Here is a 49,346-nt window from a genome sequence, read left to right on the forward strand (position 1 = left end):
GGGGGTGAGGGATGTCCCTCAGGGAGAGGGGCTGGGGGTGAGGGATGTCCCCCAGGGAGAGGGGCTGGGGGTGAGGGATGTCCCTCAGGGAGAGGAGCTGGGGGTGAGGGATGTCCCTCAGGGAGAGGGGCTGGGGGTGAGGGATGTCCCCCAGGGAGAGGGGCTGGGGGTGAGGGCAGCGACGCGGAGCGCTTGGGTCGGCGGCAATAGCAAACTTGATACTAAAGGGTTGCACCTCGGTCTTGTAACCATTGGACAGCCAAGCTGTGTTGGCGTTTTTGGGCATAGGCCAAAGGAGTATGCCCATCTTCATTGCGAGGGTTCAATTCGGCCCCATTTTCCAGCAAAAGTTCCAGGATTGCCACATGCCCCTCCCAAGCAGCCCAGTGCATCGGTGTTGCCCCAAATCGGTTGCGCGCATTGACATTGGCCCCATACAAGAGCAGAAAGCGAGCAATGCCCAGTTGCCCTTGGGTAGCAGCCTCGTGCAGAGGAGTTCGACCGGTTGCATCGGCGGCATCCACCGGCGCTCCTTTGGATAACAGGCGGGCCAGGATGCTTTTTCGTCCGGTGGTCGTGGCCCAATGGAGAACGCCAGAGGTATTGGCTCCTTTTTGGATGAGCAGACCGATCACCTCTGCCTGATCGGTTAAGGCAGCCCGATGGAGAGGGGTATATCCATAGCCATCTGGAAGGTTGATGTCGCTGCCTGCCCTCAAAAGACGCTCCACCAGCTTGACCCGACCGCTGGCGGCGGCCAAATGGAGCGGGGTGACACCTGTGGGATCCAAGGCATTGGGAGAAGCACCATGGGCCAAGAGCAAATCCAGCAGTTCCAAATTGCCAAGCAGTGTTGCTTTATGAAGCAAGGTCAGTCCTTGAGCATCGACAGCATTCACATCTTCCCCTTGCTGCAAATGGGCTAATAATTGCTCTTGATCTTGATCTGCAAGAGCTTGATGAAGGGCTTCACTCATAGTCGATCGATAGAAGTCAAAGAAACCGATTGGGAATGGGGTTTCCAAATAACTTGGGCAAAGTCTAACACCGGATCCCTACCCTTGAGGTAGCTACAGGAAGAGAGACCTCTGCGTGCTCAGTCAAAGTGGCATTACAGCATCAAGCCCCAGCTAGGAGAACAACTTTCCATGAGATCGCATGAGCGCCGAGAAGATCCCTTGGTTTAGCCCGGCTTGGCATGGCATGATCATCGGCATAATCAGGGGTCGGAGCTGACTTTTGGCCCAGGTTCTGCCACTCTCAATTCCCTTCCTTCTGCCACCGCTCATGGACTACTACGCGATTCTCAACCTATCGCCGGAAGCGGACATCGAAGATATCAAGCAAGCCTTTCGCCGGTTGGCGCGGCAGTTTCACCCCGATGTGGCAGGGGAGGGATCTCGAGAGCGGTTCCAGCAAATCTATCAGGCCTACCAAGTGCTGAGCGACCCCGAGCAGCGGCGGCGCTACGATGCCCAGCGTCAATCTCCTCCTGCCGCCGGCCAGAGGCGGGTGGTCATCCGCACCGCCGGCTCTTCATCGGCAGAGCACCTCGATCCGGAATTGCTCAAAGAAGGGATTGCCCGCGTCAAGGCAGCCTGGCGCGAGCGTAAGTTGCCCACGGCAGTGGCTCTGGCAGAGGCGCTGTTGAAACGGTTTCCCAACTCCGGCGAGGCCATCCACCTCTTGGCTTTGGCCTACCAGCGCTTCGGCAACCACTTGATCTACGAGGGTCGCCACCAGCAGGCGGAAGCTTACCTGAGAAAGGCTTTGGCTATGGAGCCCCACAACCGGGAATTGACCTTTGAAATCCGGCGAGACTTGGCTCGTCTGGGATCCCGCTAGCTTACCTGGGGCGAGATCCCCAACTGCTGGGCGGCCCACTGCCGGAGCTGTTGGCGGTTCACCTTGCCCTGGAGATTGCGCGGGATCCCGGTGCACCACAGCCAGCGCTTCGGATGCTTGAAGGGACTCAGTTGGCGGCTCAGGTGTTGCTTGAGGCGCATCTCCAGCTCTTGGGGGATCGCCGGGAGCCCGGTTTTGGGGACGACCACCGCCACCACCTGCTGCCCCCATTCGGCATCGGGCAGACCCAGCACCCACACATCGTCCACCCAGCCGCTGGCCCGAACCTCTCCTTCCACCTCGGCAGCCATCACTTTTTCTCCGCCAGTCAGGATCAGGTCGTCGGCGCGACCCAACCAAAAGAGGTGGCCCTGCGAGTCCAGATAGCCCCAATCGCCGGGGGTGAAGCCTTGCTGATGCCATTGGCGCAAACCAAAGTGCTCCGCACCGCTGACGCGAAGGGCGGCCTGGGGGTAATGGCCCAGTGCCAGCGACTTGGCCCGGATGTGGATGAATCCCACGGCATCGCTGGGCAAGGGATCCCCTTGTTCACTGCGGATCTGGAGCGTGGCGTGGGGCAGGGGCCGGCCCAGGCTGTCGTTTCCTTGCCAAAAAGCCTCCGGCAGAAGCGTACAGACTTGGGAAGCCGTTTCGGTCATGCCGTAGGTGAGGGCAAGGGGCAGGTGCAGTTGTCGGGCCTGTTGCCGCAAGCTGGGCCAGGTGGGGCCACCACCGACCAAAATGGCGCGAAATTGGCGCAGGCTCTCCACAACTCCCGGCTGGGGGTTGAGCAACAGCCGTTGCAACTGAGTGGGTACCAGCGATAGAAAACTCCCCGGCAAGGGGGGATCCCAGGCCTCGGCTTGCTGTTGCCGTTTCCAATCCCAGACGATCCACTGCCCACCGGTCAGCCAGGAGCGAACAGCCTGCATCAGGCCGCTGATGTGGTGCAGGGGCAGCAGGCAATAGCTATGGACGCAGTCCACGCCGAAGTGCTGTTGGTGGGCCTTGGCCGAGGCGCTGAGGGTACGCCAAGAGTGGATTGCCCATTTCACCTGGCCGCCGGAGCCGCCGGTAGGGATCCCGATCAACGGCCAATGGGAGCCGGGTACAGCCTCCCGCAGAGAGGGGTTCAATGGGCTGGGATCCCCCTCCAGCCGGCCTTGCCGCCAGCGCCAGCCGCCTCCCAGGCCAGCCACAGCCTGGGCCCACTCTCGTTCTCCCCACTTGGGATTGCCCAAGAAGAGCGGGATCCCCAGTTTTTGACAGGTCAAAACGGCGGCCCACACCTGCAGCGGATCTGAGTCTGCCAGCAGCAGGGGAGCTGTCTTTTCTGCCAAGGGGCGCAATTGCTCTTCCAGTCCAGACAGGCGCTCCCGCCAAGTAACGGAGTGGCAACAGGGGTTCGGAAACATGCTTGGGCCGGTTTGGTCGGTCATCATGCAACTAAAGCGGAGCACCGCCGACACTAGACACAGAATAGCTTGGACTCCACAAGGCAGTTTTGTTGTGTGGCTTGAGCTCATCCGTCGAGAAGCCCCGCCCTCTGTCCGCGCACTGCAAAACCTCACCGGGCTGAGAATGCTGCTGGAAGTCCGGCTGGCCATTGGCCCTGCTCGTGAGCCAATTGCGTTCTGCAAAAGATCTGCATAATTTGGATAATCTGGACAAAGGGACGAGGTAAAGTCATGCCTTGGGAGCTGGGGCGGTTTTGGAACACGCTGACCTACTACGAGGCGTTGCCCTTTGCCGACTTCTGGCGCTGGGTTCAGAATGGGTTGCAAAGCCCAGCAGTTAACTGTATGCCTCCTTCCCTGACTCCGGCCACTTCCCTTCCGGTGGTTCTTTTGGGCGATGGCCTGCCCGAAGGTTTGGCAGAGGCGTTGCACCGGCAGGGAGCAGCGGTGGGGCAGAGCCAGGACTGGCTGACGGCCAGGGTGATCTTAGGGCTGGGAGCGCCAGAGACGGCCAAGGCTCACCTGGAGCGGCTACGCCGCAGTGGACAGACGGAACAGATGCTCTTTGACTTCCGCCGGCCCGATCCCCAGTTGAACCAGTTCTGGGGCATCCTGGACGATGTGGTGATGGGCGGGGTGAGCCAAAGCCAACTGCTCTGGGGAGAGGGCGAGCTGCTGTTTACGGGCCAGGTTTCCACGGCCAACTTCGGCGGCTTTGTTTCCACCCGCACGCGCAATTGGCAGCCGCCCTTGGATGCCTCAGGGTTTGCCGGCCTGGAGCTGCGGCTACGGGGCGATGGACAGCGCTACAAGGTTCTGCTGCGGGATCAAGGGGGCTGGGACAGCCCGGCCTACAGCTATGCTTTCGACACCACCCCAGGGGAGGAGCAGACTGTTCAAGTTCCTTTTGCCGAGATGGTGCCCACCTTTCGCGCCCGCCGGGTTGCCGCTCCCCCCTTGAATACCCGCCAGATCCATTCGCTGCAACTGATGCTGAGCAAGTTTGAAGCCGACGGCAGCCCCAACCCCCGTTTTCGGCCTGGGCCGTTTCGGCTGGGCGTGCGTTGGATCGGGCTCTATCGCCAGGAGCCGCTGCCGCAACTGATTGGGGTGGCGCGGGGATCCCTGGCGCCCGATTGGGTGGCGGCCCTGCAGGAGAGCTCCAGCCGTTGGTGTGGGGTGGAGATTCCCGCCGAGATCGAGGGATCCACCTTAGCCGCTCACCTACTGCGCCTTTTGCGCTCGCCCGCCAGTGTGGGCCGGGTGGTGCCCCTGCAAGCCTTCCATGGCTAAGCTTCTTGGCGGCCTCCAGGGATCCCTAGGAATGGGGCTTTTGGCCCTCCTGTGGCTGGGGGCGGGCCAGGGGATCCCTTACCTATTTGACTGGGACGAGCTCATTTACGCCAGCTTGGCGCGGCAGATGCTGGCCAGCGGCGATCCCCTGGCTTTGCAGATCAACGGCGAGCCCTTCTACGAGAAGCCGCCCCTGTTTTTCTGGCTGCAGGCCCTGGCGATGGCAGCCCTGGGGATCAACGAAGGGGCGGCGCGGCTGCCCAATGCCTGGGTTGGCGGCATCACGGTGGCCCTCTTGGTGGCGTGGGGAGGTCGGCTGCGCGGGGTGGGGTTTGGCTGCCTCTGGGGGATCCTGCTCCTGACGGGCTACCTGCCTTTGTTTTTCTACAAAACCGGCCTCATCGACCCGCTGCTGAATTTGGGCATGGGCGTGGGGCTGGGATCCCTTTGGGCTGCTGACGAGGCCTGCCGGGCCGGCCGCTCCGGGCAGGGGTGGAACGCCCTGGGCGCGCTGGCCTTGGGCCTAGCGGTGTTGGCCAAAGGGCCGGTGGGGCTGGTGTTGCCGCTGGGCATCTGGGCCCTCTACAAGCTCTGGCAGCGGGATCCGCCAAGGCGGTGGGGGGAGATTGTGGCTTTCCTCGGCTTGGCGGGGGCTATTCCTCTGGCCTGGCTGGCGCTGGAAGCAGCGGCGCGGGGGCTGCGGTGGCTGGCGGCGTTTTGGCACTACCAGTGGGGTTTGGTGAGTACCCCCAGCGGCCACCCCGGCCCAGTCTATTTTCATCTGCTGGCCTTTGCTCTAGGGTGTTTTCCCTGGGCAGCTCCGGCCTTGGCGGAGATCTTGGCCAGCCTCCGCAGGAGCAGTGACTCGGCAGGGGCGGATTTAACTCAGCGGGCAGAACGCCTGCTGTTGGTGGCCTTCGGGGTGGTGCTGGCTCTGTTTTCGCTCTTAGTGCAAACCAAGTTGATCCACTACACCTCGCTGCTTTACCCTATTGGGGCCTACTTTGCTGCCCTGCGCCTGCAACGCCTGGGGTCAAGAGAGGCTCAACTCAGCGTTTGGGAAGGCGGCTGGATCCTGCTGAGCGGCTTGTTTTGGCTAGCCCTGTGGCTGCTATTGCCCTGGCTGGGATCCCAGGATCCCGTCCTGCTGCCGGTGGCCGAGAAGAGATTGGCCGCTTTGGGGATCCCGCTTTCCGACCTTTTCGAGAGCCTAGCGGGCAGCTTGGCGCTTGGATATCTCCAGGCTGAGGTGGAGTGGCCCTCCTTCACCTATGGCCCTGCTGTGCTCCTGGCGTTGGGGGGACTGGCCTGGATTAGAGCTCGGCACAATGTTCGAGGATGGGCCATCTTGCTCTTGGCCACAGGACTAAGCGCCCAGTTGGCCTGGAGCTGGGTTTTCCCACGGGTGTTGCAGCATACTCAGGGGGGATCCATCTACTTTTTCCGCCAGTTTGCTGGCCCAGAACCGGCTCTTTCGGGAAGGGTTGGCCTTTATGGGCTGCGGTCGTTTGTACCCTATTTTTATGGCCCGCTGCGGGTGCCCTATGCCGCCAACCCGGAGGAGCTGGCCGCCTGGCAGGTGCCCGACTATCTGGTGACCTGGGATCCCTTTGTAGCTGAGCTAGCAGCAACTTGGCAGGTCGTAGAGCGCCGCAGCCCCTTTTGGCTGTTGAAAAAAACCTCTTCTCTCCCCTAGCCGCAAGATGAGCCAGTACGTGTTGCGTATCAGCGACCTTCCCCTTCAGGATCGCCCGCGCGAGCGGCTGCTTAACCAAGGGGCAAGAAACCTCTCCCACGCGGAGCTGCTGGCCATTTTGCTCAACACCGGCCAGGGGGCAGGTAAGCTCTCGGCCGTTGGCCTGGCCCAGTTGCTCTTGAAAAAATTGGAAGCCCAGGGGGATCCCTTGGCCCAACTGCGCCAGCTGGAAGCCGGGGAGCTGCTGCAAATTGAGGGCATCGGCCCAGCCAAAGCAGCAACAGTGTTGGCGGCCATCGAGCTGGGGCGGCGGGTGTTTTTGGCCCGACTACCCGAGCGGACGGTGATTGAATCGCCAGAACAGGCGGCCATGGCCCTAAGCGGCGACCTGATGTGGGAGACCCAAGAGCACTTTGCCGTCCTGCACTTGGACATCAAACACCGCCTTATCGGCCAGCAGATTGTAACCCGGGGAACCGCCACGGAAACTCTCACTCACCCGCGGGAAACCTTCCGCAGCGCCATCAAGCAAGGAGCCAGCCGCATCCTGGTGGCCCACAACCACCCCTCCGGCAGTTTGGATCCCAGCCCGGAGGATCTTGCCCTGACGCAGCAACTCTTGCAGGCGGGGCAACTGCTGCAGATCCCGGTTTTGGATCACCTCATCCTCGGCGGCGGGCAGTTCCTCAGCCTGCGCCAACACACCCGCCTGTGGGAGGAGTTTCCCCAGCCAGAGTAGCTCCCCAGCCCCTCTCCCAGGGTAGCCAGCCCAAGCGCTCCGCGCCGCTCACGCGACCACCCCCGGCCCCTCTCCCAGGGGGAGCATTCCCTCACCCCCGGCCCCTCTCCCAAGGGGAGAGGGGGGCTAGGGATCCGGCAGCGCCTCAAAGCACATGCCCACCCTGAGCTGGCCGCCGTTGACCAAGTCCCAGGCCGACTGTTCTTTTCTGCCGGGCAGTTGGGCCCGCCGGATGAGAAGGGATCCCTCGCCGGTAGCCACATACACCCCTTCTCCTCTGGCCAGTCCCACCACTTCTCCGGGGCTACCCTGGAGAAGAGGGTCGGGCGGTGGATGCAACTGGGGAGCGGCAGAGCGGACAATCTTAATCCGTTTTCCCTGCAAGCCGGTAAAGCAGTCGGGAGAAAAGGCGCGGATTTGGTTGTGCAAGGCCTGGGCTGGGCGCCGCCAATCGAGCTGGAAGTCCTGCTTTTTAAGGAGGGGGGCATAGGTGGCCCGCGAGTCATCCTGGGGAATGGGGGTGATCTCTCCTTTTTCTAGTTTCACCAGGGTTTCCACCAGTAGCTCGGCCCCCAGTTGGGCCAGTTGGGAGGCCAGTTCCAGCCCAGTCTGCTCTGGCCCAATGGGCAGCTTGGCCTGCAGCAAGATGGCTCCTGTATCCAGGCCCTCGTCCATGAGCATGGTGGTGACGCCGGTCTCGGTCTCGCCGTTGGCAATGGCCCACTGGATGGGGGCAGCGCCGCGGTAAGCCGGCAGAAGGGAGGCGTGGACATTGACGCAGCCCAACCTGGGCATTTGCAGCACCGCCGGCGGCAGGATTTGGCCATAGGCCACCACCACAAACACATCGGCAGCCAGCGCCTCTAGCGCCGCCAACACCTCTGGATCCCGCCGCAGCCGGACAGGCTGCCACACCGGGATCCCATGGGCTTGGGCAAGGACCTTGGTGGGCGGCGGGAGCACCTTCTGCCCTCGTCCCTGCGGCCGATCCGGCTGGCAGACCAAGCCCACTACTTCAAAGGAAGACTGCCGCTGCAACAGGATCTGCAGGGAAGGCAGGGCAAACTCTGGCGTGCCAAAGAAAACAACCCGCATGACCGACCCCTCTGAGCCCTGCCCTTTAGTCTAGAGGGTTAGGGGGAGGTGGGGAGGGCTCGCCAGTGTCAGGCGCTGGAGAAGGAAAGGGAGAAAGTCTGGCCGGGGGAGCCTGCCAAAAGACGGGCTGTTTGAGATCGAACTCTTGGCTCCAGGCCGGCAAGAAGGAGCCGAGCTTCTGCCCAGAAAGCCGCAGCCGTTGCACAAAGGTCCATTCCAGACGGGTCAAGACCCGCCGCACAAAATCCTTGGCCCAGGCCGGATCCGGAACTTCCGCAGCCTGCAAGTTCACCTGTAAGAGGCTCAGCTTGGGGTGCAGATGGACGCGGGCCTGGAGCCCTTGCGGGCGCAGCAGGTAGTTGAGCACATACTGGATGGCTTCTCCATCCCCGCGTTGGGCACGGTACAGCGGGCTGTTGGGGTTGGGCGGCGGCTGGTAGCGCCACTCGCGGTGCCACTCCGGGATCCCTTCTCCCAGAGGAAAGCCGAACAGCTCCACCAGTCGCTGCCGGTAGCTCAGCGCCAGTTGTTCCAGGGTTGGCAAGAGGCCCTGCAGCAGCCGCTCCGGATCCGGGAGGGGATCCCCTTCTAAACGCAGCAGCAGACGTTGGCCGGAAAGACGCGCCTGCACCTGCAGATGTCCCAGCCCCAGGGATCCCAGGGCTGCTTGCAAGCGAGCCACGATCTCCGGCAGAGCCGCCTGGACATCCACAGAATGGGCAGACACCGGCAGGGATCCGCAACAAGACCAGATCCAACCTAGCCCAATTTCGGCAAGGGCTTGGAGGGGTTGGCGGCTAGGGCTAGATTCCCAGGATTAAACGGGCAACGTAGAAGTAGATCAACACCCCCAGCACGTCCACAATCGTGGTGATGAAGGGGGCGGCCATCAAGGCCGGATCCAGACCAAAGGAGCGAAACAGAAAGGGCAGCCCCGCCCCTGACACCGAAGAGAGAACAGAAATCCCAAATAGGCTTAGCCCGACGATGACCGCCACCAGGAGATCCCGCTGCAGGGCATAGGCCCAGCCGATGGTGATCAAGCTGAGCATGATCCCCAGCATGGCTCCCACCACTGCTTCCCGGGCCAGTACCCCCAACCCGTCCTTGAGGCGCACCGCTGCCGTGCTCAGGCCGCGAATCACCACCGTCGAAGACTGGGAGCCGACGTTGCCGCCGCTATCCACCAACAGTGGGATAAAAGCCGCCAGGGCGATCACCTGGCTTAAGACTTCTTCCTGGCCGGCAATAATCGTGCTGGTAAAGGTGTTGGTAAGCAGCAAAATCAGCAGCCACACCACCCGCTTGCGGGCTGCCTGCCAAAAACTGAGGTCGAAATAGTCATCTTCTCCAGACTGCAACCCCCCCAAGGAGTAGATGTCTTCGGTGGCCTCTTGCTCCACGATGTCCAGTACATCATCTACCGTAACGATCCCCACCAGTCGCCGCTCGGCATCCACCACCGGCACCGCCAACAGGTCGTACCGCTGGATGACCTGCGCCACCTCTTCCTGGTCGGTGTGGGTGCTGACGAACACCACCTCCCGGCTCATCACCTCCTCCAGCCGCTGGGCCGGATCGGCCATCACCAACTCCCGCAAGGATAGGGTTCCCGTCAGGTGTCGCTCCTGGTCGGTGACGTAGAGGTAGTAGATGGTCTCGGTTTCGCGGGCCAAGAGGCGCACCCGCTCCAGTGCCTCGGCTGCCGTCAGGTTCTCTCGCAGGGAAATGTACTCCGGGGTCATGATCCGCCCCGCGGTGTTGGGGGCATAGCCCAGCAGCAGGGCCGTGGCTTCCCGTTCCTGGGGGCTGAGCTGGGGCAGCAGTTCGGCAACCACCTTGGCCGGCAGCTCGTCGAAGAGGCGGGCCCGGTCGTCCGGCGACATCTTGTCCAAGATGTCCTGGATCTCGTGGCTCCTGAACTCGCGCAGCAGCGCCTGTTGCAGATCTATGTCCAGGTGTTCGTAAACGCGGATGGCCAGATCCTTGGGCAGCAAGCGAAAGGCCAGAGCCTGCTGCGCCTCCGGCAACTCCCCGATTACCTCGGCAATGTCCACCGCTTGTACGGGCAGCAGGAGAGATTTGGCTTGTTCCAAGTTGTTTTCCCTTAGGGCCAAGCTGAGCTGGCCACGCAAGAGCTCACAAAATTGCTCGCGGCTCAACTCAGGGCTGGGGGCGGGTGGGATCAGCGGGGCGGAATTCAACGGCTGCACTCCCTGCAACTCTAGCTTTAACTATGCCAGCAAAGCTGAGTCTGTGCTCCCCGCCCCCGTTTTCCTAGAGCCCATAAAAGTCGGGGCCGGATCCCTCGTAGCTGGGGTTAACCCGTAGGTTGAGGTGGGGGCAGACGATCTCGCAGGTGCGGCACTGGATGCAGTTTTCCAGCGACATGGCGTGGGAGCGGATCCCATTGTGTTCGCGGATGTGGTGGACTTCTGCGGTGCAGTCGGCCACGCAGGGGGTAGGGCGGTTCAGCTTGTCGTAGGTGGCAATGCACTGGCGGCAGGTGTCAGCGCTGAACTCAAGGATGTGGCGGTTGCCTTCCGGGTAGCGGGGATCGGCAAAAAAGACGGCATCCGACCGCGAGAAATAGCCCCATCGCGTGGTCAATGCTTCAGGATCCAGACCTGTGGGGGCCACAAAGTCCGCTTGGATGGCGGCATGGGGGGCAACATACCCCCGTGGGGGCGGCTCGCCGGCGCTGACCCGTCCGCTGAGCAGGGTGTAGGCGCGCAGGAGTTCCCCGCCGCGACGCACGGGATCCTGCAGGCCCCAGCGCAGGGATCCCAGCCAGGGGTGGCCGGCATCGACGCTGCGGCAGAGCTGGGGCAGGTACGCTTCCAGCAGGCGGGAGTTTTCCAAAAAGGCTTCCCGAAAATAGCGGCTGCAGTAGAGATCTTGCCCCACCGAGCTCTCCATCACGGCTTTTTGGTAGGCCTCTTGGATGCGCAGATCCCCTTTTAAAAAGCCGTCGTGAATGAGGCCCGCCGCCAGGTAGCCGGTCTCCATGGCGTTGGTAATCCCAGCCAGGCTGCCCACATCCAGCACCCCCAGGGCATCCCCCAAGAGCAAAGCCCCTTCGACGCCAAAGCGGCTGGGCAGGCTGTAGTAGCCCCCCTCAGGAATGACGGCAGCCCCGTACTTGAGCAACTTGCCACCGGCAATCAGGGATTGGATCCAGGGATGGGCTTTGAACTCCTGCAGGCGCTGCTGCGGGTTGAGGTTGGGATTTTTGCTGTCGAGGCCGATGATGAGGCCCAGGGCCAGGCGGTTATCCTTGAGGCCGTAGACAAAGCCGCCGCTGAAGCTGCCATCCAAAACCGGATAGCCCAAGGTGTGCCACACCTGCCCCTGCAGCGAGCAAGGGATCTGCCACAGCTCTTTGACCCCCACCGACCACAGTTGCGGCCGAGGGCGCAGGTGAAACTTCTCGACCAGGTCTTTGGAGATAAATCCCTTGTCGCCAAAGCAGGTGAGCTCGGCAAAGACGCAATCTTCGTAAACTTGGCCGGAGTCGCTCACCCGCACCCCAATGACTCGCTCCCCTTCGTAGAGGATCTCGTGGGCAGCAAAGCCGGGGAACAGATCCAGGGTAACGTTGGGGATCCCTTTGGCCTTTTCCTGCAGGGTTTCGGCCAGCCAGCGGATGACATGGCTAAGGGTGAGGATGAACTGCCCCTGCTTGCGCAACCCCTTTGGGATTGCTGCTTCCGGCAGATCCCAGCGCTCTTGGGATCCCAGTACGCTCAGATGGCTGACTTCCACCCGCCCCTCGTGGGGAAATCCTTGGCTCTCAAAATCCGGGAAGAGCCTGGCGATGGCCTGGGGATTGCAGATGGCGCCGCTGACGATGTGCCCGCCAAATTGCCGGGCTTTTTCCAAGATGGCGATGGAGATTTTGAGCCCCGAGAGCTTGGCCAGATCCAAAAGGCGATGGGCCAGGATCAGGTTGGAGGAGCTTCCTCCCACCAAAAGCAGGTCGTAGCGGATGGCGTCACTCATGCAGAATTCCCCACGCAGCGGCTCTGGATACCCTGCCTGTATCCTAGAGAGGGAAGGCCAAAAGGGGGCAAAACTTTAGACCTTCTCAAGCCTCTGCGCCGAGCCCTCGACAGGATAGGTGATTGTCATTGGCTTAATGTCGGGCACTTCTGTGGACGGGATCGATGTAGCCATCGTCCACATCGAGGGCAACGATCCTCTCCGGTGGGAGCTGTTGCATTTCCAAACAATCCCCTATTGCCCGCTGCTGCGGGCAGAGATTTTGCGGGCTGCGGATCCCAAAACCGGCACGGTAGACCATATCTGCGCTTTAAACTTTCGTTTGGGTCGCGCTTTTGCGGAAGCGGCCCTGCAAGGGATCCAAGCGGCCCACCTCACCCCCCCACAGGTCGATCTCATCGGCAGCCACGGCCAAACCCTTTGGCACAGCCCCGATGGGCCAGAAGCCTCGACCTTACAAATCGGTGAAGCGGCGGTGATTGCCGAGCTGACCGGGATCCCTGTGGTGAGCAACTTTCGGGCGCGGGACATGGCAGCGGGGGGCCAGGGCGCACCTTTGGTGGCTTTTGTGGATTGGCTGTTGCTGAGTCATCCCCACTTCCATCGGGCGGCCCAAAACATCGGCGGCATAGCCAACCTTACCTATCTCCCTAGCCTCAGCAGCGGCGGATCCCCTTTGGCTTTCGACACCGGCCCCGGCAACGTGTTGATCGATTTGGCGGTGATGCGGGCCAGCCAAGGACAACAAGCTTTTGATCGCGACGGAAAATGGGCTACCCAAGGCCAGATCCACTGGGAAAAAATTACAGAATGGATGCGGGATCCCTACTTTCATAAAGCACCGCCCAAAACCACTGGCCGAGAGTACTTTGGATCCCTTTACTTGGAACGAATTTGGCCCCAATTTGCCTCCGCCCACGACTGCATTGCCACGCTAACGGGGTTTACCGCTCGCTCCATTGCCCAAGCTTACAGAGACTTCTTGCCCGCGATCCCAGAGCAAGTTATCGTCAGCGGTGGCGGCACCCAAAACCCTGTCCTCATGCAATTGTTGCAGGAACAACTGCCGGCCACAACCCTGCTTACCTCCGACCAAGTGGGGATCCCTTCTGCAGCCAAAGAAGCCTTTGCTTTTGCGGTATTAGCTTATAAAACCTGGCAGGGTGAGACCAACAGTTTGCCGGAAGCAACTGGAGCAAGACGTGCTACCATCTTGGGCCAAATTACACCCTCTTGTCGTAACCAGTCCTAGCTCATCTGTACCGTTGTCCCCAATAAGCTTTCTCATACTCCTGAAGAAAGAGAGAGGCCCGGGCTTGAGACGGTTCATCTGCCCAATCCAGACTCGCTGGGATGTGACGCAAGGCTGAGAAAGACGGTAAAGTTGCCTTGCCGAGATCCACAGGATCCAAGAGCCCTGGTTCTTATGAAAGATCGTCCTCTACCTTTGTGCCTGACGGCAATGGCGCTTTGTAATTTCTTCATTCTCTTGAGCTGCAGTGTTGCGCGGCATCACTTGTTTCAGTCAGGAGGATATGATCTCGGTATTTTCGACCAAGCTGTTTATTTAATCAGCCGTGGCGAGTTTCCTTTTTCTACTATTCGCGGGATCCACATTCTTGGGGATCACGCAGCTTTTATCTTGTATCCTCTCAGTCTTTTGTATCGCATTGTTCCCTCTGTATATTGGCTGTTCGGCATTCAAGCTCTGGCACTAACGCTGGGAGCGCTGGCCGTTTACCATCTGGCGCTCCAGGTCGAGATTGATTCTGGCAGGGCGAGAACAATTGCCGCCGCCTATCTTCTCTACCCGGCCATCTTCAACGCCAACCTTTTTGATTTTCATCCAGAAGTGTTGGCCGTTCCCCTTTTTTTGGCAGCTATACTCTGTATTCGCTCTGGCAAGTTGTGGGGGTTTTTGCTGTGCCTAGGCGGTATCCTCGGCTGCAAGGCGGTGTTGTCTCTCAATGTCGTTGCCCTGGGAGCTTGGCTGTTGCTCTTTGAAAGCAGACGAGTTGAAAGGCGCTGCCAAGTGGCCGGCTGGCTTGCCATAGCGACAGGGTCGGCTTGGTTTGGCATGGCCGCTTTTTGGATTATTCCTCACTTCAGTGGCAGCGAGCCGGCAGCCGTTTCTCACTATAGCTATTTGGGCAGTTCCGTTCCTGAAATTATCCAAAACTTGGTCCTCAAGCCAACATTAGTCCTGGGCAAAGTCTTCTCTCTCGACACCCTATTCTATGGATTTTTGTTAATCATTCCTGTGGCTTGGGGCCTCTCCTGGCGCCACTGGGATCCCTGGATCCCTGCCCTGCCAACCCTGGGGCTGAATATACTTTCTAGCAATCCTGCTTATCGGGATCTGGTGCATCAGTATGCATTACCTGTTGTTCCTTTTCTCTTTCTAGCTGTTATCGAAAACGCGAAAGCATTCCCCTTTTGGTTTTGCTCCGTCAAAAGCAGAAAAGCAGCGCTAGCCTGGTCTTTGCTGGCTTTTTTAGCTCTGGCAAAATACCCCTTTTTCGGCTCCATCTATCTTCAGTCTCTTGACACTTGGCAGGCCACTCGCGAGGCCCTTGCCCACATCACCACCCAAGGGGGCGTCCTCACTACCCACGAGATTAGCCCCCACCTCACCCACCGGCAAGTTATTTACTTTACTGACGAGAGCCGCTTCAAGGGATCTCCCCCTGCACAATGGGATCCCTTTGACTACGTTTTGCTTAACAGCCGCCATCCGGGGTGGCGCAGCAGCCCAGAGTTCTCCCAGACCCTGCTTGCCGCCTTACAAAAAGAAACCTCGTTTCAGCTTCTCTACCATCGCGATGGGGTGTATTTGTTCTCTAGGATACGACAAGAACCTTAGGCTTAGCCGGCCATTCTAAACAAGTTAAACGTCAGAAACCAAAATTCCCTACAGTCCAACAAATTGTTAATAAGCTATTACCTCAACCCAAAGAAATTTCTCACATCGGCGAGGCTTAACCTGGTCCTGGTCTCTTCTTAACTTCTAGGTACTAGCTTTGGGGTGCCTGTCCCAATGCGTGAAGAACGCAGGGAATAAAAGATCGACAAGACAAGAGAAGGGGAGAACTCAACATGAATAATCCACAGGATTCTAGGCTTCGCCATGGGGACGAGCCTCTGTGCAATCATTCGCCCAACCCCACCTTTAGCAGCATCCTGGAAACTCGCCTGCAGCGGCGCCAAGTGTTGCAGGGGGGAGTTGCCGCGGCAGTGGCCACCTTTTTTGGCCTACCGGCGCTAAACAACGCTAGTAAATCGGCCAAAGCGGCCAGTGGTAGTGCCTTGCTGGGTTTCAAGGCGATCCCCGTGAGCGCAGAGGACAAAGTGGTGGTACCGGAAGGCTACACGGCTCGACCGCTGCTGGCCTGGGGTACCCCTATCACCGGCACCTACCCTGAGTTCAAGCTGGAGAACACCGGCGCCGAGCAGGGGATGCAGGTGGGCAGCCACCACGACGGCATGCACTTCTTCCCCATTGAGGGCAAGGATCCCTGGCAGGGCAGTTCCACCGAGGGCTTGTTGGTGTTCAACCACGAGTATGTGGAGCCGCGCTTTATGCATGCTGCCGCCAAGGGTCAAAAGCTTAACGACGAGAGCTACCCAGTCAACCCCGACGGCAGCCGCGATCCCGATCAAGTGCTGAAAGAGCTAAACGCCCACGGGGTGAGCATTGTCCACATCAAGCGGGAGGCGGACGGTAACTGGACTGTGGTGCGGGATCGCCTCAACCGCCGCATCACCGGCCTCACCCTCATGGAGATCCAGGGCCCGGTGCGGGGATCCGACTTCGTCAAGACCAAGTTCAGCCCCGATGGCACGATGACACGGGGCACCTTAAACAACTGCGCCCACGGGGTTACTCCCTGGAACACCTACCTCACCTGCGAGGAGAACTGGGCCGGCTACTTCACCAACACCAGCAAAGGGCCGGATCAAAAGCCCAACCTGCCCCGCGAGCACAAGCGCTACGGCGTGAGCACCGAGACCTCCCGCTACGGCTGGGAGCTGGCTAGCAACAAGGCCGACGAGTTCATCCGCTTCAACGCCACCCCCACCGCTGCAGATGCCACCCAGGACTACCGCAACGAGCCCAACACCTTTGGCTGGGTGGTGGAGATCGATCCCTTTGATCCCAGCAGCAAGCCCCAGAAGCGCACAGCTCTGGGCCGCTTTGCCCATGAGGGCGTGGTGTTCCAGCCGCCGGTGGAAGGGCAGCCGATTGTGCTCTACATGGGGGACGATGCCCGCTTTGAGTACATCTACAAGTACGTCTCTGCCGAGCCCTACCGCAAGGAGACGGCAGGCGGCCACCTGCTGGACAACGGCACCCTGTACGTGGCCAAGTTCAACGAAGACGGCACAGGGGAGTGGATCCCGCTGGTGTTTGGGCAAAACGGCTTCACCCCCGAGAATGGTTTCACCAGCCAGGCGGATGTATTGGTAAACACCCGCACCGCGGCAGACTTCGTCGGCGCCACCAAGATGGATCGGCCCGAGTGGGGAGCAGTGGATCCCAAGACCCGCATGGTCTACTTCACCCTAACCAACAACAGCAAGCGGGAACAAGACCAGGTGAACGCCGCCAACCCTCGTCCCAAAAACCAGTGGGGCCACATCATCCGCTGGAAGGAAGCCAATGGCCAGCCCCAAGCTACCCGCTTTGAGTGGGACATCTTCGTCCTGGCCGGCCCGCCAGGAGATAGCCGCACCTTATCCGGCCAAGCTCTCAGCTCAGACAACATCTTCAACTCTCCCGATGGGTTGTGGTTCGATGCCAGCCGTCGCCTCTGGATCCAAACGGATTGTAGCGAGAGCAACCTCAACAAGGGAGATTTTGCCCAGTTCGGCAACAACCAGATGCTGGCTGCCGATCCGGATACCGGCGAAATTCGCCGCTTCTTGACCGGGCCGATCGGACAGGAGATCACCGGCGTGGTCACCACTCCCGACCAGCGCACTCTGTTCATCAACGTGCAGCACCCTGGTGCCAGCACCAGCGAGGAAGACTTTGCCGCCGGCAAGATCATTTCTCGCTGGCCCAATTATGACAACAACATCTACCCCCGCTCGGCGGTGGTGGTGATTACCAAAAATGACGGTGGCATTATCGGTACTTAATCAATACTGATTCTGTTGCCAACTCCCCAGGAAATCGGGCGGCAGGGATCCCTTCTCTGCCGCTTTCTTGTAGTCAATTCAGATAGCATTCAAGTAACAATGAGACGCCAGCAAGTACAACAAATAGCTAAATGGCGCCGATTCCGATAGCGGGACGTATGGTCATTCAAATAGCCATGAAACTTTTCTCTACGTTGTTATTGCTTCGCAACGCTGTCGCGAACGCGCCGCTCTAACTCCCCTCTCCCTCAGGGAGAGGGGCCGGGGGTGAGGGTGACCTCAGGGAGAGGGGCCGGGGGTGGTCGCGTAAGCGGCGCGGAGCGCTTGGGTGACCTCAGGGAGAGGGGCCGGGGGTGAGGGTCAACTGAATTGGGCCAGCGACCAGGTGGAAATCCATATCCTCAAAGATGGAACCCGCATCGTCACCGGCTACGGCGGGCAGTTTCTCTTCGACGAGTCCGAACGAGGCTAGCGCGCCTCCCCAGGGATCCCCTATCCCCCCACCCGCAACGGCTCGCGGCGATAGGCGGGCAGTTGCCAGCACATCTCCAGCCAGTTTTTCAGCTCCTCCGGCTGGCCCATGAGGCTCATTTCCACCAGCAAAATGGCAGCTCGATCGCCAGCTCCTTTGGATCCCAGACGAATCAGGGCAGATAGACTTTCTTCCCGCCAGCAGACGGATACCCCCTGCCGGATCAAGGCCCGAGCCGCAACGGCAATGCAGGAGGGTGGCACCTGGATATCTCGCCGCTCGTAATCGATAGTAGGCAGCATGAACGGCAACCCAAATCTTTATTATGTTTTAATCTTCTTCCCTTTTTGCCGGCTTATCCTGGGTCTTTGCGAATTGTGAAGTGATCTTTTGTAAACTTTTTGATATCGAGTAACATCGTCTGGGGGTCTGAGAAAGAGGACGGGGATCCCTGCAGAAGGCTTAAAAGATAGCAGCCGTTTCTCAGCTCGACCTTCTCACAGCCGCGAGAATGGCTGCATTGGCAGGAGATGGAGAGATGCGAGCAGAAGGTTGGGAAAGCCGGGTGGGTCGCTGGTTGCCCAAAGCTACCCTTGTGGGAGTGGCGTTGATCCTGGTGGCGGCGGGCAGGCCGCTGCGCTTGGTGGGCAACGGCGAGAATATGGTGCTGTTTACCTGGGGTGGGGGAGTGAGCCCGACTGCTTTGCAGCCAGGGCTGCATTGGGTGCCGCCTTTTGTCTCGCGCACCGTTACCTTCGACGTAAAAACTCAGGCTCTGACCTGGAAGGACAACGACCCGACTGCCTATGCGCCGCGGCTGGTGGCCCTCTCTCAGGATGGGCAGCAGATTGCGGCTGAAGCGACGCTGCAATTTCGTATTCTCGATGCCCCCAAGGTCTACACCCAACTGGGGGAGAACTACTTGGATCGCATTGCCCCCATCGTCCGGTCGGTCATCTTGAATGAGACCAGCGGCTTTTCCGCCCAAGCTCTCTATTCCACCGAACGCCCTCTGCTTCAAGGACAAATTCGCGAACGGGTGGCCCTTTTGCTGAAGGAATACGGCATCGAGGTTTTGGACTTTCTGCTGCGGGATGTGGATTTCGATCCCGATTTTGTAGCCGCTATTGAAGCAAAAACTATTGCCGAAAACCAACTGGCGCAAAAACAATTTGAGATCGAGCAGGCGCGCCAAGATGCCCGCAGCATCATTGCTCAAGCCGAGGCAGAAGCCGGCCAATTGCGAGCCAAGGCCCAGGCCCTCACCCAGAATCCCAAGTACCTAGAGGTGGTGAAAGCCTCCGTCCTGGGATCCCGGCTGGAAACTTTGATAACCAAATAGAAAACCTAATAGAAAAAGGACTCCGTCCCGCTGACGCGAACAGTTTTCGGGCCTGGCCCCATCTGCTCCAGCTCTTCCCTCAGACCTCAAAACGGGATCAGCCACTATGTATTCAACAGAAGAAGCACACCAGAGTAAAGTTGGTTGGCTAACTTTGGGCGGGATTGCCCTCTTGGCAGCTTTGGGGATGCTCCGCGCCTGCCTGTATGTCACTTTGCCCGGCCATGCCACTGTGGTGTTTAATACCTTTTCTGGGTTGCAAAAGGGGCGGGTAGAATTGCCGGGAGTGATGTTCCGGATCCCGGGGATCGAGACGCCAATCACCTACAGCGTGCTCACCCGCGTTTGGGAGTTTACCAACAACCCCAACTCGGCCAATGCCATCAGCAATGCCATCACGGTAAACACTGCTGACGGGCAGGCTTTTGCCGTCGATGTGGCCATTGCCCTCAGGCCCAACCTTGCCACTTTGGACGAGCTGCACGCCACCATCGGCGAGAACTATCTTGTGACAGTGGTGGTGCCGGTAGTGCGCTCCAAGATCCGCGATATCTCTGCTTCTTTCGATTCCGAAGATTTTTACCGCAAAAGCCAGCGCACAGCCATCGAGCAGCGGGCCCTGGACTTGATCCGCCAAGAGATGCCCACCGTCAACCGCGATGGCCAAGCCCTGCCCCTGATCCAGGTAGAGGGCCTCTTTCTGGGCAACCCCGATTTTCCACAAGCCCTGCGAGATTCCATTGAACGCAAACAGGTGGCCTCGATTACGGCACAAACAGCAGCAGTGCGGGCGCAAATTCAACAAAAAGAAACCGAGCGGCTGTTGATCCTAGCGGCAGCCAACCAGCGGGCCATCGAGCTAAAGGGACAGGCGGCAGCGGAAAACGCGCAACTGGCGGATCTGCTGTTTTACGAAAAGCTGCAGGAGCGCATCCAAAACCCGGCGGACTCACTGCCACCTCTGCGCATCATTCGCGTCGAGGGGGATGCCACCGTGTTCCTCAACGTGGATCCCCGACAGGCAGCCGCGCAACAGGCCCAATAGTCAGGCCTGGCCACGCCGTCGGAGCTCCTGGGGCAGGGTGGGGTGGTGGGCAGCCGGCTGCGCTTTGGCCACAACAATCACCCCGGCCACCGGGATCCCAGCGGCAACCAAGACCTGCTGCGCTGCTTGGACGGTGGAGCCGGTGGTGTAGATGTCATCCACCAACAGAACTGGCGTGGCGGGAGCGTACTGGAGGGCAAAGGCGCCTGCCAGATTTTGCTGGCGTTGCAGCGGGTTGAGCTCATATTGGGCCGCCGTGGCCCGCACCCGCACCAAAGCTTCAGGTAAATGTCTTAGACCCGTCCGCTCACAAAAGGCTTGGCTGATCAGGGCCGCCTGATTGTAGCCCCGTTGCCGCAGGCGCTCCACATGCAGAGGGATGGGGACTACCGTATAGTCCGAGCCGTAGGCCCTACGAGAGCCTGAAGAAGGTTGCCGGCTTTCGAGCCAGCGGGATCCCAGCCATTCCCCCAAAACCGTGCCTATGCGCCGCTGTCCTTCATATTTCAGGCAATAGAGAGCCCTGCGCAGCGCTCCCCGGTGGATCCCCCAAGCATAAAGCGGCCAAGGCGAAGTGGTAACTGGCCAAGAGTCGAGCCGCTCCGCCTGCAATCGCTGCTGACAGTCTCGACAAAACACAGCCTTGGCCGGGCGCTGGCAGAGCGGACAGGGAAGCGCAATCCACCAATCCAGCCAGCCCATCGCCTGTTGCCCCTCTCCCCACCTCCTGCCGATGGCTCCAGTCTAGTCAAAAGACTCAAGTCACAGCCCCGGCAGCAGATCCCTAAGTTGACGCTGGGATCCCGCCTTGCTAGGATTCAATACTGCCGGATAACTTGAGTTGTAGCCTTCTTTGCCAGCCCATGCCCACCATCCAGCAACTGATCCGCGAGGAGCGCAGCGTCGCCGTCCGCAAAACCAAGTCCCCTGCCCTGAAGGGTTGTCCACAGCGGCGGGGGGTTTGCACCCGAGTGTACACGACAACACCTAAAAAGCCCAACTCGGCGCTGCGAAAAGTAGCTCGCGTTCGCCTCACTTCTGGCTTTGAGGTCACAGCTTACATTCCCGGCATCGGCCACAACCTGCAAGAGCACTCGGTGGTCATGATTCGCGGAGGACGAGTCAAAGACCTGCCCGGCGTGCGCTATCACATTATCCGCGGCACACTCGATGCTGCAGGGGTAAAAGACCGTAAGCAAGGCCGCTCCAAATACGGGGCCAAACGGCCCAAGCCCGGCCAAGCCCCAGCCGCCGCCGGTAAGAAAAAATAGCCTTTGGCATCTCGCTTGTCCTCCTTTCCCAACCCTTTCTGCAACAGGTAACCCACCTCTTATGTCTCGCCGCAACCGTGCGCCTCGCCGTGATGTGCCACCGGATCCCAAATACGGGAGCCGCTTGGTCACCATGCTGATCCGCAAATTGATGCAGAGGGGCAAGGCCTCCCTGGCTGCCAGGATCCTTTACGAGGCTCTGGACATTGTGCGGGAGCGCACCGGTCAAGAGCCACTGCCTCTGTTGGAAAATGCTGTCCGCAACGCCACCCCCCTGGTGGAGGTCAAGGCGCGTCGGGTGGGCGGGGCTACCTATCAAGTCCCGGTGGAGGTGAGGGGAGAACGAGGAACTTCCCTGGCGCTGCGCTGGTTGGTCACCTTTTCCCGCGCCCGTCCCGGCCGCACCATGGCCGCCAAGCTGGCCAATGAGATCATGGATGCGGCCAACGAAACCGGCAGCACCATTCGGCGGCGGGAGGAAGTGCATCGCATGGCCGAGGCCAACAAGGCCTTTGCCCACTACCGCTACTGAATCCGTTTGGCAGGGCGGTGGGTAGTCCCTGGGATCCCTGCTCTGTCCACCCAGAGTTCGGGCAAGTGGAGCAAAATCGGCAAAAAAGATTAGAATTGTAAAGGATTTTTTAGGTTGCCCAAATCGCAGGGCGACGAGGATTGGGAGGTTGACGTGGCACGCACAGTTCCCCTGGAACGAGTCCGAAACATTGGCATCGCGGCTCATATCGATGCCGGCAAGACCACGACCACAGAGCGGATCCTTTTCTATTCCGGTCTGGTACACAAAATTGGCGAAGTCCACGACGGAACTGCGGTAACCGATTGGATGGCTCAGGAGCGGGAGCGGGGCATCACCATCACGGCTGCGGCCATCACCACCCGTTGGACCAAGCGGGATCCCGAAAACCCCTCCCAACCTCTCGCTGGCGCACCGGAGTACACCATCAACATCATCGACACGCCTGGGCACGTGGATTTCACCATCGAGGTTGAGCGCTCCATGCGGGTGCTGGATGGGGTAATCGCCGTCTTTGACTCGGTGGGCGGCGTGCAACCTCAGTCTGAGACCGTCTGGCGGCAAGCCAATCGTTACAACGTGCCCCGCATTGCCTTTGTCAACAAAATGGATCGCATGGGGGCCAATTTCCTCAAGGTTTACAACCAGATCCGGGAGCGCCTCAAGGCCAACGCTGTGCCCATCCAACTGCCCATTGGAGCTGAAGACGGGTTCCGCGGCATCGTCGATCTGGTGCGCATGCAGGCCCGTATCTACATGGATGAGATCGGCAAGGACATTCGTCCCGCCCCCATTCCGGAGGAGATGAAAGATCTCGTGGCGGAATACCGGGCCAAGCTGGTGGAGGCGGTGGCCGAGACCGACGAAGCCCTGATGGAGAAATACTTTGCCGAGGAAGACCTGAGCGAAGCCGACCTGATGGCTGGTCTGCGCAAAGGCACCATCAGCGGCCAAATTGTGCCGATGCTGTGCGGCTCTGCCTTCAAGAACAAGGGTGTGCAGATGCTGCTGGACGCGGTGGTGGATTACCTCCCTTCTCCCATCGACATTCCCGCCATCAAGGGGGTGCTGCCGGATGGCTCGGAGGTGGCGCGCAAGGCCAGCGACGATGAGCCTTTCTCGGCGCTGGCCTTCAAGTTGATGAGCGATAAGTACGGGGATCTGACCTTCATTCGCGTCTATTCGGGAGTGTTGACCAAAGGCACCTATGTGCTCAACTCCACCAAAAACAAAAAAGAGCGCATCTCCCGCCTGGTGGTGTTGAAAGCAGATGAACGTTTGGACGTGGATGAGCTGCGGGCAGGCGATCTGGGGGCTGTGGTGGGCCTGAAGGACACCACCACCGGAGACACCCTCTGCGACGAAAATGCTCCCGTGATCTTGGAGTCTCTGTTTATCCCAGAGCCAGTGATCTCAGTGGCTGTAGAACCCAAAACCAAGGCCGACATCGATAAGCTCTCCAAGGCCCTCCAGGCCTTGGCCAAAGAGGATCCCACCTTCCGCGTCTCGGTGGATCCCGAGACCAATCAAACCATCATCTCCGGCATGGGCGAGCTGCACCTGGAGATCCTGGTGGATCGGATGCTGCGGGAGTTCAACGTAGAGGCCAATGTCGGCAACCCGCAGGTGGCCTACCGCGAAACCATTCGCAAGCCGGTCAGCCGGGTCGAAGGCAAGTTTGTTCGCCAGAGTGGTGGCCGGGGTCAGTATGGCCATGTGGTTATCGACCTGGAGCCTGCAGAGCCGGGTACAGGCTTTGAGTTTGTCTCCAAAATCGTGGGTGGCGTTGTGCCCAAAGAATATGTCGGGCCGGCTGAGCAAGGGATCCGGGAAGCCTGCGAATCCGGCGTGCTGGCAGGCTATCCCCTGATCGACATCCGCGCCACCCTGGTGGATGGCTCCTACCATGAGGTGGACTCCAGCGAAATGGCCTTTAAGATCGCCGGTTCGATGGCTCTGAAGGAGGCAGCTCGCAGAGCGAGCCCTGTCCTTCTGGAGCCGATGATGAAGGTCGAGGTGGAAGTTCCTGAAGCCTTTGTGGGGGACGTCATCGGGGACATCAACGCCCGCCGCGGCCAGATGGAGGGGATGAATACGGAAGGCGGCATCACCAAGGTCAATGCCAAAGTTCCATTGGCAGAGATGTTTGGCTACGCCACCGATATCCGCTCCAAAACCCAGGGTCGAGGCACCTTCACGATGGAGTTCAGCCACTACGAGGAAGTTCCTCGCAGTATCGCCGAAGCCATCATTGCCAAAAACAAAGGAAATGAGTAGCTGACTGAAACCAAAAAGGAAGTGACGATTCATGGCACGCGCTAAGTTTGAACGTACCAAACCCCATGTCAACGTTGGCACCATCGGCCATGTTGACCACGGCAAGACCACTTTGACGGCTGCCATCACCACCACCTTGGCTGCTTTGGGTCAGGCCACAGCCAAACGGTATGACGAGATCGACGCAGCGCCGGAAGAAAAAGCCCGCGGTATCACCATCAACACCGCCCACGTGGAGTACCAGACGGAGAAGCGTCACTACGCCCACGTGGACTGCCCCGGCCACGCTGACTACGTGAAAAACATGATCACGGGTGCAGCCCAGATGGATGGAGCCATCTTGGTGGTGTCTGCGGCTGATGGCCCCATGCCCCAAACGCGGGAGCACATCCTGTTGGCCCGTCAGGTGGGGGTGCCCAGCTTGGTGGTCTTCCTCAACAAGGTGGACATGGTGGACGATCCAGAGCTGCTGGAGCTGGTGGAGCTGGAAGTGCGGGAGCTTCTCTCCAAATACGACTTCCCCGGCGATGACATCCCCATCATCAGGGGATCCGCCCTCAAGGCTTTGGAAAGGATGCAGGCCAACCCCAAAACTCAGCGCGGCGAAGATCCCTGGGTGGATAAGATCTACGAGCTGATGGATGCGGTAGACTCTTACATTCCCACGCCGGAGCGGGATGTGGACAAGCCCTTCCTGATGGCCGTAGAAGACGTTTTCTCGATCACCGGTCGGGGCACGGTGGCCACAGGCCGGATCGAGCGGGGCCGCATCAAGGTGGGCGAAACGGTGGAACTGGTGGGGCTGCGGGAAACTCGCTCCACCACCGTTACTGGTCTAGAGATGTTCCAGAAGACCCTTGATGAAGGGATCGCTGGCGACAACGTCGGTGTGCTGCTGCGCGGCATTCAGAAGAACGAGGTGGAGCGCGGCATGGTGCTGGCCAAGCCCAAGAGCATTACCCCGCACACCAACTTCGAGTCTGAGGTGTATGTCCTCAAGAAAGAGGAAGGAGGTCGCCACACGCCGTTCTTTGCCGGCTATCGTCCCCAGTTCTATGTACGCACCACCGATGTAACCGGTACCATCTCCTCCTTTACGGCTGACGATGGCTCGCAGCCGGAGATGGTGATGCCCGGCGACCGGGTCAGGATGACGGTGGAGCTGATCCAGCCCATCGCCATCGAGCAGGGGATGCGCTTTGCCATTCGCGAGGGTGGTCGTACCGTCGGGGCGGGTGTTGTCTCCAAGATCCTGAAGTAAGTTGTCTTTTCCCGGCAGGGATTGAGCGCTGGTTGCCCCAGATCAACTCGATCCCTGTCGGTTTTTTGTTGTACCGTTCTCTTTCTCCGGCCATGCCTACCCTGACCCAACAGAAAATCCGCATTCGCCTGAAAGCCTACGATCATCGGCTGCTGGATACTTCTTGCGACAAAATCGTGGACACGGCCCGTCGTACCGATGCTGTGCCCGTGGGCCCCATCCCTCTGCCTACCCGGCGCCGCATCTACTGTGTGTTGCGTTCTCCGCACACCGACAAGGATTCGCGGGAACATTTTGAAACCCGCACCCACCGCCGCATTATCGACATCTATTCCCCCTCTTCCAAAACCATCGATGCTTTGATGAAGCTGGATCTGCCGGCGGGGGTGGATATTGAGGTGAAGTTGTGATGGCTCTCCGGGGATCCCGGTCTTCGCAGTTGTAGAGCGTGGATGAGGGTGGCAAGGGGTGACGGCAGCGGTTGATCCGGTCGATCAGGGGTTGGCAACTCCAGAAGCCAACCCATCCCCCATCCCGGTCTTGGTGGTGGGGGCACTGGGCAAGATGGGGCGGGAGGTGGTGAGAGCTGTTGCCCAGACGCCCGACATGACCCTGGCGGGGGCGGTAGCCCGCTCGCAACTGGGCTTGGACATCGGCGAGGTGCTGGGCCTGGGATCCCTGGGGGTGGAGATTACCGATGACCTAGCGGGGCAGTTGCTGAGGTTGTCGCAGCGGAGCAGCCGCGGTGTGATGGTGGATTTCACCCATCCGCAGGCGGTGTTTGAACATGTCCGCTCGGCCATTGCCTTTGGGGTGCGCCCGGTGGTGGGGACAACGGGCCTGACGCCGGAGCAGGTGGAGCGGCTGCGGGATCTGGCGGATAAGTCGGGGGTGGGCTGTTTGATCGCGCCCAACTTTGCCATCGGCATGATTTTGTTGCAGCAGATGGCACTGCAGGCGGCGCAATATTTTGACCATGTTGAGATCGTCGAGCTGCACCACAACCGCAAAGCGGATGCCCCCAGCGGCACGGCCCTGCAGACGGCCCAACGGCTGGGTCAACTGGGCAAAGCCTTCAACCCGCCCGAAGTGGAAGAAAAAGAGCTGCTCCCCGGCTCGCGGGGCGGGATCCCCGGCCCCAACATTCCCATCCACAGCGTGCGCCTGCCGGGGCTAGTCGCCCACCAGGAGGTGATCTTCGGCGGCATGGGGCAAACCCTTACCTTAAGGCACGACACCACGGATCGGGTGGCTTTTATGCCGGGGGTGATCCTGGGGATCCGCAAGGTGCTGCAGCTCAAGGGATTGGTCTACGGGCTGGAGCAGGTGTTGAGCTAGCCAGCCAGAGGGGGGATCCCGGCCTCGTCCAGGATACGCGGGATGAGATGTTCGGCTTTGACGGCCATCAGGTGCACGCCGTGGCAGATCTGACGGGCCTGGCGCACCTGTTCGGCGGCGATGCGGATCCCTTCTTCTAGGGGATGGGGAGCGTTGGCCAGCCGTTGGATGATGGCGTCCGGGATCCGTACCCCCGGCAGGTTGCAGTTGATGAATTGGGCATTTTTGGCGGATTTGAGCAGGAAGATGCCGGCCAGGATGGGCTTGCCGGCGGGGCGACCCAGCTTGTCCATAAAGCGCTCCAGTTGCTCGAAGTCGGTCACCATCTGGCTTTGGAAAAACTGGGCCCCGTTTTCCAGCTTGCGCTGGAAGCGCCGCTCCAGGCCGGAAAAGCTGCCGGATTGGGGTTCTACCGCTGCTCCCGGAAACAGACAGGTGCCGCCGTCGGGGAGGGGCTTGCCGTTGCAGTCGAGGCCATTGTTCAGCCGCTGGATAAGCCGCAGCAGGCGCACCGATTCCAGGTCGAACACAGCGCGGGCGTCGGGGCAATCGCCGATGTGGATGGGATCCCCGGTGAGGGCCAACACGTTGCGCAGGCCGAGCGCCGAGGCCCCCAACAGATCCCCCTGCAGAGCCACGCGGTTGCGATCCCGACAGGCCAACTGCAGGATGGGTTCAACGCCCACCTGATGCAACAGCAGCGAGGCGGCCAGGGGGCTCATGCGGGCCATGGCGCGGTTGGAGTCGGTGATGTTGATGGCATGCACCCGACCTTTGAGCTGCTGGGCCAGAGACAGCAGGGTGCTGGTGTCGGATCCCTTGGGGGGTGTGATCTCGGCGGTGAGCAGGAACTCCCCCTCCTGGATGGCCTGGGCAAAGCGAGACAAGGGGGGTGATGAGGGGGTCAAGGCCACAATTGCGGAAGAAAAGGTAAAACGGCTGGCCTATTATCGACTTTTCCGGGCGATTTTTCCAGACAGGTTGCCCTCTTTTAGGGCTTGGGCGAGGGAAGGGGGCTGGGCGGGGGTTGCACCTGCATTTCCCCCAGCCATATCTTGGCATCCCCCTGTTGCAGATGCTGCTGCCAGTCCTGGGCTGCTGCAGGCGGGATCCCATCCGCGCCCAGGGCCCAGCTCCAGCCAATTACCTGGGGCCAGCGTTGGTCTTCTAGACCTGCCAGCAGAGGTTGAGCGGCTTCTGAGCCCAAGGCCGGCCCGCGGAGCAGCACAGGCACTTCCGGGTTGAGAGCCACAAGGCGGCGGTACATCGGTTCAAAGGTGGCGGGATCCCCCGGTAGGCTCAGCCAATCCATCTCAGAGAACCCAGCCCAGGCGGACACGGCTGCGGCATCTTCTCCCTCCAGCTCCACAACCCAGAGCAAGTTGGCCTCGGAGCGCAGGGTTTGCATCAGGTGTCGGTAGGCCCGTCGTTGCAATTCGGGATCCCCGTCTCCCACAACGACGGCCAGGATGATGGGAGTGGCAAAGCGCTGGATGGCGCGGGCCCAAGAGCGCAAAGTCTCGTCCTGTTCCCCACTGGCCAAGGCGGAAAGCTGAGCCGGATCCAGCCGCAGGCGCAGGTAGGGAACAGAGCCGCTCTCCCGCAGGTGACTGGCCAACGACTGCGGAAAGTCCTGGCGGGGATCCCACAGGTGTTCTACGGCTGCCCAGGCAGGGGGCTGGCCGATGGCCTGGCGATAGGACAAGAGCTGCTCCCAAGTTGGCATGCCCGACCAGGCGACCCCGTGATACAGCCGGCCCGTGGGGGGCGGCAGCGGCCTGCCCCGTTGAAAGGGAGCAGAATCGGGCGGAATCGGGGAGGTTAGAAGCCAATCCAGCCGCAAGGCAGCAGTGGTGTTGGCAGCCGGCAGCGGGAAGGGGAAGATCCAACTGCGCTCCTGGAACCAGCCGCGGCTGATCTGCTGAGGGTGGAAGTCCTGGGGAGGCGGCAGCGGCTCCAGCGCGTCTTCTCCCCAGAAAGCCCGTTGGATCGCCAGGCGCACCCCCTCGCCGGGGTGAATCAGAGGCGTGGTAGTATCCAGGTGCAAGCTGCCGCTGAGGCGGGTGGACGTCTCGTGGGGCTCAACGCGGAAGGAGAAGGTGAGCTGGTCAGGCCGATAGGTGCCCAAGGCGCGGGAGGAGGGGGTGGGGGGTGGGGATCCCGGTTGCCATGGAATACCCTCGCAGTCGGTGCAGGGAAGGAGAGCCTGCGGATGGAGCGCAACGGGAGCCTCGCGGGCAGATTGCAACTGCTCAGACGTGATGACAAAGCTGGCCCAAAGGTGCTTCAGACGGGGATCCCGACCGGGTGGAATATCGGAGAAAGTTCGCCCTGGGGGTGTAGCCGTGCGGGTGCCGGCAGCCGTGCCGTCCAGAGGCAGCGTAGAAACTGGATCGCCGGCACAGCTCCCCAAAAAAACGACCGACAAGATCAGCGGCAGCGCCCAGCAGATTAAGGGCTTGAGTGTGCAGTTGGATGGCTGCCTCCGGGATCCCTGGATCATGGCTTCACCTCAATACACCACTCCTACGTGAGGCCCGCAAAGGGTTTTCCCGCTAACCGCTAGCAGGATCTTGCCGCAAAGGCCCGCTCTCCAGGTCTGATCCCGATCACATCCTTGGTCGCAGCAGAGCCCGCCCGCACCGTCTGAAGGCGGGCCAAAGCGGGGAACGCCGGCCCCTACCCCTGCGGCACCGCCGCCGCTTCCGGGTAGATGACCAACATGCCCTCGTAGAGGATTTGGCTGGGCTGCAACTCCAGGCGGTCGATGCGCACGCCCGGATCCAACTGAATGGGGAAATCCGCCAGGCCGGGGATGGGGATCTCTTGGCCTTCGTTCACCCACAGAGGGTTGACCAGCCGCAACTGGTTGGGGCCCTGGGCTTCTAGGCCGGTTAGCACCGTAACCGGCACCTCCACCCCCTCGGGAGTCACCAATTGGGCCTGGATGCGCAGCCGATTTTGCTCCAAGGTGACCTGGGGCTGGCGGATCAAGAAGGGCACCGCTTGACCTCCAAAGGGCAGTTGCACCTGTGCCTGGGCCAGTTGAGACTGGATGAGGGGAGACTGAAGGGTGCGGTTAAGATCGTCTTCGGTGAGGCGCAAGCTCACCTGCACCGGCACAGGGGCCAACAGCCGCAGCGGGCTGCGTCCTTGGATGGCTTCGCCCACGTTGAGGCGAATATCCTGGCCCTGCAGCCGCAGGTGGCTGACCTGAAAGCCTTGATAGCTGAGGTTATCCCCCGACACCTGGGCCTGAGGGATCTGCCCGTTCAAGATTTGCGCGTCAGAGCCGGCGATCTGCACCTGCAGGTTGTCCACCTGCTGCACCTCGGAGCGGATCCAGGCGGCCACCAAAGGGCTGAGCAGGGATCCGGCAATCTGGGCAAATCCGGGCCAAGGCCAAAACATGGTGGGCAAGCCAAGCAGCAGTGCCAATCCCAGCCGCTGCCCTACTGGCGAGAGCCGTTGGCGACAGCGGGCTGCAAGAGAAGAGGGATCTGGAGCAGGCCGACGGCAAGACGGGAACAGCACGGGGTACCTCAGGAGCGACGACAAGCGATATTTTTCTGCCCAAACTACGACTAGGCTAAGGCAGGACTGCTCCACCGAACAGAGGGATCCCCCGCACACTTGGCGGAGCTAACCATCCGTCAACTGCCACCAGAGATACCCCAGCCGCAGGTAGTGAAGCCGCAGCCAGGGCAAAGGGAAAACGCGAGGCGGCTGGCGAAACAGAGCGCTGATGGGGGGCCGGCTGCCGGCGATCTCCTGGGCCAGCATTTTGCCCGCCCACACTGCTGTGGCCACGCCGCTGCCATGGTAGGCCAGGCCATACCACAAGCTGGGATCCGTCGGCGAAGGGCCAATATGGGGGTGAAGCTGCCGCGAAAGGCAGACCAGGCCGTTCCAAGCGTACTCGATCTCCACCCCCTCCCAGGTGGGAAAGAGGCGGTAGAGCTGCCGAGTCATCCAAGCCTGCAGGCGCTGTCGTTCTGCCGGAGTATTGCGGGTGCCGCCGCGCCCCCCAAACAGCAGGCGCCCGTCCGGCAGAAGACGGTAATAGAACAGCAGCCGCCGCGTGTCGTAAACCGGGGTCGGATCCCACCACCCCTGCGCTTTTTGCTCCGCAGGCGTCAGAGGGCGGGTGACCAGGATGTTGGACAGCACCGGCAACAGGGATCCCGCCAGTTGGGGGTACAAGGTCTCTGGGGTGTAGCCGTTGGTGGCGATGACCAGGTGCCGGGCCCGCACCGTTCCCCCTGGCGTGTGGCAAAGGTGCTGGGATCCCACCTTTTCCCAGGCGATGACCGGGCTGGCGCTGTGCAGTTGCGCTCCCCACCTGTGGGCCGCTTGGGCCAGCCCTTGGGTGAGCTTAAGGGGGTTGAGGCCAAACCCCACCCCGATGTGGAGAGCACCATAGTTCTCTTGGCTGTCAAAGCCCCGTTCCCGCAGCTCTTTGGGGCTGAGGAGCTGGGCCGGGTAGCCTGCCACCTGAGTACAGATCTGGTATTCGGCCTCCAATTCCGGCCAAGCCTGTGGACGATGGGCCACCGCGTAGCAGCCTTGTCCCTGCACTTCCAGCGAGAAGCCCTCGACGGCGGCCAGCTCCTGCACCGTCTCCACCGCCTGCCATTGATCCCGGTAGTAGCGCTCCGTCTCCGCCAGGCCCACCCGCCGCACCATCTGGGCATGGGTGAGATGGCTCGCCCCCACCCCGCAAAAGCCGCCGTTGCGCCCTGAGGCCCCCCACCCCAGGGATCCCGCTTCCAACAGGCAGGTGGAAATGCCGTGGTCGCGGGCCAGGTGCAGAGCCGTCGATAGGCCCGTCAATCCGCCCCCCACAATGACCACCTCGGCGCCCACCTGCCCCAGCAAAGGAGCCGGATGCCGCCAACCGGCATTCTCTATCGTGCTGTCCCAGTAGCTGCCGACCGGACAAGCAGGATCGTAGGTGCTGGCAGGATAAAGGGCTTTTCTCATGCGAACAAGAAAGAGAATATCCTACTGGGCAACGCTGTCGCGACCGCCAGCGGCAGCTTCCACGTCGGCAGGAGTGTTGCACTCCAAGAAGATCTCGGGGGTATAGAGCTCCACCTCCTGTACCCGTTTACCCAGATCCTGCAACAACCGGCGCAGGCCCAGGGTTTCCTCTCGGAGACACAGCAACTCTTCCCGCAAGCGCCCGTCGATCAGGGCCGGGTGTCCTCGTCGTCCTCGATGCACCGGCACCGTCGCCCAAGCGCGATGGCGCAGATGGTACTCCAGCAAGCTGTGGTAGATCCAGGCCGGACGGGGCTGATCCACCCCCGAAATGGCCAACACGCGAAAATCGGCAGGGATCCCTTCCACCCCCACCCGAATAGAGTGGGTCTTGCCCAGCTCAGGAGCCGGATTGATCAGCACCTCTGCCCCCGCCAAGTGAACTTGGGCCGCCGCCAGATGCTGGGATCCCAGCACCACCCAAGGTTGAAACCCTGCCTGTCGCCACTGAAAAATCTGGTAAGAAAGCAGGGTTTGCCCATCTTTCCAGGGCACCAGGGCTTTCGGTTCTCCCATCCGCGTGGAAAACCCAGCCGCCAGGATCAGCGCATGCAGCTTCAGGTCATTTGCCAAGGATCTTCACCAGCAGAATGCCAAACAAGTATAGAAACGTCACCGCCCCGGCCAAGAGGCTCTGGGTGAGGGGATCCGTGGAAGGGGTGAGAATGGCCCCTGCCACCACCGAGCCCAGAACCACGTAACGCCAGCCCTTGAGCATTTGCTCAGCACTCACCAGCCCCAACCCCCCCAGCAGCGCCTGCAAAATCGGCACCTGAAAGGCCAAGCCGGTGCTGAACAACAGCAGCAGCACAAACTCAAAGTAGCGGTCGATGGACCAGGCCTGATCCACCACCCCTTCGCCATAGCGAATGAAAAAGTTAAGTGCCGCCGGAATGAGGAGATAGTAAGCAAAGACCAAGCCAGCCACAAAGAGAAGGCTCGATCCCAGCACCACCGGCCCCAGCAGCTTGCGCTCCTTCACGCTCAGCCCCGGCAAGACGAAGCGGGCAATTTGGTAGAGCAAAAAGGGCGTGGCCAACAGCAACCCCGAATAGGCCGCCACCTTCATGGAGACGAAGAAATACTCCCCCGGCGCCAGTTGCAAAAAGGTCACCCCCCGCGCCGGCACCTCCAGCAGGGCGACAATGCGGTTCACCACCAGAAAGCAAGCAATGATGCAGATCGCCACCGCGATCACGCTGGCCAACAGGCGGCTGCGCAGCTCCTCCAAGTGCTCCATCAAGGTCATCTCGACCTCGTAGGGAAACTCCGGATCCGGCACCCGCTCAGAGTCAGGGGTTACCGTGGCTTGGGGCGAGGGCTCGGTCTCAGAGACAAGGGTCATGGGCCAAGGCGTAACGAAACATTCCCCGCTATCTTAGCTCTGCCCCGTCCTCGGGGAAAAGCGCCTGCCGAGAGCTCGGTCAAGGCCTGTAGAGATGGGTTGAACTGCCAGGACAGACATGATGAGCTCCTCCCCGGCTCAGGGGCTGGGGAACATCCCTCTCCAGCCGGGGATCCCGTGTGCGATAGGATCAAAAAGTGCCGAAATCCTGAGGGCCTCGGATCGAGTGCGCCCGTATTCCTCACTTTTTCAGCAGTATGGCCAGATCTCCAGCTTTGTGGCTCAGTCGCCTCGCTTTTCTGCGAGGGCTGATCTTTATCTTGGCAGTGGTGGCTGCCCTCGTCTATCTGGGCTTTAGCCGCGAAGTTCGCCTCGGCCTTGACCTCAAAGGAGGGACGCAGCTCACCCTGCAGGCTTTGCCTACGGAAGAGGTACCCGAGATCACCTCTGAGGTGATGCAGGGGGTGGAGGCGGTGATCCAGCAGCGGATCAACGGCCTGGGGGTGGCCGAGCCTCTGGTGCAGATCAGCGGCCAAGACCGCCTGTTCGTGCAACTGCCGGGGGTGGCGGATCCGGATCGGGCTGTTGCTCTTTTGGGCGATACGGCCCAGTTGGAGTTTCGCAAGGGCTTGGTGCCGGTCAGCGCCCTGCCCCGCAACGAGCGGGGGGAGATAACGGCGGGGGAGGATCCCGACGCCCTGTTTGAACGGGTCGGCCTGACAGGGGATCTGCTGCGCAACGCCTATCCCCAAGCCCCTCGTCGCGGATCCCAGAGCTGGGAAGTGCTGTTGGAGTTCAAGCCAGAAGGGGCAGAAAAGTTTACTCAGCTCACCCGAGAGTTGGCCGGAACAGGGCGTCCGCTTGGCATTTTTCTCGACGACGTGCTGATCAGCGCCCCCATCGTGGGGCCGGAGTTTGCCCGCACCGGCATTACCGGCGGAACAGCGGTGATCACGGGCAATTTCACGGTGGAAACCGCCACCGATCTAGCGGTGAAGCTCAAGGCGGGAGCGCTGCCGGTTCCCATTCGCGTCATTGAAAACCGCACCGTCGGGGCCACGTTGGGGGAAGAGAGCGTGCGCCGCAGCCTCTATGCCGGCATTGGCGGCCTGGTGCTGGTTTTTGTCTTTATGGTGGCCTACTACCGCCTGCCGGGGCTCATTGCCGACCTCGCTCTTCTCATCTACGCCCTCTGTACGTTTGCTCTGTTCCAACTGCTGGGGGTGACCATGACCCTGCCAGGGATCGCCGGCTTTATCCTCAGCATCGGCATGGCGGTGGATGCCAACGTGCTGATCTTCGAGCGCATCAAGGAGGAGCTGCGGGCGGGCAAGTCCATCTATAAGTCCATCTCGGAAGGGTTTAATCGCGCCTTCAGCAGCATCCTCGACAGCAACGTCACCACCCTTTTGGTCTGTGGCGTACTTTTCTGGCTGGGGATGGGGCTGGTGAAAGGCTTTGCCGTCACCTTGGCCATTGGCATTCTGGTAAGCTTTTTCACGGCCATCACCTGCACCCGCACCCTGCTGCTGGCGGCAATGGGGATCCCTGCCCTGCGCAAACCTGAGTTTTACGGCGTTCGCATGGAGGCGGCTCAATCATGACGGCGCAAGAGTTATCCCCCCCCGATCCGGCGGTGGGATCCCGGCGGTTGCTTGACTACCGCTTCGACATCGTCGGGCGCAGCAAGCTTTGGTTTACCCTTTCCCTGGCGGTGTTGCTGGTGGGGCTGGTCAGCATGGCCTTTTCTCTGGCCTCTCTAGGGACACCGCTGCGGCTGGGGCTGGATTTTGCCGGCGGCACCTTGCTGGATCTGCGTTTTGAGCGGCCTGTCACCACCGAAGAGCTGCGGCGGGCGCTGCAGGAACACAACCTGGGCAGCAGCATCATCCAACTGGACACCCAGACCAGTCAGGAAGCCTTGATCCGCATGCCCCCTTTGACTGAGCAGGAGCGCCTAGCGGTAGAGGAGACGCTGCGGCAACAGGTAGGCCCTTTTGAGCGCAACCTAGTGGAGACGGTAGGCCCGACGGTGGGGCGCTTGCTCTTGCGTTCCGGCCTCGTGGCTGTGCTCATCTCTTTTGGGCTCATTGTGGTGTATCTGGCCCTGCGCTTCCAGTGGGATTACGCGGTGTTTGCCATTGTGGCCTTGCTGCACGATGTGGTGCTGACAACAGGTCTGTTTGCCCTTTTGGGCCTAACGGTGGGCATGGAGGTGGACAGCCTGTTTGTGGTGGCGCTGCTAACCATCATTGGTTTTTCCGTCAACGACACGGTGGTTATCTACGACCGCATCCGGGAAAATCTGCGTCTGGTCAGCCGCAAGGTCAGCTTTGCCGAGGTGGTGAACCTATCTCTAAACCAGACTTTTGCCCGCTCTTTGAATACCACCCTGACAACGATGCTGCCCCTGGTGGCCATTGCCATTTTTGGGGGAGCCACCCTGAAGGGGTTTGCCATCGCTCTGCTCATTGGCTTTAGCTTGGGGGTCTATTCCAGCATCTTCATCGCCAGCCCTCTGCTGGTGTGGTGGCGGCAGCGGCGCTATGGCGGAAAAGGGGATCCCGAGGCGCTGCCTTCCGGCGCAGAGGGGTAGGGCGGCGGCAACTGCCTACCAGTGCAGCCGCTGTCCATGGGCAACCAGGTAGCGCTGCAAGTCGGCCATCTTGCCCTGCGGCACAATCTGGGCCGGGATCAAGCCGGGATCCTGGCTGTGCAACCAGGCTACGATGAGCCCCGCTGCCGAGCCGATGGTCCACTCGCCGTAATGGGTGCGGGTGGCGGCGTTGACGATGTGGCTGACGGCGATCCCTTTGCCGCCGATGAGCAGGTTATCCACTTTCTGGGGGATCAGGGCCTCTAGGGGGATGACGATGGGGCGGACGGAAAACTCGTTGACGGGCGCCGAGCTGGCCGACAGGGAAGGCTCCCAGTTGCGGTAGCGACAGCCGTGCATGTCGATGGCGTAGTGAGTCACCCCTACGGCGGTGGGGCTAAAGTCCCGTCCCCCACTGGTGCCGACACGGATGTCTTGCTCCAGCATCTGGAATTCCGCCTGGCCGTAGGCAGCTCGCCCCAGGATGCGCCGCCCCTCCCGGATGTAGGGGTAGAGGCTGAGGCCGGAGCGGGTGCCCAGCAAAGAGTCCTCGGCAAACACCAACGAGAGGGGATAGCCGGCGCGGGCTTGGGTTTCCATCAGCCACTCGGCAAAGAGCAGGGCGTGGTTTTCTCCATCTTTGAGGGCGGAGACGTCCAGCCCCCCCAGCCAGTTGTGGCGCTGCCCTGAGGCCACCAGCCGCTCTTCTGTCAGGATTAGGGGCGGGTTCATGATCCCCCAGTCGTTGCCGCGGTTCCAGTTCACCAGCGTCAGGTCGCCCGGCACCGGTGTGCTGTGGAAGGGATCCGTGCGGCCTTTGCTGACGATGCGGCGGTAGTTGAAAAAGCTCTGGCCGCTGAAGGTGGGAAACCCCTCCAGGTCGAACTGGCGGCGGTGCTCGGCGCGGGAGTAGCCCGGCTGCAACTGGGCCAGCTCGGCGCGGGAGCGCCCGCCATCGTCGTGGATGGCCAGCACGAAAGGAAAAGTGAAGGCCTGGGTGCACTCCGGGTTGCTGGCCGGGGCGGCATTGGGCTCCCCCGTCAGATCTCGCCCTTCTGAGCCCAGCCGGTAGGGGATCCCCGCCCAGCCCACCAGCTCGCCGGTGTCGGTGGCGTCGATAACAAACAGGTTGCGGCCCGGTGGCGCCTGCAGCCGCAGCACCCGCTTGGCAAACACTTCCGTCTCCTGCCAGCCATACCAGCTCACCAATTCCCGCCACAGCCGCCCTGGCGGCACAAAATTGGGATCCCGCGGCTGCCGCTGCACGGCGTAGAGGCTCTCGATGCGGGAGCCGTCAGCGCTGAAGGTGGCCCCCTTAAAAGCGGTCTGGGTGGCCCAGCGACTCTGGGGAGCAGACTGAGCCGCCTGCCGCAGCCAGGTTTCCACCGCCTGCAGACCCGCCTGGGGCGGAAAACACAGCCCCCCTACCCAGCAACTGTTGATCTTGGTCACGCGGGTTCCCGGCGGGATCCCTGTCCAGGCGGGCAGATGCAGCGGCTGGCTTTCGATGAGGGCCTTAAACTCCAGCCAGTGGCGGGAAAAATTGCCCCGCTGCCGCATGGGGAGGGACTCGTCGATGGCCGATACCCCCTGCGAGGTGATCTGCCCCCCCAGCCAGGGGGTGAGCTCGATGAGACAGGTTTGCACACCCCCCCGCATGGCTTGGCCTGCAGCCGCCACGCCCCCCAGGGATCCGCCCACCACCACCAGCTCGCACTCCCAGATCTCGTCCGGCTGCGGCAAGGGATCCAGCAGCGGCCAGCCGTGGGCCGTAAAACGGGGCGGCTCCGGCTCTGGAGCGGCGACGGGAGATCCCCCTTCCGGCTGGGAGAGGGCGGCGAACCCCATCCCCGCCACGAAGCCCAGCAGAGACAGGATCCCCAACCCCAGCACTCGTTGGCGCCTGAGTCTTTGCTGTGCTGCCGGGATCCTCTTGCCGGCCATACTCACCTGACCTCACACCCCAATTTGCGCCGGCAACCTTTTGGACAGCGATCCAAGGCCCGGGAGAAATCCCTTCGAGAATAGCCGACAAAGCTGCCTCTAGGGTCAGGCCGAGTATAAGATCCGAGCAACAAGGCATAATGGGCTAGCAACTTTTTTCCAGCAGGGATCCGCAGCAGCATGGGACGGGCAAAGAAAGTGGTATTAGCCTATTCGGGCGGCGTCGATACTTCCGTCTGCATCCCCTATCTCAAGCACGAGTGGGGAGTGGAATCGGTAGTCACCCTGGCGGTGGACTTGGGTCAGGGGGCAGAGCTGGAGGCCATCCAAGCCAAGGCGCTGAGGGCCGGGGCGGAGCAATCCCTGGTGCGGGAGGCCGTCCAGACCCTGATTGCCGACTACGCCTTCCCCGCCATCCAGGCCAATGCCCTCTACGAGCAGCGCTACCCTCTCTCCACTGCCTTGGCCCGACCCCTGATCGCCAAGCTGTTGGTGGAGGTGGCAGAAGAGGTGGGCGCCGACGCCGTGGCCCACGGCTGCACCGGCAAGGGCAACGACCAGGTGCGCTTCGACCTGGCCATCGCCGCCTTGAACCCCAAGCTCAAGGTGCTGGCCCCGGCCCGCGAGTGGGGCATGACCCGCGAGGAGACCATTGCCTACGGCGAGCGCTACGGGATCCCTATGCCGGTGCAAAAGTCCAGCCCCTACAGCATCGACCTCAACATCCTGGGCCGCAGCGTCGAAGCCGGGATCCTGGAAGACGCCGACCAAGAACCACCGGAGGAAGTCTACGCCCTCACCCGGCCTATTTCTCAAACCCCCGACGAGCCCGCCTATGTGGAGATCGCCTTTGAAGAGGGGATCCCGGTAGAGCTGGACGGGCAGCGCCTTGGCCCCAGAGCCCTCTTCGAGCGGCTCAACGCCTTAGCCGGCAGCCACGGTGTCGGTCGCATCGATATGATTGAAAACCGGCTGGTGGGGATCAAGTCGCGCGAGATCTACGAGTGTCCGGCCCTAACGGTGTTGATCCAGGCCCACCGCGAGCTGGAAAGCCTCACCCTCACCCGCGAGGTCATCCACTACAAGTACGGCATCGAGACCACCTACAGCCAATTGATCTACAACGGCCTTTGGTATTCGCCGCTGCGGGAGGCCCTGGACGCCTTCATCTGCACCACCCAAAAGAGTGTTACCGGCGTGGTGCGGATGCGCCTGCACAAGGGCCAGGCTGTCTGCGTGGGCCGCCGCTCTCCTTACTCCCTCTACAACGCGGAGCTGGCCACCTACGGGGAAGGGGATCAGTTCGACCACCGCGCTGCCGAAGGCTTCATCTACATCTGGGGTCTGCCCACCCGCGTCTGGGCCCAGGTGCACCGGGGCGGTGGTGCTTGAGCTCTACCGCCCCACCTGCCTGCTGGCCCAACGGCGCAGGTGGGCCAGGTTTTCCACCGCGGGGGTGAGGGGCTTTCTCTAGGTTCCTGCCGTCCAGGTGTTGCCGTACTCGATCTGCTCCGGGGTAAGGCTGTCAATTTGGATCCCCATGGCCTTGAGCTTGAGGCGGGCGATGGCCTCGTCGATCTCCGCAGGAATGGGGTGCAGCCCTGGCGCCAGCCGGCCACGGTTTTTCACCAGGTACTCGCAGGCCAGCGCTTGGTTGGCAAAGCTCATGTCCATGACGCTGGCGGGGTGGCCTTCGGCGGCAGCCAGGTTGATCAGCCGGCCCTCCCCCAGCACGAACACCGATTTGCCCGACTGGAGACGGTATTCTTCCACAAAGGGGCGCACGCTCTGCCGGGAAACCGTCCGCTCTTGCAAGGCCACCAGGTCGATCTCGATGTCGAAGTGGCCGGCGTTACAGACCATCGCCCCATCTTTCATCCGGTCGAAGTGCTCGCCGCGGATAACGTGCTTGTTGCCGGTGACGGTGATGAACAGATCCCCCAGAGGGGCGGCCTCGGCCATGGGCATAACCCGAAAGCCATCCATCACCGCCTCCAGAGCCCGCACCGGGTTGACCTCGGTCACGATGACCTGGGATCCCATGCCGCGGGCCCGCATCGCCACCCCCTTGGCGCACCAGCCGTAGCCGGCCACCACCACTGTTTTTCCGGCCAGGAGAATGTTGGTACAGCGCAGAATGCCGTCCAGGGTGGATTGGCCGGTGCCGTAGCGGTTGTCGAACAGGTGCTTGGTCTCGGCGTCGTTGACGGTCATCACCGGGAAGTTGAGCACCCCCGCCTTGAACATGGCCCGCAGGCGCACCAGGCCGGTGGTAGTCTCTTCCGTGGTGCCGATGATTTCCGACACCTGCTCCTGGCGATGCTGAACCAGCTCCGCCGTCACATCGCCGCCGTCGTCAATGATGAGATGGGGGCGGTGATCCAGGGCGATCTGGACATGGCGGCGGTAGGTCTCTACATCTTCCCCCTTGATGGCAAAGACCGAGATGCCGTAGTCGGCCACCAGGCTGGCGGCCACATCGTCTTGGGTGGAGAGGGGGTTGCTGGCGATGAGGACGCTATCGGCTCCCCCTGCCTGCAAGGCCAAGGCCAGATTGGCCGTCTCGGTGGTGACATGGCAGCAGGCCACCAGGCGCAGACCGGCCAGGGGTTTTTCTTGGGCAAAGCGCTCCCGGATCTGGGCCAGCACCGGCATCTCCCGCGCCGCCCATTGGATCCGTTGCTTGCCCAAGGAGCTGAGGCTGAGGTCTTTAACTTCGTGCTTGGGGAGAGACAGGGTGGCGCTGGTCATCGAGAAGGCTCCAAAAAGGGTCGTCGAAAAAGGATAGAGGTTCAGCCGAGCTACACGGCTAGAGACAGGGAGTTTCAGGCCGTTACAATGTCGGCAAGAGGGATAAACAGATGTCAACAGACCTGAACTATTCTGCCACAAGGGATCCCTTTTCAGCGCTGGGTCTGGACGTGGGCAACCGTCGCATCGGCGTGGCTGGCTCCGACGGGCTGGGGCTGCTGGCTACCGGCCTGGGGGTGATCCGGCGCCGTTCCCTGCCCGAAGACATTGCCCAAGTGCAGGAGTGGATCCGCCGCCGCCGGGCCACCGTGGTGGTGGTCGGGATCCCCCTTTTGGCAGATGGCTCGGTGGGATCCCAGGCCCGCAAGGTGCAGCGGTTTGTGCGCGCTTTGCAGGTGGCGGTGGATCTTCCCGTTATTACCGTCAACGAATACCTGAGCACCGTACAGGCGGAGTGGGATCTGCGCGAGGCCGGGATCCCGGCCAAGGCCCAGAAGGGTTTGATCGATCAACAGTCGGCGGCAGTGATTCTCCAAACTTGGCTGGACGAGCGACGGGCTTCTTTGTCGGAAGTGCCGGGCTGGCGGGGCTGGGGCAGCAAAGACTACGCTGGAGAGGTCTAGCCGGGCCAGTGCAAGTCAGCTCGAAGCATGAAGCATAAGGTGTGCCATCCCCGGTCGGCCCGCTGGCGTTGGCAGGGCCTATCTTTTAGGTGGGGGCTTGTCGCGCAATTTTGGTAATCTCAAGCTGAGCATCTGAGCATGAATCGCATTTGCATTCTTGGGGGCGGCTTTGGCGGGTTGTACACAGCTTTGGAACTGAGCCGGCAACCCTGGTCAGAGCCACCCCAAATTACCTTGGTCGATCGCCAGGAGCGGTTTGTCTTTGCTCCTTTGCTGTACGAGCTGCTCACCGGAGAAATGGAGGACTGGGAGGTGGCTCCCCGCTTCCAAGATCTGCTGCCCTCGGAGTCGGTGCAATTTCGCCGCGGCTCTGTCCAGGCCATTGACCTTCAAGCCCGCCGAGTGGGTCTGGAAGACGGGCAGAGCCTAGAATACGACGCGCTGGTGCTGGCGCTGGGGGGAGAAACCCCTTTACAGAGCGTTCCGGGAGCGGCGGAGTTCGCTTTTCCCTTTCGCACCCTGGCCGATGCCCAACGGCTGCGGGCCTACCTGAAAACGTTGGAAGAGCGGGATCCGGCTCAGCCGATAACTCTGGCCATTGCCGGGGCGGGGGCAAGCGGCGTGGAACTGGCCTGCAAGCTGGCAGATCGGCTGGGATCGCGGGGACGGATCCGTCTTATTGAGGTGGGATCCCGGATTTTGTCGGGCTTTGCTCCTTCCAGCCGGGAGGCGGCCCAAGTGGCGTTGGCCCAACGGCGGGTGCAGGTGGAGTTGCAAACCAAGGTTTTGGGCATCGAGGCTCTGGGCGAGAACGGCGCCCCCCCCTTGCGCCTACAATTGCAGCGGCTGGAGGCCCAGGAGATAGCCACGGATCTTGTGGATGCGGTGCTGTGGACCGTCGGAACCCGACCGGCAGCGGTGATCGCCAACTTGGATCTGCCCAAAAGTGAGCGGGGACGGCTGCAGGTTTTGCCCACCCTGCAAACTCCCCCCTTTCCAGAAGTGTTTGCCCTGGGAGACGTAGCGGCGGTGGTGGATGCCGAAGGCCAGCCGGTGCCCGCCACCGCCCAAGCAGCTTTTCAACAGGCCGGCTATTGCGCTTGGAACCTGTGGGCCTTGCTCACGCAGGAGCGGCCCCTGCTGCCGTTCCGCTACTTTTCTCTGGGGGAAATGCTCAGCTTGGGGACGGATACGGCGGTGCTTTCCGCCCTCGGCGGCCTCACCCTGAGCGGCCCCCTGGGCTATTTGGCCCGACGAGCCATCTACCTGGTGCGTCTACCTACCCTGGAGCACCAGCTCAAGGTGGGATGGAACTGGATCACCCGCCCGCTCTGGCAGGCCCTAGGAGCCCTGTAGCTGGCGGGAGCGCTCGTAGGCTGCCCGCACTGCCCGCATCAAGGCCCCTCGCACCCCCGCCTCTTCCAGGACTTGGATCCCGGCGATGGTCGTTCCCCCTGGGCTGGTCACTTGATCCTTGAGAAGAGCGGGGTGGAGCTTCTCGTGCTGTAAAAGGGCAGCCGTGCCCGCCAAGGTCTGCATCGCCAGTTGGGTGGCGAGGGGACGCGGCAGCCCCACCCCCACCCCCCCGTCGATCAGCGCTTCCAGGATCACCGCCAAATACCCCGGCCCCGATCCCGACAGGGCCGTCACCGCATCCATTTGGCTTTCGGCCACCGTCACCACCTGGCCTACAGCCCGAAACAACCTTTCCACCTGCTCCTTCTGATCAGGCGTCACTCCTGGCCCGTAGCAGATAGCCGTGATCCCTGCTCCCACCAGCGCCGGTGTGTTGGGCATGGTGCGCACCACCCTCTGCTGGGGAAAAGCCTGCTGCAACTGCTGCAAAGGGATCCCGGCCATAATCGAGATCACCAACTGCGCGGCGGACGGCTGGCCCATCTCAGCCACCACCTGCGGGAAAACCTGGGGCTTGACGGCCAAAAATACAATCTCAGACTCTCCCGCCTGAGATAGATCCGCCAACAGCCGAATGCCCAGCTCCTGCTGTAGGGTCTTGGCCTTGTCCGGGTCGGGCTCCCGCAAAGCCACCTGAACTGCAGGATAAAGCCCCGCGGCCACCCAACGCCGCAGCAGGGCGGATCCCATGGCTCCCCCCCCGATCACACTCAGCAGCGGTCGCTCCATACTGGCTAGTGCTGGCCCACCGCCTGCAAATGTTCATAGCTGCTGGGCCAGAGAGGGGCAGGGCTGTGCAAGGGACGCTGCAGCGGCTGCACCCCTTGGCTACTGGGGGTGGAGACCGTCACCGTGCTGGGGGTGAACAAAAAAATATTTTCGCCAATGCGCTCCTGGTGGCCATCGATGGCGTAGGTGCCACCGGCAACAAAATCCACCGAGCGCTGTGCTTCGGCGGGATCCATCAGGGTCAAGTTCATGATCACCGTCTTGCGCTCCCGCAGGTACTGGATGACTTGAGCCATCTCGTCAAAGCTGCGCGGCTCCAGCACCACCACTTCGCTGGTGGGTGGGTTGACGCCCGGTAATCCAATTACGTTGCTCCCCATACTGCCCCCTGCTAAGCGATCCCGATGTTGACTGCGCCGATGGCCCCGCGACTCTTCTCGACCGACAGACCCTTCCCCGGCTTCCGCTCCCCGTTGTCGACGTCCGCGTGGAAGGGCACTGGCTTCCTGCTCTTCAGGAGCCGGTTGGGAACGGCGTCCCTCGTAGAGCAGTTGGTAATCATCCTGCCCTTCCATTTCAGGGTACTCCTCCAGGCCGTCCACGGGATCATTCAGGCCCACAAAATCTCTTACCCTGCTCCAGATTCCATTGACATTCATCGTCCACATCCTCACTACAGGTCATGGTTTGCGGCAAGCGCAGGATTCAGGCTCTTGATTGGATCTTGAGTAGCCCAGTCAAGCCAAAGGGCATCTCCAATCTTTATTTTTAGTTAAAGTTTTTCAAAAGGCCGAGACAGGGTTTGCTCGAGAAGCTGCCGAGGCAGGTTAAAAAACCCATGGGCCCGACGAGTCGAGTTTACCCAGAAGAAGTGAAGATGTCATCCCACTTGTCCAGCCACTGCTTTGGCCAGAGTCTACTGCGCTCCTTGTCCAGCTTGAACACGTGTTAACGGGAGTGACGCAAATGATTACAAGTTTCCCTAAAATTTCCCCGACAGGGTAAATTTTGGGCGGGATTGCCCTGTTTTTGCCCGATTCAGGCCGAACTCCAACCCAGAGCGTGCCCTGCAGGGCAACTCCGGAGTTGCGCTGCTTTACACAAAATTTAATCACAATTCAGCGGCTTCATGGAGACTCCATCTATCTATTTCCGCTCGGCATCGGCGAACAAAGCGCGCCCCAGCCGAATCAGGTTGGAGCCTGCGGCCACCGCCAGGGGGTAATCGTCGGACATGCCCATGGAGAGGGTGTGCAACTGCAGATGCTCGTAGCCGCTGCGCTGGATGTGATCCGCCAGCTCGGCCAGCTTGCGAAACAGCTCTAGGGCTGCCTCTGAGCTCAAGCCCAAAGGCAAAATGGTCATCAGGCCCACAATTTGCACCTGCAGCAGTTGGTTCAGTTGCGGCAGGCTTTGCAACAGATCGGGGATGAGCCAGCCGAATTTATTGGGATCCGGGGCCAATTTCACCTGCAAGCAGAGCTTGGGGGTAAGGTGCAGCTCCCAGGCTTTTTGGTTGATCAGCTTGGCCAGGCGCAGGCTATCGACGCTGTCAATCCAGGCAAATTGTCTGAGGGCCGGCTTTACCTTATTGGTCTGCAAATGCCCGATCAAGTGCCAGACAATATCGGTCAGATCCTGCAGTTGCGCCTGTTTGGCGGCTGCCTCTTGCACTCGGCTTTCGCCAAAGTGGCGGATCCCGGCTCGATAGGCGGCGCGGATGTGGTTGACGCTGTAGCCTTTGCTCACCGCCATGATCTCCACATGGCCTGGGATCCGGGCGCGGATGGCCTGAATGCGGCTGTGGATGAGCTCTTCGTCAACGGGGGGCGGCGACGCTTCAAGGGAGCTGGAAGAAGGCGGAGACATGGCTAGGGCCACCTAGGAAGCTAGCAGAAGATCTCGACAGAGAGAGTCCAGTCCTCGTTTTGTCTGGATACTTCGAGATTGGAGCCGGTGCTCCAGCGGCCAGGTGGAAACAGGGGGAACCCAGCCATAGCCCAGTTCTTCTGGAGCCTAGCCCAAGGCCGCCGCCAGGATCTGATAGGCCAGCTTGGCGGCGGTGAAGGCGCTGCGGCGATCGGTTTCCCGTTCCCCGGTGACCGCCAGCTCCACCACATCGGCGCCGACGATTTGCCGCTGCTGCCCCAGGGCCCGGATCAGCTCTACGGTCTCCCACCAGCCCAAGCCGCCGGGTTCGGGGGTGCCCGTGGCCGGCACGACCGCAGGATCCAACCCGTCCACATCCACCGTCAGGTAAACCTGGGATCCCAGCGTGGCGATCACCTCGGGGATCCACTCCTGGGCTGGCTTGCCGTGCAGGCTGTGGGCAAAGAAGGTGTGCAAGCGGTGCTTGCGAATGGCCTGGCGGTCTTCGGCGCAGAGGGAGCGGATCCCCACTTGGGTGAGGCGGCCGCCCACTTGTTCCACCACACGGGCCATGGCGGAAGCGTGGGAGTAGCGGGATCCCTCGTAGCTGTCTCTCAGGTCGCAGTGGGCATCGATCTGCAGCACGTGCAGTTCTGGGTAGTGGGACAGGTGGGCGGCAATCAAGGGGCCAGTGATGGAGTGCTCCCCGCCAATGGAGAGCAGAAACCGCCCTGGCCTTACCCACTCGGCAGCGCGGCGCTGAATTGCGGCCATGGCCAACTCGTGGGCGTCCAGCCCCTCGAACTCCACTGGCGGCGCCGTCCAGTAGCGGGAGGTCTCTGCGGCAAAGTCGGGGTGGAGGGCCGGCTGGCAGTCTCTCACCTCGTCGTAGATCTCTACATAGGCAGAAGCCTGCAACAGCGCCTGAGGGCCTTTGGCCGTGCCTTTGCCGTAGGAGGTGGTGGCCTCGTAGGGGATAGGCAACACAATGGCTTGGGCCAGCTCCGGATCCGGCTCAGCCAGGCCCAAGAAGGGGAAAGGAGAGCGGTACATGGCAAGAGCAGAAGAGGGGATCCCTATTGTATTGAAAGATCTTGGGATAGCCCGCAAAGATTGGGGTAACCGGCCAAGGGCGGATCCCTTGTAGGATGGCAGCAAACCCTCTAGACTGAGCAAAGGTTGCCCTAGCCGATTTGCTTTCACTCCTCTTGTATCCCGTTTCAACAAGCTAACGAGCCTATGACCACAGCCTCTCAAGCTGCCCTTTTCGACGCCCTTGCCCGGCGCCGTGCCCTCAAGATCATCAGCGGCCTGCAAAACTTCGACCTGCAGTCGGTGCTGAAAGTCACCCGTGCCGCCCAGGAGGGAGGAGCCACTTGGGTGGACATCGCCGCCAGTCCCGAATTGGTGCAGCAGGTGCGAGCGCAAATTGATCTGCCCATCTGCGTGTCGGCGGTGGAGCCGCAGCGATTGGCTGCCGCCGTCCAAGCGGGGGCCGACATGGCTGAAATCGGCAATTACGACAGCTTCTACCCTTCGGGCCGCATCTTCTCCGCTGCGGAAGTCCTGGAGCTCACTCGCCAAACCCGCTCTCTGCTGCCGCGCACGCTTTTGTCGGTTACCGTTCCCCACACGCTGCCTTTGGATCAGCAGGCGGAATTGGCCGAGAAACTGGAAGATCTGGGGGCCGATCTCATCCAAACCGAGGGCAGCACCAGTGCCGAGCCGGTTCACGGGGGATCCCTGGGCTTGATCGAGAAGGCTGCCCCCACCTTGGCCGCCGCCTATGAGATCAGCCGTGTGGTCTCGGTGCCTGTTATCTGCGCTTCCGGCCTCTCAACGGTAACGGTGCGCCTGGCCATCGCTGCCGGTGCCTCAGGTGTGGGGGTGGGCAAAGCTGTCAGCCGGCTCCAGGATGAAGTGGCCATGGTGGCCCAAGTGCGGGCGCTGGTAGAGGCCCTGGGAGACTCTCGGATCCCTGCCTTTGTCTAGGTTGATGCCTGACCGGTGAGAGTTAAACTGCTGGCGCCAGCTTGTGCTGGTGCATTTTTTTATCGCTTCCGTCCGCATCCGTTTCTCGCCGGCAGCCGAGTCATGCTCTGTATAGTTTCCAATCCCTGAGCCCAGACATGGTTGACAATGCGAGGGATCCCTTTTTGAACTGCCCATGAGCTGGCAACGCCCCGATGGCCGCACGGCTGCTCAATTGCGCCCGGTTTCCTTCCAGCGCCGCTTCACCCGCTATGCGCCCGGATCGGTGTTGGTGAAGTTTGGCGATACCCATGTCCTCTGCACCGCCAGTGTGGCGGAAGAAGTTCCCCCTTTTTTGCAGAATACCGGTCAAGGCTGGCTGACGGCGGAGTACCGCATGTTGCCCGGAGCCACCCCACAACGACAGCCACGGGAGATGTTGAAACCATCGGGCCGTACTGCCGAGATCCAACGCCTCATCGGACGCAGCCTGCGCGCCGCTCTGGATCTCCAGAAGCTGGGATCCCGCACCATTACCCTCGATGCCGATGTGTTGCAGGCCGATGGCGGAACTCGCACCGCCGCGATCACGGGGGGCTATGTGGCCCTGCACGACGCCGTCACTTGGCTATGCAAACAGGGGTTGCTGGATCCGGCTCAGGGATCGCCGCTGCGGCAGCAAGTGGCGGCCCTTTCGGTGGGAATTGTGCAGGGGGAAGTCCTCGTAGATTTGTGCTATGAGGAAGACAGCCAAGCCGAGGTAGACATGAACATTGTCATGAACGAGCAGGGATCCTTTATCGAGATTCAGGGCACTGCCGAAGCCGGCTGCTTCAGCCGACCGCAATTGTTGCAAATGGTGGAGATGGCCCAAGCCGGGATCCGAGAATTGCTGCAGGCGCAACAGCAAGCTCTCAATTGGGAACCGTAGCCAGCTTTGCAACGGCGACCCTTCAAGGCGTTGGTACAGCTTAGAACAAGGCCGGCAATTGGCCTGAAGAAGTTGGCCTGGAGAATGCCGCATGTCCCCTTTCGTATTCGGTTCGGAGGAACTTGCGCCCCTGCTCAGGCAGCAAGGCCGGCGGTTTACCACTGGCTACCTGCACCTTCACCTCAGAGGGCTGGATCCTGCCGAGGTCGCAGAGCCCTGGGTACTGACTTATTACTACGGCAGGCTCCTCTTTTCTGCCGATCAACCCCTCAACACGCAAATCCTGCTGAAACGCCTATCTCGCTTCATCGCCCGCCTCAACTTGGAATGGTCGCAGCGGGCCATCTCGGTGGTGCAAGAGCGCCTGCTGAAGAACCGTTCCCTGCCCGAGCTGCTGGAGGCCATCACGCAGTTGGGCTTGCTCAAGCCAGGAGAGTTGGAAGATGCCCTGTGGCTCAACCTGCTCACCGATTTCGACCGCTACCTGTTTGAGCGGTCAGGCGCCTGCTACTTCGAAGTGCAGGAACGGGTCGCCCAAGAGGCCCCCATCGGCGGGTTTGAGTTGGAGCCTCTGTTGCAAGAAGCAGCCCGCCGCCACGATCGATGGGCAGATTTGAAGGTGGCCATTCCCACGATGCTGGCGATACCGGTGGTCAACTGGGAGCGGGTCAACCGCTATCGCATCACCGATGAGCAGCGACAGAAGCTCCACGCCCTCACCAAAGACGGCCAGTCGCTAGAGGTGATCGCCAAGAAGCTGTGTCGGGATCGTCTGGAGGTGGCCAATCTCTTTGCGGCCTGGGTCAAAAAAGGGCTGGTCAGCCTGCAAACACCCCAAGAGCTGCTGCAGACCAAGCCCCACAACCCGATAACCATCTTGGCGGTGGACGACAGCGTGGTCATGCAAGAGATCCTGCGGCAATATTTGTCCAACTATCGAGTGATTACAACAGGCAACCCCGCCGAGGTGCTCCCTCTGTTGTTTCAGCATCGGCCTCATCTGCTGTTGATGGACATCGCCATGCCGGGGATCGATGGCCTGGAGCTCTGCCGCATTGTGCGCAGCTTGGAAGAGTTTAAGTCCCTCCCCATCCTAATGGTTACCTCGCGCGATGGCCTGCTAGCTCGCATCCGCGGCAAATGGTCGGGAGCAACTGGCTACCTGACCAAACCCTTCAACGAAAGCCAGCTTAACGAAGAAGTGAGGAGGCTTCTGTTTGTTTCCAATTTCTTTTCCAATTTCTTTTCCAATTTCTAGGGATCCCCCGAAGAGCTAACCGCTCGCCTCCCCTCTCCCAGTGGGAGAGGGGCCAGGGGTGAG

45 protein-coding genes are annotated in these 49,346 nt (G+C 61.1%); 24 read left to right on the top strand and 21 right to left on the bottom strand.

The window, feature by feature from the left end; all coding sequences use genetic code 11:
* Positions 1 to 235 (bottom strand): hypothetical protein (locus NW851_RS11035; protein WP_414338507.1); only part of this gene is annotated, 235 nt, incomplete at its 3' end.
* The gene (locus tag NW851_RS11040; RefSeq protein WP_414338510.1) at positions 222 to 977 is read right to left on the bottom strand and encodes an ankyrin repeat domain-containing protein; all 756 of its coding nucleotides are present in this window, start codon (positions 975 to 977) and stop codon (positions 222 to 224) included. The genes NW851_RS11040 and NW851_RS11035, both read right to left, overlap by 14 nt.
* Before the next feature lie 310 nt (positions 978 to 1,287).
* Between NW851_RS11040 and NW851_RS11045 the strand changes: the two genes are divergently transcribed.
* Positions 1,288 to 1,845, top strand: coding sequence for a DnaJ domain-containing protein (locus NW851_RS11045; RefSeq protein WP_414335518.1), 558 nt, complete (start codon positions 1,288 to 1,290; stop codon positions 1,843 to 1,845).
* Here the strand turns inward: NW851_RS11045 and NW851_RS11050 are convergent.
* On the bottom strand, positions 1,842 to 3,260 hold the full coding sequence (locus NW851_RS11050) for a 2-succinylbenzoate--CoA ligase (RefSeq protein WP_414335520.1): 1,419 nt from the start codon (positions 3,258 to 3,260) through the stop codon (positions 1,842 to 1,844). The genes NW851_RS11045 and NW851_RS11050 overlap by 4 nt on opposite strands.
* A 273-nt stretch (positions 3,261 to 3,533) precedes the next feature.
* Here NW851_RS11050 and NW851_RS11055 point away from each other — a divergent pair, with 273 nt between their 5' ends.
* Genes NW851_RS11055 through radC form a run of 3 tightly spaced genes read left to right on the top strand, consistent with a single transcriptional unit; the run spans position 3,534 to position 7,030 of the window.
* The gene (locus NW851_RS11055; protein WP_414338513.1) at positions 3,534 to 4,595 is read left to right on the top strand and encodes a CIA30 family protein; all 1,062 of its coding nucleotides are present in this window, start codon (positions 3,534 to 3,536) and stop codon (positions 4,593 to 4,595) included.
* Positions 4,588 to 6,291, top strand: a complete 1,704-nt coding sequence (locus NW851_RS11060; RefSeq protein WP_414338516.1) for an ArnT family glycosyltransferase — start codon at positions 4,588 to 4,590, stop codon at positions 6,289 to 6,291. Before NW851_RS11055 ends, NW851_RS11060 begins: the two co-directional genes overlap by 8 nt.
* Before the next feature lie 7 nt (positions 6,292 to 6,298).
* Positions 6,299 to 7,030: a RadC family protein gene (gene radC / locus NW851_RS11065; RefSeq protein ID WP_414335526.1), complete on the top strand. Its 732-nt coding sequence runs from the start codon at positions 6,299 to 6,301 to the stop codon at positions 7,028 to 7,030.
* A gap of 126 nt (positions 7,031 to 7,156) precedes the next feature.
* On the opposite strand, the gene fmt is transcribed toward radC, so the two are convergent.
* The 4 genes from fmt to NW851_RS11085 form a co-directional block, all read right to left on the bottom strand.
* On the bottom strand, positions 7,157 to 8,125 hold the full coding sequence (gene fmt / locus NW851_RS11070) for a methionyl-tRNA formyltransferase (protein ID WP_414338520.1): 969 nt from the start codon (positions 8,123 to 8,125) through the stop codon (positions 7,157 to 7,159).
* A gap of 25 nt (positions 8,126 to 8,150) precedes the next feature.
* A complete protein-coding gene (locus tag NW851_RS11075) occupies positions 8,151 to 8,852 on the bottom strand; it encodes a hypothetical protein (RefSeq protein WP_414335530.1) in 702 nt (233 codons plus the stop codon).
* A 76-nt stretch (positions 8,853 to 8,928) separates the two neighbouring features.
* Entirely contained in the window at positions 8,929 to 10,329 is a 1,401-nt protein-coding gene (mgtE, locus tag NW851_RS11080; protein WP_414338524.1) for a magnesium transporter, read from the bottom strand.
* A gap of 73 nt (positions 10,330 to 10,402) precedes the next feature.
* A complete protein-coding gene (locus NW851_RS11085; protein WP_414333493.1) occupies positions 10,403 to 12,127 on the bottom strand; it encodes an electron transfer flavoprotein in 1,725 nt (574 codons plus the stop codon).
* Positions 12,128 to 12,245: 118 nt separating this feature from the next.
* Here NW851_RS11085 and NW851_RS11090 point away from each other — a divergent pair, with 118 nt between their 5' ends.
* From NW851_RS11090 to NW851_RS11105, 4 genes are all read left to right on the top strand, one after another.
* Complete coding sequence (locus NW851_RS11090; protein ID WP_414333491.1) at positions 12,246 to 13,379, top strand: anhydro-N-acetylmuramic acid kinase; 1,134 nt, start codon at positions 12,246 to 12,248, stop codon at positions 13,377 to 13,379.
* Between the two features lie 174 nt (positions 13,380 to 13,553).
* Positions 13,554 to 14,990, top strand: coding sequence for a DUF2079 domain-containing protein (locus NW851_RS11095; protein WP_414333489.1), 1,437 nt, complete (start codon positions 13,554 to 13,556; stop codon positions 14,988 to 14,990).
* 233 nt (positions 14,991 to 15,223) lie between these two features.
* The gene (locus tag NW851_RS11100; protein ID WP_414333487.1) at positions 15,224 to 17,269 is read left to right on the top strand and encodes a PhoX family protein; all 2,046 of its coding nucleotides are present in this window, start codon (positions 15,224 to 15,226) and stop codon (positions 17,267 to 17,269) included.
* A gap of 328 nt (positions 17,270 to 17,597) precedes the next feature.
* On the top strand, positions 17,598 to 17,741 hold the full coding sequence (locus NW851_RS11105) for a hypothetical protein (RefSeq protein ID WP_414338529.1): 144 nt from the start codon (positions 17,598 to 17,600) through the stop codon (positions 17,739 to 17,741).
* A 20-nt stretch (positions 17,742 to 17,761) separates the two neighbouring features.
* Here the strand turns inward: NW851_RS11105 and NW851_RS11110 are convergent, their stop codons facing one another.
* The gene (locus tag NW851_RS11110) at positions 17,762 to 18,043 is read right to left on the bottom strand and encodes a hypothetical protein (protein WP_414333483.1); all 282 of its coding nucleotides are present in this window, start codon (positions 18,041 to 18,043) and stop codon (positions 17,762 to 17,764) included.
* Between the two features lie 236 nt (positions 18,044 to 18,279).
* On the opposite strand from NW851_RS11110, the gene NW851_RS11115 reads away from it, so the two are divergent.
* A complete protein-coding gene (locus tag NW851_RS11115) occupies positions 18,280 to 19,083 on the top strand; it encodes a prohibitin family protein (RefSeq protein ID WP_414338532.1) in 804 nt (267 codons plus the stop codon).
* 106 nt (positions 19,084 to 19,189) lie between these two features.
* Positions 19,190 to 20,128 carry a prohibitin family protein gene (locus NW851_RS11120; protein WP_414333480.1) on the top strand — a complete coding sequence of 313 codons (939 nt, stop codon included), beginning with the start codon at positions 19,190 to 19,192 and terminating at the stop codon, positions 20,126 to 20,128.
* Here the strand turns inward: NW851_RS11120 and NW851_RS11125 are convergent, their stop codons facing one another.
* Positions 20,129 to 20,830, bottom strand: a complete 702-nt coding sequence (locus NW851_RS11125) for a ComF family protein (protein WP_414338537.1) — start codon at positions 20,828 to 20,830, stop codon at positions 20,129 to 20,131. It abuts the gene before it with no gap.
* Between the two features lie 161 nt (positions 20,831 to 20,991).
* On the opposite strand from NW851_RS11125, the gene rpsL reads away from it, so the two are divergent.
* From rpsL to dapB, 6 genes are all read left to right on the top strand, one after another.
* Positions 20,992 to 21,399 (top strand): 30S ribosomal protein S12, encoded by a 408-nt coding sequence (gene rpsL / locus NW851_RS11130; protein WP_414333476.1) that lies wholly within the window; start codon positions 20,992 to 20,994, stop codon positions 21,397 to 21,399.
* A gap of 61 nt (positions 21,400 to 21,460) precedes the next feature.
* Positions 21,461 to 21,931, top strand: coding sequence for a 30S ribosomal protein S7 (rpsG, locus tag NW851_RS11135; RefSeq protein ID WP_414333474.1), 471 nt, complete (start codon positions 21,461 to 21,463; stop codon positions 21,929 to 21,931).
* A gap of 153 nt (positions 21,932 to 22,084) precedes the next feature.
* Positions 22,085 to 24,208, top strand: a complete 2,124-nt coding sequence (gene fusA / locus NW851_RS11140) for an elongation factor G (RefSeq protein WP_414338541.1) — start codon at positions 22,085 to 22,087, stop codon at positions 24,206 to 24,208.
* A gap of 31 nt (positions 24,209 to 24,239) precedes the next feature.
* Positions 24,240 to 25,469, top strand: coding sequence for an elongation factor Tu (gene tuf / locus NW851_RS11145; protein WP_414333470.1), 1,230 nt, complete (start codon positions 24,240 to 24,242; stop codon positions 25,467 to 25,469).
* Between the two features lie 92 nt (positions 25,470 to 25,561).
* Entirely contained in the window at positions 25,562 to 25,879 is a 318-nt protein-coding gene (gene rpsJ / locus NW851_RS11150; RefSeq protein WP_414328725.1) for a 30S ribosomal protein S10, read from the top strand.
* Positions 25,880 to 25,970: 91 nt separating this feature from the next.
* On the top strand, positions 25,971 to 26,807 hold the full coding sequence (dapB, locus tag NW851_RS11155) for a 4-hydroxy-tetrahydrodipicolinate reductase (protein ID WP_414333497.1): 837 nt from the start codon (positions 25,971 to 25,973) through the stop codon (positions 26,805 to 26,807).
* Here dapB and NW851_RS11160 read toward each other — a convergent pair.
* The 6 genes from NW851_RS11160 to tatC form a co-directional block, all read right to left on the bottom strand.
* Positions 26,804 to 27,721, bottom strand: a complete 918-nt coding sequence (locus NW851_RS11160) for a methylenetetrahydrofolate reductase (protein ID WP_414338544.1) — start codon at positions 27,719 to 27,721, stop codon at positions 26,804 to 26,806. The two genes, dapB and NW851_RS11160, sit on opposite strands and share 4 nt — an antisense overlap.
* Positions 27,722 to 27,798: 77 nt before the next feature.
* Positions 27,799 to 29,235: a hypothetical protein gene (locus tag NW851_RS11165; RefSeq protein ID WP_414338546.1), complete on the bottom strand. Its 1,437-nt coding sequence runs from the start codon at positions 29,233 to 29,235 to the stop codon at positions 27,799 to 27,801.
* 251 nt (positions 29,236 to 29,486) lie between these two features.
* Complete coding sequence (locus tag NW851_RS11170; protein ID WP_414338548.1) at positions 29,487 to 30,341, bottom strand: DUF2993 domain-containing protein; 855 nt, start codon at positions 30,339 to 30,341, stop codon at positions 29,487 to 29,489.
* 108 nt (positions 30,342 to 30,449) lie between these two features.
* On the bottom strand, positions 30,450 to 31,790 hold the full coding sequence (locus NW851_RS11175; RefSeq protein WP_414338551.1) for an NAD(P)/FAD-dependent oxidoreductase: 1,341 nt from the start codon (positions 31,788 to 31,790) through the stop codon (positions 30,450 to 30,452).
* 21 nt (positions 31,791 to 31,811) lie between these two features.
* Entirely contained in the window at positions 31,812 to 32,423 is a 612-nt protein-coding gene (locus tag NW851_RS11180) for a nucleotidyltransferase family protein (RefSeq protein WP_414333461.1), read from the bottom strand.
* Complete coding sequence (gene tatC / locus NW851_RS11185) at positions 32,413 to 33,195, bottom strand: twin-arginine translocase subunit TatC (RefSeq protein WP_414333459.1); 783 nt, start codon at positions 33,193 to 33,195, stop codon at positions 32,413 to 32,415. The genes NW851_RS11180 and tatC overlap by 11 nt, the downstream gene beginning before the upstream one ends.
* Before the next feature lie 257 nt (positions 33,196 to 33,452).
* Between tatC and secD the strand changes: the two genes are divergently transcribed.
* Positions 33,453 to 34,799, top strand: a complete 1,347-nt coding sequence (gene secD, locus NW851_RS11190; RefSeq protein WP_414333457.1) for a protein translocase subunit SecD — start codon at positions 33,453 to 33,455, stop codon at positions 34,797 to 34,799.
* Positions 34,796 to 35,791 carry a protein translocase subunit SecF gene (gene secF / locus NW851_RS11195; RefSeq protein WP_414333455.1) on the top strand — a complete coding sequence of 332 codons (996 nt, stop codon included), beginning with the start codon at positions 34,796 to 34,798 and terminating at the stop codon, positions 35,789 to 35,791. The genes secD and secF overlap by 4 nt, the downstream gene beginning before the upstream one ends.
* A gap of 15 nt (positions 35,792 to 35,806) precedes the next feature.
* Here the strand turns inward: secF and NW851_RS11200 are convergent, their stop codons facing one another.
* Positions 35,807 to 37,735: an FAD-dependent oxidoreductase gene (locus NW851_RS11200; RefSeq protein ID WP_414333454.1), complete on the bottom strand. Its 1,929-nt coding sequence runs from the start codon at positions 37,733 to 37,735 to the stop codon at positions 35,807 to 35,809.
* Positions 37,736 to 37,915: 180 nt separating this feature from the next.
* Here NW851_RS11200 and NW851_RS11205 point away from each other — a divergent pair, with 180 nt between their 5' ends.
* Positions 37,916 to 39,127, top strand: coding sequence for an argininosuccinate synthase (locus NW851_RS11205; protein ID WP_414338557.1), 1,212 nt, complete (start codon positions 37,916 to 37,918; stop codon positions 39,125 to 39,127).
* A 78-nt stretch (positions 39,128 to 39,205) separates the two neighbouring features.
* Here the strand turns inward: NW851_RS11205 and ahcY are convergent, their stop codons facing one another.
* Positions 39,206 to 40,486 carry an adenosylhomocysteinase gene (gene ahcY, locus NW851_RS11210; RefSeq protein ID WP_414338560.1) on the bottom strand — a complete coding sequence of 427 codons (1,281 nt, stop codon included), beginning with the start codon at positions 40,484 to 40,486 and terminating at the stop codon, positions 39,206 to 39,208.
* Positions 40,487 to 40,596: 110 nt separating this feature from the next.
* Between ahcY and ruvX the strand changes: the two genes are divergently transcribed.
* Positions 40,597 to 41,109, top strand: coding sequence for a Holliday junction resolvase RuvX (gene ruvX, locus NW851_RS11215; RefSeq protein ID WP_414333448.1), 513 nt, complete (start codon positions 40,597 to 40,599; stop codon positions 41,107 to 41,109).
* A gap of 138 nt (positions 41,110 to 41,247) precedes the next feature.
* The gene (locus tag NW851_RS11220; RefSeq protein ID WP_414338562.1) at positions 41,248 to 42,465 is read left to right on the top strand and encodes an NAD(P)/FAD-dependent oxidoreductase; all 1,218 of its coding nucleotides are present in this window, start codon (positions 41,248 to 41,250) and stop codon (positions 42,463 to 42,465) included.
* Here NW851_RS11220 and proC read toward each other — a convergent pair.
* From proC to speB, 4 genes are all read right to left on the bottom strand, one after another.
* A complete protein-coding gene (proC, locus tag NW851_RS11225) occupies positions 42,451 to 43,254 on the bottom strand; it encodes a pyrroline-5-carboxylate reductase (protein ID WP_414338565.1) in 804 nt (267 codons plus the stop codon). The two genes, NW851_RS11220 and proC, sit on opposite strands and share 15 nt — an antisense overlap.
* A 5-nt stretch (positions 43,255 to 43,259) precedes the next feature.
* Positions 43,260 to 43,829, bottom strand: coding sequence for a cell division protein SepF (locus NW851_RS11230; protein ID WP_414338579.1), 570 nt, complete (start codon positions 43,827 to 43,829; stop codon positions 43,260 to 43,262).
* Positions 43,830 to 44,400: 571 nt separating this feature from the next.
* On the bottom strand, positions 44,401 to 45,123 hold the full coding sequence (locus tag NW851_RS11235; protein ID WP_414333442.1) for a YggS family pyridoxal phosphate-dependent enzyme: 723 nt from the start codon (positions 45,121 to 45,123) through the stop codon (positions 44,401 to 44,403).
* Between the two features lie 147 nt (positions 45,124 to 45,270).
* A complete protein-coding gene (gene speB / locus NW851_RS11240) occupies positions 45,271 to 46,176 on the bottom strand; it encodes an agmatinase (protein WP_414338569.1) in 906 nt (301 codons plus the stop codon).
* Positions 46,177 to 46,362: 186 nt separating this feature from the next.
* On the opposite strand from speB, the gene NW851_RS11245 reads away from it, so the two are divergent.
* The 3 genes from NW851_RS11245 to NW851_RS11255 all read left to right on the top strand — a co-directional run bounded on the left by NW851_RS11245 (position 46,363) and on the right by NW851_RS11255 (position 49,283).
* Positions 46,363 to 47,115: a DUF561 domain-containing protein gene (locus tag NW851_RS11245; protein WP_414338572.1), complete on the top strand. Its 753-nt coding sequence runs from the start codon at positions 46,363 to 46,365 to the stop codon at positions 47,113 to 47,115.
* A 175-nt stretch (positions 47,116 to 47,290) separates the two neighbouring features.
* Positions 47,291 to 48,025: a ribonuclease PH gene (gene rph, locus NW851_RS11250; RefSeq protein WP_414333437.1), complete on the top strand. Its 735-nt coding sequence runs from the start codon at positions 47,291 to 47,293 to the stop codon at positions 48,023 to 48,025.
* 91 nt (positions 48,026 to 48,116) lie between these two features.
* A complete protein-coding gene (locus tag NW851_RS11255; RefSeq protein WP_414338575.1) occupies positions 48,117 to 49,283 on the top strand; it encodes a response regulator in 1,167 nt (388 codons plus the stop codon).
* The last annotated feature ends 63 nt before the right edge of the window (positions 49,284 to 49,346 follow it).

It is taken from the genome of Synechococcus sp. H55.7, assembly GCF_047462395.1.
In the GTDB taxonomy this organism is placed as follows: Bacteria; Cyanobacteriota; Cyanobacteriia; order Thermostichales; family Thermostichaceae; genus Thermostichus.

What these genes read in the sequence shown, in the direction of transcription:
- NW851_RS11040 (WP_414338510.1), bottom strand. Translation starts at nt 977, where the DNA reads ATGAGTGAAGCCCTTCATCAAGCTCTTGCAGATCAAGATCAAGAGCAA.
- NW851_RS11045 (WP_414335518.1), top strand. Translation starts at nt 1,288, where the DNA reads ATGGACTACTACGCGATTCTCAACCTATCGCCGGAAGCGGACATCGAA.
- NW851_RS11050 (WP_414335520.1), bottom strand. Translation starts at nt 3,260, where the DNA reads ATGTTTCCGAACCCCTGTTGCCACTCCGTTACTTGGCGGGAGCGCCTG.
- NW851_RS11055 (WP_414338513.1), top strand. Translation starts at nt 3,534, where the DNA reads ATGCCTTGGGAGCTGGGGCGGTTTTGGAACACGCTGACCTACTACGAG.
- NW851_RS11060 (WP_414338516.1), top strand. Translation starts at nt 4,588, where the DNA reads ATGGCTAAGCTTCTTGGCGGCCTCCAGGGATCCCTAGGAATGGGGCTT.
- radC (WP_414335526.1), top strand. Translation starts at nt 6,299, where the DNA reads ATGAGCCAGTACGTGTTGCGTATCAGCGACCTTCCCCTTCAGGATCGC.
- fmt (WP_414338520.1), bottom strand. Translation starts at nt 8,125, where the DNA reads ATGCGGGTTGTTTTCTTTGGCACGCCAGAGTTTGCCCTGCCTTCCCTG.
- NW851_RS11085 (WP_414333493.1), bottom strand. Translation starts at nt 12,127, where the DNA reads ATGAGTGACGCCATCCGCTACGACCTGCTTTTGGTGGGAGGAAGCTCC.
- NW851_RS11095 (WP_414333489.1), top strand. Translation starts at nt 13,554, where the DNA reads ATGAAAGATCGTCCTCTACCTTTGTGCCTGACGGCAATGGCGCTTTGT.
- NW851_RS11100 (WP_414333487.1), top strand. Translation starts at nt 15,224, where the DNA reads ATGAATAATCCACAGGATTCTAGGCTTCGCCATGGGGACGAGCCTCTG.
- NW851_RS11110 (WP_414333483.1), bottom strand. Translation starts at nt 18,043, where the DNA reads ATGCTGCCTACTATCGATTACGAGCGGCGAGATATCCAGGTGCCACCC.
- NW851_RS11115 (WP_414338532.1), top strand. Translation starts at nt 18,280, where the DNA reads ATGCGAGCAGAAGGTTGGGAAAGCCGGGTGGGTCGCTGGTTGCCCAAA.
- NW851_RS11120 (WP_414333480.1), top strand. Translation starts at nt 19,190, where the DNA reads ATGTATTCAACAGAAGAAGCACACCAGAGTAAAGTTGGTTGGCTAACT.
- NW851_RS11125 (WP_414338537.1), bottom strand. Translation starts at nt 20,830, where the DNA reads ATGGGCTGGCTGGATTGGTGGATTGCGCTTCCCTGTCCGCTCTGCCAG.
- rpsL (WP_414333476.1), top strand. Translation starts at nt 20,992, where the DNA reads ATGCCCACCATCCAGCAACTGATCCGCGAGGAGCGCAGCGTCGCCGTC.
- rpsG (WP_414333474.1), top strand. Translation starts at nt 21,461, where the DNA reads ATGTCTCGCCGCAACCGTGCGCCTCGCCGTGATGTGCCACCGGATCCC.
- tuf (WP_414333470.1), top strand. Translation starts at nt 24,240, where the DNA reads ATGGCACGCGCTAAGTTTGAACGTACCAAACCCCATGTCAACGTTGGC.
- rpsJ (WP_414328725.1), top strand. Translation starts at nt 25,562, where the DNA reads ATGCCTACCCTGACCCAACAGAAAATCCGCATTCGCCTGAAAGCCTAC.
- NW851_RS11175 (WP_414338551.1), bottom strand. Translation starts at nt 31,790, where the DNA reads ATGAGAAAAGCCCTTTATCCTGCCAGCACCTACGATCCTGCTTGTCCG.
- tatC (WP_414333459.1), bottom strand. Translation starts at nt 33,195, where the DNA reads ATGACCCTTGTCTCTGAGACCGAGCCCTCGCCCCAAGCCACGGTAACC.
- secD (WP_414333457.1), top strand. Translation starts at nt 33,453, where the DNA reads ATGGCCAGATCTCCAGCTTTGTGGCTCAGTCGCCTCGCTTTTCTGCGA.
- secF (WP_414333455.1), top strand. Translation starts at nt 34,796, where the DNA reads ATGACGGCGCAAGAGTTATCCCCCCCCGATCCGGCGGTGGGATCCCGG.
- NW851_RS11200 (WP_414333454.1), bottom strand. Translation starts at nt 37,735, where the DNA reads ATGGCCGGCAAGAGGATCCCGGCAGCACAGCAAAGACTCAGGCGCCAA.
- NW851_RS11205 (WP_414338557.1), top strand. Translation starts at nt 37,916, where the DNA reads ATGGGACGGGCAAAGAAAGTGGTATTAGCCTATTCGGGCGGCGTCGAT.
- ahcY (WP_414338560.1), bottom strand. Translation starts at nt 40,486, where the DNA reads ATGACCAGCGCCACCCTGTCTCTCCCCAAGCACGAAGTTAAAGACCTC.
- ruvX (WP_414333448.1), top strand. Translation starts at nt 40,597, where the DNA reads ATGTCAACAGACCTGAACTATTCTGCCACAAGGGATCCCTTTTCAGCG.
- NW851_RS11220 (WP_414338562.1), top strand. Translation starts at nt 41,248, where the DNA reads ATGAATCGCATTTGCATTCTTGGGGGCGGCTTTGGCGGGTTGTACACA.
- proC (WP_414338565.1), bottom strand. Translation starts at nt 43,254, where the DNA reads ATGGAGCGACCGCTGCTGAGTGTGATCGGGGGGGGAGCCATGGGATCC.
- NW851_RS11230 (WP_414338579.1), bottom strand. Translation starts at nt 43,829, where the DNA reads ATGGAAGGGCAGGATGATTACCAACTGCTCTACGAGGGACGCCGTTCC.
- NW851_RS11235 (WP_414333442.1), bottom strand. Translation starts at nt 45,123, where the DNA reads ATGTCTCCGCCTTCTTCCAGCTCCCTTGAAGCGTCGCCGCCCCCCGTT.
- speB (WP_414338569.1), bottom strand. Translation starts at nt 46,176, where the DNA reads ATGTACCGCTCTCCTTTCCCCTTCTTGGGCCTGGCTGAGCCGGATCCG.
- NW851_RS11245 (WP_414338572.1), top strand. Translation starts at nt 46,363, where the DNA reads ATGACCACAGCCTCTCAAGCTGCCCTTTTCGACGCCCTTGCCCGGCGC.
- rph (WP_414333437.1), top strand. Translation starts at nt 47,291, where the DNA reads ATGAGCTGGCAACGCCCCGATGGCCGCACGGCTGCTCAATTGCGCCCG.
- NW851_RS11255 (WP_414338575.1), top strand. Translation starts at nt 48,117, where the DNA reads ATGTCCCCTTTCGTATTCGGTTCGGAGGAACTTGCGCCCCTGCTCAGG.